Source organism: Streptomyces sp. NPDC001848, assembly GCF_042891915.1.
GTDB lineage: Bacteria > Actinomycetota > Actinomycetes > Streptomycetales > Streptomycetaceae > Streptomyces.
The window spans coordinates 80,677-138,347 of record NZ_JBIATP010000006.1 but is presented as its reverse complement, the minus strand read 5'-3'; the positions used below and the strand labels follow the sequence as shown (position 1 = coordinate 138,347).

Here is a 57,671-nt window from a genome sequence, read left to right as displayed (position 1 = left end):
GCGACCCTGACGGAGATGACGTACCGGCCGCGCAGATGCGGGGGCAGCGCCGGCAGATCCGGGTACGGCACGGCGGCGAAGGACGAGGTCAGCCCGTCCGGCACGGTCCGCGTCCAGGCCTCGTACGCCCTCAGGACGACCGCCGGGTCCACCACGCGCCCGTCGAAGGCGAGCGAGCCGCCGTACAGCGTCCGCACCGGGACGAGCCCGATGTCCAGCTCGGTGACGATCCCGAAGTTCTGCCCCGCGCCGAGCAGCGCCCAGTACAGGTCGGGGTCCGAGTCCGGGGTGACGTGCCGGGGTTCGCCGTCGGCGGTGACGACCTCCAGCCACCGCACATGGTCGGCCGCGTAGCCGAACTCCCTTGCAAGGATGCCGAGTCCGCCGCCCAGGGTGTACGACACCGCGCCCACGCCGGGCGCTGACCCGTTGAGCGGCGCCAGCCCGTACGGCTCGGCCGCCGCGACGACCTGCCCCCAGCGCACCCCGGCCTGGATGCGGACCGTTCGCGCCGCGGGGTCGATGGTGATCCCGTCGAGCCGCCGGGTGGTGATGAGCAGTCCGCCCTCGTGGCCCCCGGGCAGCCCGTGTCCGGTGGCCTGTACGCCCACCGGCAGGTCTTCGACGGCCGCGTACCGTACGGCGGCGACCACGTCCGCGGCCGAGCGGGCTGCCACGATCACGGCGGGCCGTCGGCGGAAGCCGGTCTGGAACCCGGCGAGTTCTTCGTCGTAGCCGGCGTCGTCGGGGCGGAGCAGGGTCAGGTCTGCGCGGTTGTCCGGGTAGGTCATGCCATGCAGGATGGCCGCATAACCTGACAGGTTCCGTCAGGTTATGCGGCCGTTTTCCGTGCGGGCCGGATCAGCCGATGGAGACCTTGTCGGCCGGTGCCTCGGTGGGGGCGGCCGTGCGGTTGCCGGCGATCCGCTCCTTCACCACGGCGATCACCAGCACCACCGCGGCGACGAGCAGGGACAGCAGCACGGTCTCGCGGCCGTCGTGCTCGGTGTCGGTCAGCATGTAGCCGAGGACCAGCACGATCAGCGCGGCCGTCGCCCAGGTCAGGTACGGGTACAGCCACATCTTGACGACGAGCTTCTCCGGCGCCTCCCGCTGGATGATCCTGCGCATCCGCAGCTGCGAGAAGCAGATGACCAGCCAGACGAACAGGGCGACCGCACCGCTGGAATTGACCAGGAAGAGGAAGACCGAGTCCGGGAACTTGTAGTTGAAGAAGACGGCCAGGAAGCCGAACACGACCGACGCCACGATGGCCGCCATCGGCACGCCCCGGGACGTGGTCCGCGCGAACGCCTTCGGCGCGTCGCCCCGCTCGCCCAGCGAGAAGGCCATCCGGGAGGCGGTGTAGAGCCCGGAGTTCAGACAGGACAGCACCGACGTCAGCACGATGAAGTTCATGATCTGGCCGGCGTGCGGGATGCCGAGCGAGTCCAGGGCGGCGACGTAGGAGCCCTTGTCCTTGATGGACGGGTCGTTCCACGGCAGCAGCGACACGACCACGAAGATGGAGCCCAGGTAGAAGACGGCGATACGCCAGATGATGCTGTTCGTCGACTTCGTGACCGCCCGCTGCGGGTCCTCCGACTCGCCGGCCGCCAGCGTGGCGATCTCGCTGCCCATGAAGGAGAACACGACCAGCAGCACACCGGTGAGGATGGCGCCCGGACCGTGCGGCAGGAAGCCGCCGTGGGTGGTCAGGTTGCCGAAGCTCGCCTTGTCGGTGTGCACGCCCGGCAGCACGCCGAAGACGGCGAGCAGACCGACGACGATGAACGCGCCGATCGCCACGACCTTGATCCCGGCGAACCAGAACTCGAACTCACCGTAGGAGCCGACGGAGACCAGGTTGGTCGCGGTCAGCACGATCATGACGATGAGCGCCCAGCCCCACTGCGGCACGGCGGGGACCCAACCGGCCAGGATCTTGGCACCCGCGGTGGCCTCCACGGCGAGCACGACCACCCAGAAGAACCAGTACAGCCAGCCGATGGAGAAACCGGCCCAGCGGCCGAGCGCCCGGTCGGCGTGCGCGGAGAACGAGCCCGAGGTGGGGTTCGCGGCGGACATCTCGCCCAGCATCCGCATCACCAGCACCACGAGCGTGCCGACGAGCGCGTACGAGAGCAGGATGCCGGGGCCGGCGGTGGCGATACCGGAGCTGGAGCCGACGAACAGGCCGGCGCCGATGACACCGCCGATGGCGATCATCGTCAGGTGACGGTTCTTGAGTCCGGCCTGAAGGCCGCCGCCGGGTTCTCCGGGGTGGCCGGATGCTTTTCCGGCCGGGGTGGGGGTCGGCTGCGAAGTCATAAGGGGTGATTCCTTTGCGCCGGGTGTGCGAGAAACGGGAGGGGACACACGTACGGACGGACACCTTCTGCCCCGTACTCGCGGGAGTACGGGGGCTCGTATGAGCGGTGTACGAGCCGGTCCAGTGAATCCGAGGCGAACAAATTCGGGAACCTTTGAATCCGGATTGTTACTTGAGGTTTTCTTGAGGTTCTATGGTGTAGCTCACATCTTTCCTGGGTGTAACCCCGCGAGGCCGACCCGCGACGGGCGTGACACACTCGGACCATGCGCGTGTACCTCGGCTCCGACCATGCCGGTTTCGAACTGAAGAACCACCTCGTCGAGTGGCTCAAGGCCGCCGGCCACGAGCCCGTCGACTGCGGGCCCCACATCTACGACGCCCAGGACGACTACCCGCCGTTCTGCCTCCGCGCCGCGGAGCGGACGGCCGCGGACCCCGACTCCCTCGGCATCGTGATCGGCGGCTCCGGCAACGGCGAGCAGATCGCCGCGAACAAGGTGAAGGGCGTGCGGGCGGCCCTTGCCTGGAGCGAGGAGACGGCGTCCCTCGGCCGCCGGCACAACAACGCGAACGTCGTCGCCGTGGGTGCCCGGATGCACACGGTGGAGGAGGCGACGAAGTTCGTCGAGACGTTCCTGAACACCCCGTTCTCCGGCGACGAGCGGCATGAGCGACGCATCGGCATGCTGTCCTCGTACGAGACCACCGGCCAGCTGCCGCCGATCCCCCCGCACCACCCGCAGGGCTGAGAACCGGCAGGTCAGGGGCGGGCCGGGGCCAGGGGGCGGGGGTGCCCCCTGGCGGTGCCCGGTGTTGCGGAAGGGTGAGGGAAGCCGTGCCAGAGGGGCACACCATCCACCGGCTGGCCCGGGACTACGCGGCACGGTTCGCCGGCGGCGCCGTCACCGTCACCAGCCCCCAGGGCAAGTTCGCCGACGCCGCCGCGCTGCTGGACGGTGCCGAGCTGCACACCGCCGACGCCCACGGCAAACACCTCTTCCTCGGCTTCCGCGGCGCCGACTGGGTGCACATCCACCTCGGTCTCTTCGGCAAGGTCACCTTCGGGGACGCCCCGGCGCCCCCGCCCACCGACACGGTCCGCCTACGGCTGGCGAACCCCACCGCGTACGTCGACCTGCGCGGGCCCACCACCTGCACGCTGGTCACCGAGGAGGAGAAGACCGCGATCCACGGCCGCCTCGGCCCCGACCCGCTGCGTGCCGACGCCGACCCGGAGGCCGCCCACCGGCGGGTCCGCCGCAGCCGGACCAGCATCGCCGCCCTGCTCATGGACCAGAAGGTCATCGCGGGAGTCGGCAACGTCTACCGCGCCGAGGTCCTCTTCCGGCACGGCATCGACCCCTACCGGCCCGGCAGGGACATCACGCCCGCCGAGTGGGACGCGATCTGGGCCGACCTCGTCGCCCTGATGCGCGAGGGCGTCCGCACCAACCGCATCGACACCGTGCGACCCGAACACACCCCCGAGGCCATGGGCCGCCCGCCGCGTGTCGACGACCACGGCGGTGAGGTGTACGTGTACCGCAGGGCCGGCCTGCCCTGCCACCTCTGCGGCGGCGAGATCCGTACCGCCTCTCTCGCCGCCCGCAACCTGTTCTGGTGCCCGGGCTGCCAGCGGTCGTAGGGCCGCAGCCGTCCTGAAGTCTCCTCGGCGACCCGACGTCAGAAACCGTGCGGCAGCCACGGGGCCACCAACGAGCCGAACGCCAGGGACGCCTCCGCCAGCGCTCCCTCCCGCAGCTCCCGTACACGCCCGGCCGCGGCCAGCGACGCGAGCGACACCCCGCCCAGATACGCCGCCCCCAACTCACGGACCGACAGCGCGAGATCGGCCGCGTCCGCCGTACGCGCGCAGGAAGCGCCCTTCGCGTCGCCCGTCAGCCGCCAACGCCCCTCGTTCCAGGGACAGAAGGCGTCCTCCACCTCGAACACCACGTCCACCGGCGCCTGGTACGTCCGGGCCTGGAGGGCCGCGCCGACATCGACGAGACGCAGGTACATCGCGTCCCTCACCCGCGGCCGGCACCGCCGGATGTCGGACACCAGGTACTGCCAGGCGTCGTCGACCGGCCGTGCGCGCACGACCAGCGTCGTCGTCAGGTCGATGCCGAACAGGAAACGCCACAGCGCCGCGGCCGTCGCGGGGTCGAGCGCGGCCAGGTCCACCAGGGTCACCGTCCCGTCGTGCCCGGCGACCCCCCAGCCGAGTTTGGTGCGGAAGCGGGCGTACCCCGTGACCTCGCCCTCGCGCTCGGCGACCACGCACTGCAGCGCGGACGCCCCGTCCCGCTCGCTCGCCGGGTCCAGCAGCGCCGCCCGCTCCCAGCCGAGCCGCCGCGCCAGCATGCCGGGGCGGCCCGGCACCAGCCGTGCGTACACCGCCTCACAGGCGTCCAGGACGTCGGCGGGGACCGCGTACCGCAGTCCTACGTCGTCCGTGCCGGCCGGAACGGACAACTCGACGCGGCTCGTGTCGATCTCGGCGCCGAGCTGGAGGGTCGCGGCGCCGTACCCGAACCGGCCGTAGATCGCGGGCTCGGAGGCGGTCAGCACCGCCAGCGGCTCCCCCCAGGAGCGGATGTCGTCCAGCTGGCGGCGCATCATCGAGGTCAGCACCCCGCGCCGGCGGTGCGTGGCCACCACGCTCACCATGGTGATGCCCGCGGCGGGGACCGAGGCGCCGCCGGGAACGGTGAGGCGGAAGCTGAAGGCCCCCGCAGTGCCGACACACGTCGTCCCGTCCCATACGCCCAGGGATCGATTGAATTCAGTGAGTTCGCGGTCCAATGCGCGCTCTTCGGGCGCTTGGTCCGCGCCACCAAAGGCTCGAACCAGGTTGTCGTACCAGGCGTCCCACTCGTCCTGCCGCAGCACCCGCACGTCCGTCGTCATGTGCCATGCCTATCAGGGCAATGCGGGGCGAGCGAGGGAATTTCTCCCGCGTTACGGGGCGCCGCTTCCTGTGAAGTTCAGCGCTCGGACGGGGGACAAGTGGGACCTCCCGTGCCAAGGGGCTGGTCCGATGGATAGGGTCCCGAACAATGGCAGCAGGACGAGGGCGGCGCGCGGAAGCCGAGACGTTCACGGCCCGGTTGAGGAAACAGTGGCACCGGGCCCGCACCGCCATGCGCCGATCCGCCGTGGACTACTTCCGCGGGGACGGCTCGGACTGGGTCGCGCTGGCCGGCCTGCTGCTGACGATCCCGCTGATCGCGGCGGTCACCCTGGCCGACCCGGTCTGGTGCTCACCGGCCGTCCTGGTCCTGCCCATCGTGGCCGGCGGCCTGTTGCTGCGCCCCTCCAGCCTGCTCGGCCTGTACGCCGCCGCCGCCACCGCGCTGATCGTCGAGTCCGTCAAACTCGGCCCCTACACCGAGGGGCCGTCCCGCGTCACCCCGGGCATCGTGCTCGTCGTCGCGGCCTGCGGGTTCTTCGGCCTGCTGATCGCGCAGTTCCGCAGCCGGGTCGGGGTGCCGTGGCGGCGTGGCGGGACCATGCTCTTCGACCTGCGTGAACGCATCCGGGTCCAGAGCAAGCTGCCGAAGCTGCCGCTGGGCTGGCACCGCGAGATGGCGCTCAGGCCGGCCGGTGGGCAGTCCTTCTCGGGCGACTTCGTGGTGGCGGCCCGCACCAACGGGGGCCGCACGCTGGAGGTCGTCCTCACCGACGTCTCCGGCAAGGGCATGGACGCCGGCTCGCGCGCCCTGCTGCTGTCCGGGGCGTTCGGCGGACTGCTGGGATCGCTCCCACCGCACGCGTTCCTGCCCGCGGCGAACGGCTATCTCCTGCGTCAGGACTGGGACGAGGGCTTCGCGACCTCCATCCACCTGGTCCTCGACCTGGAGTCGGGCGACTACGAACTCTATTCCGCCGGACACCCGCCGGGCCTGCAGCTGAGCGCGGGCAGCGGCCGCTGGGAGGAGAAGGCGGCCGAGGGGCCGCTCCTCGGCGTGTACGAAGGCGCCCAGTTCGACTCCGTGAAGGGCACGTTGCGCCCCGGCGACGTCCTGATGCTGTTCACGGACGGCCTGGTGGAGACGTCCGACCGCGACATCGTGGAGGGCATGGACCGCCTCATGGGCGAGGCCGACCGCTATGTGGCGGGCGGCTTCCGCGGCGCGGCCTGGCACCTCATCGAGGCGGTCGCGAAGGACGTCAACGACGACCGGGCGCTGCTGCTGATCTGCCGGGAGGGGCCCACGGCGCAGGCGGTGCGCTGAGGGCCCGCGACGTCAGGGAGGAGCCCGTCCATGCCGTTCATGACACTGACCGAGGTGGAGGCCGTCGCCCGCGCCGCGCACTCCGCGCAGCGGGACAAGGCGGGACGGCCCTACGCCGAGCACCTCGCGGCCGTCGCCGAGGGCGTGCGCGCCCGCGGCGGGGCAGACGAACTCGTCGCCGCCGCCTGGCTGCACGACTCCGTGGAGGACGGTGTGCTCAGCGAGGAGTGGCTCGACAACGCCCTGCTGCCCCCGACGACGAAGGCCGTCGTGCGGGCCGTCACCAAGCGGCCCGGTGAGGGCCCGGAGGCGTACGCGCGGCGTATTCTCGCCACCCCCGGCGCCCGCCTGGTGAAGGCCGCCGACCTCGCCCACAACGCGGATCCGCAGCGGCTGGCCGCCCTCGACGGCCCCACCGCGGAGCGGCTCAGCCGCAAGTACACCGCCATGCGGCGGTACCTCGGCCTCACCGCCGAAGACTGAGTGGCTGTTACTTCTACGCGTTGACCCGCTCGCGCGCCGACGCCCCCGCATCGCTCCTGAACGCCCAGTTCATCTCCGGCTCCATCACACACCGGAAAACCCTGCGCACCGGCGCCATACACAGCAAGGTCACCACAACTCCCGCCAGCGCCGTCACGAACACCTCGCCCGTCGGCCGGTGCAGCCACCCCGCGTCGTACCAGCCCCGGTAGTCCGCCGCCTTCACGAAGAACCCGTGCAGCAGGTACCCGTACAACGTGTCGGCACCCGGCGACGTGAACCACATGGTCCGGCGCGGCACCCAGGAGAAGAAGCAGGCGCTGAGCACCAGTGAGCAGCCCAGCAGCGCCGGCACCATCACCGGCCCGCACCACCACGGCGCGCCCAACTCCTGTGCACTGTCGCGGTGGTAGAACCAGGCCGGGTTCATCCGCGGCACCGCCCACCACGCGACGGCGAGCGCGCCGGCGAAAACGGGCACCGACAGCACGCGCACCGCGCGGCGCCGCACCATCCGGAAGTGCTCCGGCTTGAGCGACAGGCCGATCACGAAGAACGGCAGGAACTGCAGCACACGCTGGAGATCGAGGTCGTCGCCGATCTCGGGCGACACGGACGCGAGCATGGCGACGACGACGGCCAGCGGGACCGGATGACGTACCAGCTTCCAGATCGGCGTCGTCAGCCGCCAGACGAACAGCGCGCACAGGAACCAGGTCAGGTACCAGGGGTCGAGCAGGCTGATCGCCAGGTCGGGGCCGCCGCCGACGGCGCGTTTGAAGAGGACGTACGCCGCCTCGAACACGACGTACGGCACGACAACCCCGGTGACCAGTCGCTTCAGCCGGCGGGGACGCATGTCGAAGCCGCGTGAGAAGTAGCCGGAGATGAGGATGAACGCCGGCATGTGGAAGGCGTAGACGAACATGTACGCCGCTTGCAGGCTGCGGCTGTCGCCCTTCAGCGGCTCCCAGGAGTGGCCCATCGCCACCAGCACGATCGCCAGGTACTTGGCGTTGTCGAAGAAGGCGTCGCGCTGCTTGACGGCTGGCGGGAACGGCTGGGCGGCGGGCTCGGTTCTGGACTTCGCTGCTTCCGGGGAGGACGAGGCGGCGTGGAACATCTGAGGCACCCTAGCGTTGTATTCGGAGCTTCGTAAAACCCGCTGGGCGAACAGGTTTTTCGCTCGCGTACACCTCCGATTCGGGTGGACTTTCCCACCCTGCGCGGAAGTTATGTCCACATTCGTCCCGACTGAAGGGTGCATAACGCCCGCGGGCGACTCTGGCGAAATGTCGGTGCCGTATATCCGTCGAATCACCTGCGCACACGGTGTGTGTGTACGGAAACGATCACTGCGGATCTCCTGTACGGGCACTCCGCAATTTCCTTGCGATTTCCTTGCGCCGCTGCGGGGTTGACCCCGGCGCACCGCTCCTCGCTGTGACGAGTTGCCGCCAAGGTGGTCGACGTTGCATCAGCAGTCGCATAGGCCGGGCCGGTTGGTGGCACGATGGTTCTGGCGGGGTGCGCAGGGGACGGCGCCCCGGGCCGGGAGAGCGGACCGACCGAGGGTGTGATCAGTTGTGGCGATTTCGCTGTCAGTGGTGCTGCTGTTGGCGATCATCCTGGTGGTGATGATCCGAGGCGGCTCGATCAAGGCGGGGCCGGCGATCGTGGCGATCCTCTTCGGCTTCTTCCTCGCCTCGACCGGCATGGCTCCGTCCATCAACCGCTTCCTGAACTCGATAGCGGACACGATCAACTCGATCCGCTTCTGAGCGGCACGGCACCCCTCCCGGCCCCCGCGCCGCACCCCGGAGCAGTCGACGCGGGGGCTCCGCTGACCGAACGGCACGGCGAGAGGCGCGGCGTCGGCGGGTGGCTGCTCACGTCAGATTCAGCCCGCCGTCGAGCATGATCACCTCACCGGTGAGATACGTGCCGGCGATCAGCGACGCGACCAGGTCGGCCACGTCGGCGGGCTGGGCCGGACGGCGCATGGGCGCGCGGTCCCGCCACAGCTCGTGCGCCTGCGCCCAGTCCTTCGTCATCGGTGTGTCCACCAGCCCCGGGGCGACCGCGTTGACCCGTACCTCGGGCCCGAGCGCGGCCGCGAGCAGTCGGGTCACGTGGTTCAGCGCCGCCTTGCTCGCGGCGTAGGGCACCGAGGAGCCCTTGGGGCGCACCCCGGCGTGGCTGGTGACGTTCACGATGCTGCCGCCGACGGGGGATCTGCGCAGCGCCGGAAGCGCCGCCGTGCACAGTACCCATGGCGCGATCAGGTTGACCTCCAGCAGATGCCGCCACTCCGCCGGCGTCGCCGCGGCCAGGTCGTCGTGCGGGATCGGCCGGCTGATGCCCGCGTTGTTCACCAGCACGTCCAGCCGCCCGTACCGGCCGAGCGCCGCCTCGACCAGCCCCCGGGCCTCCTCCTCCACCGCCAGATCCGCCCGCACGTACGCCCCGCCGAGCTCCGCCGCCAGCGCCTCCCCGGCCTCCGCGCTGCGCCGCGAGTGCACGACGACCCGCATCCCGTCCGCCGCCAGCCTCCGCGCGACGGCCTCCCCGATCCCCGACGTGGACCCGGTGACCAGGGCGACGGGCCGATCCGCTTGTTCATTCCCCACGTTCGTGGATCCTGCCACGGCTCCCCTGTGACATGTCGGCCACGCCGAGAACGGCCGGAAGCCGTTCCGCGAGCCGGGCAAGAAACAAGATCGCAAGCCGAAGGGGCAGGCGGGGGACACGCCAGACCGAACAGCCCCCGACAGCGATCAGGGCCAGGCGGGGGAATCGTCCTCCGACCTGGCCCTGAGCCGTCAGAGCGGGCGACGGGAATCGAACCCGCGTAGCTAGTTTGGAAGACTAGGGCTCTACCATTGAGCTACGCCCGCAACGCGACGCGCCGCAGGTCACCGACCGCGGCACAGAAGGCATCGTAGCGGGTCGCCCGCCTCATAGGCCAACGTGTTGGCCCGCGCGCACGCACCCGCCCACGCCCGCGAACAAACCGGCCGACTCGGCCGGTCCGGGCATGTACCCTACGTGTCGCACCAGACGGGGTGTGGCGCAGCTTGGTAGCGCGTCCGCTTTGGGAGCGGAAGGCCGTGGGTTCAAATCCCGCCACCCCGACCACCGGCCCGGCACGGCCCGGGGCCGACTCGCGTGATCGCCTTTGGGGGCGCTCAGTGCCTGCGGTTACTATGCAAGCTGCGCGCCCGTGTGTCTGCACTGCCATGTCTCTCAGGCAGGGGCTCGCGAATCCGCCGAAGGCATGCCCGCCCGCTCCGGGTGGCGCAGGCTCGGCAGAACCCCAAGAAGTCAGCCACAAGGAGACCGAACCGTGAAGAGCGCCGTGGAGACCCTGAACCCGACCCGGGTTCGGCTCACTGTTGAGGTGCCCTTCGAGGAGCTCAAGGACAGCCTCGACGCGGCGTACAAGAAGATCAACCAGCAGGTCACGGTGAAGGGCTTCCGCAAGGGCAAGATCCCGGCCCGCGTCATCGACCAGCGGTTCGGCCGTGGCGCCGTGCTGGAGGAGGCCGTCAACGACGCGCTGCCCAAGCTCTACACCGAGGCGGTCAACGAGGCGGAGCTGAACCCGCTGGGCCAGCCCGAGGTCGACATCACCGAGCTGAAGGACAACGAGCTGCTGTCCTTCACCGCCGAGGTCGACGTCCGCCCGACCATCGAGATCCCGGACTACTCCGGCATCGAGGTCGAGGTCGACGCCGTCGAGGTCACCGACGAGGACATCGAGAAGTCGGTCCAGCAGCTGCGCGACCGCTTCGCGTCCACGACCCCGGTCGAGCGCGCCGCCGAGGACGGCGACGTGGTCACCATCGACCTGGAGGCCAAGGTCGACGGCGAGGTCCTCGAGGACGGCGTCGCCAAGGACGTCTCCTACACGATCGGCTCCGGTGAGCTGCTGGACGGTATCGACGACGCCGTGAAGGGCCTGTCGGCCGGCGAGGAGGCCACCTTCACCTCCGAGCTGAAGGGCGGCTCGGCGGCCGGCAAGGAGGCCGAGGTGACGGTCAAGGTCACCCAGGTCGCCGCCCGGGAACTGCCGGAGCTGGACGACGAGTTCGCGCAGCTCGCGTCCGAGTTCGACACGCTGGAGGAGCTGAAGGCCGACAGCCGCAAGCGCCTCGAGAACATGAAGCAGTACGACCAGGCCACGCAGGCCCAGGAGCGCGTCCTGGACAAGCTGCTCGAGCTGGTCGAGGTCCCGGTCCCCGAGAAGCTCCTCGAGGACGAGATCAACACCCGTAAGCACAACCTCGAGCACCACCAGCTCGCCCAGATGGGCCTGACCCTCGACCGGTACCTGGAGATCCAGGGCAAGACCGCCGAGGAGTTCGAGACCGAGACGCGCGAGGCCGCGATCAAGGGCATCAAGACCCAGTTCGTCCTGGACGAGCTGGTCAACAAGGAGAAGCTCAACGTCAACCAGGAGGAGCTCACCGAGCACCTCATGCGGCGCGCGGCCTCCTCCGGCATGTCCCCCGACCAGTTCGCCCAGGCGGTCGTCGAGGGCGGCCAGGTCCCGATGCTGGTCGGCGAGGTCGCCCGCGGCAAGGCCCTGGCGCTGGTCGTCGAGGCCGCCACGGTCAAGGACACCAACGGCGAGGTCGTCGACCTGGACGACGAGGAGGAGTCGGAGGAGGCGGACGCCTCCGCCGAGTCCGCGGAGACCACCTCCACGGAGGCCGGCGAGGCCGGCGAGGAGAAGCCGGAGGCGTAACCGCCACCGGCACGACAGCCGTCGGACGGGCCCAGAGGCGCATGCCTCTGGGCCCGTCGCCGTATGCCGCGGCGAACGGAGGACCGGGCCGGGACAGGCTCGCACCGGTATGACGCGTTCATGGCTGGGCGGGCGGGGAAGCGCCCCTGAAGGGGCGCGGGGAACTGCGCGAGCAGCCACCAACGACCCGCACCGACGCGACGACGGCACCCCCCACGGCGACAATGGACTCGGGGCCCGGGGCGGAGCCCCGCGACGGCACCCCCGGCGCCGGGCCCCGCACAACCAAGCCCCGGCACCACCCTCGGCCGGCCCAAGCGGAGCGCATGCGCTCACAGCGAACAGTCCCCTATGCGGGATTCCCCGAAGGGACCCGCGCGTTAGGGTCCATGAATACGAGGGCAGGGGAGTCCCCGAAGCCGCCCCGCAGGGGGTCGGACGGGGTCCCACGCCCCAGCAGAACACGTGAGACGGCCCCGTGCCGTCGTAAGACGAGCAGGTGGATACGTGACGAATCTGATGCCCTCCGCCGCCGGCGAGCCTTCCATCGGTGGCGGCCTCGGCGACCAGGTCTACAGCCGGCTGCTCAACGAGCGGATCATCTTCCTCGGCCAGCCGGTGGACGACGACATCGCCAACCGGATCACCGCACAGCTGCTGCTCCTTGCCGCCGACCCGGACAAGGACATTTACCTGTACATCAACAGCCCTGGTGGTTCCATCACGGCCGGCATGGCGATCTACGACACCATGCAGTACATCAAGAACGACGTGGTGACCATCGCCATGGGCATGGCGGCCTCCATGGGCCAGTTCCTGCTCAGCGCGGGCACGCCGGGCAAGCGTTTCGCCCTGCCCAACGCCGAGATCCTGATCCACCAGCCCTCGGCCGGTCTCGCCGGTTCCGCGTCGGACATCAAGATCCACGCCGAGCGGCTGCTGCACACCAAGAAGCGCATGGCCGAGCTGACCGCCTTCCACACCGGTCAGTCGGTCGAGCAGATCACCCGGGACTCGGACCGCGACCGCTGGTTCGACGCCCAGGAGGCCAAGGAGTACGGCCTGATCGACGACGTCATCACCACCGCTGCCGGCATGCCGGGCGGCGGAGGCACCGGGGCGGGCTCGTAAGGGCTCACCGGGCCCGCTCGAGGCCCGACGGCCGCCCGGGCGGACCGTGAGCCTCCGGCGAGGCCCCAGGGCCCGCGCAGCCGGGCAGCCGCCCGGCCGGCCCCCTGGATCGGCCGAGCCCGACCCGGCCGGCCCGACCGGGCCCGCGAGGGCTCACGGTCCCGGCACGGCCCCCAGGGCCCCCTGGTCGCCCGAACGGCGCCCACGGGCCCGGCAGCGACCGCAGCGGCCGCGCAGGACCCACCAGGACCCGAACAGCCCCCAGCGCACCTCCAGCCCCCAGCCACCGCCCCAGCCCCCTTCAGGAGACACCGTGAACGACTTCCCCGGCAGCGGCCTCTACGACCGTACGCGCGCCGAGTACACCGGCCCGACGGCCGAGTCCCGCTACGTCATCCCGCGCTTCGTCGAGCGCACCTCGCAGGGCATCCGCGAGTACGACCCGTACGCGAAGCTCTTCGAGGAGCGCGTGATCTTCCTCGGCGTCCAGATCGACGACGCCTCCGCCAACGACGTCATGGCGCAGCTGCTGTGCCTGGAGTCGATGGACCCCGACCGTGACATCTCGGTCTACATCAACAGCCCCGGCGGCTCCTTCACCGCGCTCACGGCCATCTACGACACGATGCAGTTCGTGAAGCCGGACATCCAGACGGTCTGCATGGGCCAGGCCGCCTCCGCCGCCGCGGTCCTGCTGGCCGCGGGCACCCCGGGCAAGCGCATGGCGCTGCCGAACGCCCGTGTGCTGATCCACCAGCCCTACAGCGAGACCGGCCGCGGCCAGGTCTCCGACCTGGAGATCGCCGCCAACGAGATCCTCCGGATGCGGACCCAGCTGGAGGAGATGCTGGCCAAGCACTCCACCCAGCCGATCGAGAAGATCCGCGAGGACATCGAGCGCGACAAGATCCTCACGGCCGAGGACGCGTTGCAGTACGGCCTGATCGACCAGATCATCTCTACCCGGAAGATGAACAACACCGCGGTTCGCTGACACGGATCCACGTGATTCGTCACCGGACCTGTATCGTCTGCCGCCCCTTGGCACGGTTTGCCCCGGCTCACGCCGAAGCGAACCGTGCCAAGGGGGGCCCGAACGGGGGGCCCGGCAAGGTACCGTCGACATAAGGCAGCACCAGGAGCCGCTGGACGTAAGGCGTCTCCCAGGCGAAGGGGAAGCACACCGTGGCACGCATCGGTGACGGCGGCGATCTGCTCAAGTGCTCGTTCTGCGGCAAGAGCCAGAAGCAGGTCAAGAAGCTCATCGCAGGCCCCGGTGTGTACATCTGCGACGAGTGCATCGATCTCTGCAACGAGATCATCGAGGAGGAGCTCGCCGAGACGAGCGAGGTGCGCTGGGAGGAGCTCCCGAAGCCCCGCGAGATCTACGAGTTCCTCGAGGGCTACGTGGTCGGCCAGGAGTCGGCCAAGAAGGCTCTGTCCGTCGCGGTGTACAACCACTACAAGCGGGTCCAGGCAGGTGAGAACGGCGGCGCCCAAGGCCGCGACGACGCCATCGAGTTGGCCAAGTCGAACATCCTGCTGCTGGGCCCCACGGGCTCCGGCAAGACGCTGCTCGCCCAGACCCTCGCCCGTATGCTGAACGTCCCGTTCGCCATCGCCGACGCGACGGCGCTGACGGAGGCGGGCTATGTCGGTGAGGACGTCGAGAACATCCTGCTGAAGCTCATCCAGGCGGCCGACTACGACGTCAAGAAGGCCGAGACGGGCATCATCTACATCGACGAGATCGACAAGGTGGCCCGCAAGAGCGAGAACCCGTCGATCACGCGCGACGTGAGCGGCGAGGGCGTCCAGCAGGCCCTGCTGAAGATCCTTGAGGGCACGACGGCCTCGGTGCCCCCGCAGGGCGGCCGCAAACACCCGCACCAGGAGTTCATCCAGATCGACACGACGAACGTGCTGTTCATCGTGGGCGGTGCGTTCGCGGGCCTGGAGAAGATCATCGAGTCGCGGGCCGGCGCGAAGGGCATCGGCTTCGGCGCGACGATCCGCTCCAAGCGGGAACTGGAGGCGAAGGACCAGTTCGAGGACGTGATGCCCGAGGACCTGGTGAAGTTCGGGATGATCCCGGAGTTCATCGGCCGCCTCCCGGTCATCACCTCGGTCCACAACCTCGACCGCAAGGCGCTGCTGCAGATCCTGGTCGAGCCGCGCAACGCCCTGGTGAAGCAGTACCAGCGTCTGTTCGAACTCGACGGTGTGGAACTGGACTTCGAACGCGAGGCCCTCGAAGCGATCGCCGACCAGGCGATCCTGCGCCAGACGGGCGCCCGCGGCCTGCGCGCCATCATGGAGGAGGTCCTCCAGGCGGTGATGTACGAGGTCCCGTCCCGCAAGGACGTGGCGCGCGTCGTCATCACGGCCGACGTCGTGCTCCGCAACGTCAACCCGACCCTGATCCCGCGGGACGCGCGCGGCCGGGGGCCGGGCGAGCAGAAGACGGCGTAACCGCCACCCTCTACCTACGGAGAAGGGCCCGGGTCAACCGACCCGGGCCCTTCTCCGTTGCGGCATACGGCGGTTCAGGCCTTGACGCGCACGTCGTTGCGGAGCTTGGCGGTGAGGTTGGCCTCGTCCTCCAGCGAGGGGCTCTTGCCGGCCAGGAGGGAAGCGTCGCTGGAGGTCATGTAGGCGACCGTGCTGTGGTCAGCCCAGATGCAGAAGGGCACCTGCACGGTCTTGCCACCGACCGCGCCCTGCGAGGCCTGGCACTTCATGACGCCGTTGAAGCCGTCGGGCGTGAAGGACTGCGGACTGCCGACGACCTTGCCGCCGGTGCCGGAGGAGGAGTTCTTGTCGGAGTTCTGCTTGACCTTGGCGAACATCGCGTCGACGACCTTCTCCGGGTCGTTGATGGTCCCGTACACGCCCGTGAAGACCAGGCGCTTGGTGGCGAGACCCGAGCCCGAGGTGTAGCCGGCGCTCACGTCCTTGGGGCTGTTGACCCCCCACGACTCGAAGTCCCTGAGGTCGGATTCCGTCATGTCCGCCGAGGACGAGGCGCCGTCGTCCTTCTTGTACGCGCCGCCGATGACCGTGTCCGGCGCCGTCAGCTTGTGGGGGCCGTCGTCCGCAAGGCCGGATGAGCTGCCGCCCCCGATCACGAAGTACGCCCCCACCGCGACCGCCGCCGCCACCACCGCGACCGCGCCGATGATGACCCCGGTCTTCTTCTTGCCGCCGTCCGGGAGCGGCGGCTGCGGGACGGCGCCGTAGGGGGCCTGGCCGTACGGCGGCTGCGGCTGCTGCTGGCTGTAATACGGGTTCTGCTGGGGCGGGACGCCCTGCGGGGTCTGCTGGGGGTAGCCGTAGCCGGGCGCCGGCGGGGTCTGCTGGGGGTAGCCGTAGCCGGGCTGGGGCGGGGGTGCCTGCGGCGGCTGACCGTAGGGGCCCGGCTGACCGTACGGCCCCGGCTGCCCCTGCCCCGGCTGACCGTACGGCCCCGGCTGCTGGGGCTGCCCGCCGTACGGGCCCGGCTGGTTGTAGCTCATCGTTCTGGGTTCCCCTCCAGACGCTTATGTGGCCCTGACATCCTGGCGCAAGCCGGGGGAACCCCGGGTCGCCGGGGGGCTTGCCGTTACAGAAGAATCCCGTTTCGGGACGGGGCCGTGACACCTCTAAACTGACCCCCGTGACCGAGAACGCTCAGCAGCAGCCATCAGCGCCCCACACCGAACTGCCGACCCAGTACGCGCCGGCCGATGTAGAGGGGCCGCTGTACGAGCGCTGGGTGGAGCGGGGTTACTTCGAGGCGGACGAGAAGAGCGACAAACCGCCGTACACCATCGTCATCCCGCCGCCGAACGTCACCGGCTCCCTGCACCTCGGGCACGCCTTCGAGCACACCCTCATCGATGCCCTGACCCGCCGCAAGCGCATGCAGGGCTACGAGACGCTGTGGCAGCCCGGCATGGACCACGCCGGCATCGCCACGCAGAACGTGGTCGAGCGGGAGCTCGCCAAGGAGGGCAAGTCCCGCCACGACCTGGGGCGGGAGGCCTTCGTCGAGCGGGTCTGGCAGTGGAAGGCCGAGTCCGGAGGGCAGATCTCCGGCCAGATGCGCCGCCTCGGTGACGGCGTCGCCTGGTCGCGCGAGCGCTTCACCATGGACGAGGGCCTCTCCCAGGCCGTCCAGACCATCTTCAAGCGGCTCTACGACGACGAGCTGATCTACCGCGCCGAGCGCATCATCAACTGGTGTCCGCGCTGCCTGACCGCCATCTCCGACATCGAGGTGGAGTATCAGGACGACGACGGCGAGCTCGTCTCGATGAAGTACGGCGACGGGGACGACACCATCGTCGTCGCCACCACCCGTGCCGAGACGATGCTCGGTGACACCGCCGTCGCCGTCCACCCCGACGACGAGCGCTACAAGCACCTGGTCGGCAAGCTCGTCAAGCTGCCGCTCACGGACCGCTCCATCCCGGTCGTCGCCGACGAGCACGTCGACCCCGAGTTCGGCACCGGCGCCGTCAAGGTCACCCCGGCCCACGACCCGAACGACTTCGAGATCGGCCAGCGCCACGACCTGCCCGCCATCACCGTGATGGACGAGCACGCCGTCATCACCGCGCACGGCCCCTTCCAGGGCCTGGACCGCTTCGAGGCCCGCTCCGCGATCGTCGCCGCGCTGCGTGCCGACGGCCGGATCGTCGCCGAGAAGCGGCCGTACGTCCACTCCGTCGGCCACTGCTCGCGCTGCAAGACGACCATCGAGCCGCGCCTGTCCATGCAGTGGTGGGTCAAGGTCGGCCCGCTGGCCAAGGCCGCCGGTGACGCCGTCCGCGACGGACGTGTCAAGATCCATCCGCAGGAGATGGAGAAGCGGTACTTCGACTGGGTGGACAACCTCCACGACTGGTGCATCTCGCGCCAGTTGTGGTGGGGGCACCGGATCCCCGTCTGGTACGGCCCGGACGGCGAGGTCGTCTGTGTCGGCCCGGACGAGGAGCCGCCGAGCGGTGAGGGCTGGCGTCAGGACACCGACGTCCTCGACACCTGGTTCTCCTCCGGCCTGTGGCCCTTCTCCACGCTGGGCTGGCCGGAGCAGACCGAGAGCCTCGCGAAGTTCTACCCGAACTCCGTCCTGGTCACCGGCTACGACATCCTCTTCTTCTGGGTCGCCCGGATGATGATGTTCGGCCTGTACGCGATGGACGGCACCCCGCCGTTCCACACCATCGCCCTGCACGGCATGGTCCGCGACCAGTTCGGCAAGAAGATGTCGAAGTCCTTCGGCAACGCGGTCAACCCGCTGGACTGGATGGACAAGTACGGCTCGGACGCGCTCCGGTTCACCCTGGCGCGCGGCGCGAACCCGGGTGTCGACGTCCCGATCGGCGAGGACTGGGTCCAGGGCTCCCGCAACTTCGCCAACAAGATCTGGAACGCGACCCGCTTCGCGCTGATGAACGGCGCCACGGTCGAGGGTCCGTTGCCCTCGCCCGAGCGGATGTCGGCCACCGACCGCTGGATCCTCTCCCGCCTCAACTCGGTCGTCGCGGAAGTCGACGCCTTCTACGACGACTACCAGTTCGCCAAGCTGTCCGACGCCCTGTTCCACTTCGCGTGGGACGAGGTCTTCGACTGGTACGTCGAGCTGTCCAAGACGACCTTCCAGGCGGGCGGCGAGCCGGCCGAGGTCAGCAAGCGGGTCCTCGGCGAGGTCCTCGACGTCACGCTGAAGCTGCTGCACCCGGTCGTCCCGTTCGTCACGGAGACGCTGTGGACCACCCTCACGGGCGGTGAGTCCGTCGTCATCGCGGACTGGCCGACGGACAGTGGCTTCCGGGACGAGGCGGCCGAGAAGGAGATCGAGACCCTCCAGTCGGTGATCACCGAGGTCCGCCGCTTCCGCGCCGACCAGGGCCTGCAGCCGGGCCAGCGGGTCCCGGCCCGCCTGACCCTGGACGGTACGCCGCTGGCCCCGCACGAGGCCGCCATCCGCCAGCTGCTGCGCCTGCAGCCGGAGGGCGAGGGCTTCACGGCGACGGCGACCCTGCCGGTCGCGGGCGCCACGGTGGCGCTGGACCTGTCCGGCACGATCGACGTGGCGGCCGAGCGGAAGCGGCTCGCGAAGGATCTGGCCGCCGCGGAGAAGGAGAAGGCGCAGGCTACGGCGAAGCTGGGGAACGAGGCGTTCCTGGCGAAGGCGCCGGAGCCGGTGGTGGAGAAGATCCGTACGCGGCTGGCCAAGGCCGAGGAGGACATCGCGCGGATCCAGGCCCAGCTGGAGCGGTTGCCGCAGGCGTAGCCGGTCGGCGGAGCTCCGCCCACCCGGGCCGCTGTGGCGGCACGGGTGGGCGTTGGGGTGCCCTCCTGCTCGAAGAACTTGGGGGAGGCACCCCGCAGGCGCGGGCAAGCGAAACCCGCCCCGGCCGCCCAGGGCCCCCGGAACCTCAAGGCTCCGGGGGCCTTGACGCACGGTTGTCACCGCTCCTCCGTAGACTGGCCCCGTGAGTGACCTGCCCCCGCGTGACCCCAACGAGAGCGATCCCTTCGAGCAGATCGTCGAGGCCGAGACCGACCTTCCCCAAGCTCTCGACTCCGCTCGAGCAGGGGAGACCCCAACCCCCGACCTCGCGCTGATCGAGGCCGGCAGCCGCACCCTGCGCACCCAGGGCGGCCCGCCGCAGGCCGACGTGCCCACGCGGCCCGAGGACCCCGAGGTCGACCGGGCGCTGCGCGAGGTGGAGGCCGAGCTGGCCACCCGCTGGGGCGAGACCAAGCTGGAGCCGTCCGTCAGCCGGATCTCCGCGCTGATGGACGTGCTGGGGGAGCCGCAGCGGTCGTACCCCTCGATCCACATCACGGGGACGAACGGCAAGACCTCCACCGCACGCATGATCGAGGCCCTCCTCGGCGCCTTCGAACTGCGCACCGGCCGGTACACCAGCCCCCACGTGCAGTCGATCACCGAGCGCATCAGCCTGGACGGCGCCCCGATCTCCGCCGAGCGGTTTGTCGAGACGTACCAGGACATCAAGTCGTACATCGAGATGGTCGACGCCTCCCAGGAGTACCGGCTGTCCTTCTTCGAGGTGCTCACGGGGATGGCGTACGCCGCCTTCGCCGACGCGCCCGTGGACGTCGCGGTCGTCGAGGTCGGCATGGGCGGCAGCTGGGACGCCACCAATGTGATCGACGGGGACGTCGCCGTCGTCACCCCCATCGACCTGGACCACACCGACCGGCTCGGCTCCACACCCGGCGAGATCGCGGGGGAGAAGGCCGGCATCATCAAGCAGGACTCCACCGTCATCCTGGCCCAGCAGCCGGTCGACGCGGCCCAGGTACTGCTCAAGAAGGCCGTGGAGGTGGACGCGACCGTGGCCCGCGAGGGGCTGGAGTTCGGGGTCGTGTCGCGGCACGTGGCGGTCGGTGGGCAGCTCCTGACGCTGCGCGGCCTCGGCGGCGAGTACGACGAGGTGTACCTGCCGCTGCACGGCGCCTACCAGGCCCACAACGCCGCCGTGGCGCTCGCCGCGGTGGAGGCGTTCTTCGGCGTCGGCTCCCAGCGTCCGGAGCCGCTGGACATCGACACGGTCCGCAAGGCCTTCGCGTCGGTGTCGTCGCCGGGCCGCCTGGAGGTCGTACGGCGCTCCCCGACGGTCGTCCTGGACGCCGCCCACAACCCGGCGGGCGCCCGGGCCACCGCGGAGGCGGTGAGCGAGGCGTTCGACTTCAGCCGGCTGATCGGCGTCGTGGGGGCGAGCGGCGACAAGAACGTGCGGGGGCTGCTCGAGGCCTTCGAACCGATCTTCGCCGAGGTCGTGGTCACCCAGAACTCCAGCCATCGCGCGATGGACGCGGACGAGCTGGCCGCGATCGCCGTCGAGGTCTTCGGCGAGGACCGCGTCCAGGTCGAGCCGCGGCTGCCGGACGCCCTGGAGGCGGCGATCACGCTGGCCGAGGAGGAGGGGGAGTACGCGGGTGCCGGTGTGCTCGTCACCGGTTCCGTCATCACCGTCGGCGAGGCCCGACTGCTGCTGGGGAAGGGCTGACCTCTCGTGCGTACGCTGTGTGCTTCGACCCTGATCGGCGAGTTCTTCGTCATCGGGTTCGCCGGCCTGGTCGCCATGAAGGACCCGGGCCTGTCCACGGGGACGGTGTGGACGGTCAGCGGGATCGCGATGGTGCTGAGCATCCTGCTGTGCGGCATGATCAACCGGCCCGGCGGGGTCCAGCTGGGCTGGGCGCTGCAGATCGCGCTGATCGCCTCCGGGTTCTTCGTGCCGACGATGTTCTTCATGGGTGCGGTCTTCGCCGCCCTGTGGTGGGCGTCGGTCCACTACGGGCGGAAGATCGACGAGGCCAAGGCCCGCTTCGCCGCGGAGAGCGGCGAAAACAGCCCTGCCTAGTTCACGACGGGCCGAAGCGGGGGTCCGGGGGCGACAGCTCCCGGACGGCCACCGCGCAAGAGGGCACCTGACGCTGCGTAACGTCCACCGCTGCCTCCCCTGTAACCTCTACGCACCGAAAACCTTGGTAAAGGAGCCCTCTCGTGACCTCGCGCACCCTCGTCCTCCTCAAGCCCGACGCCGTTCGTCGCGGGCTGATCGGCGAGATCATCGGCCGTATCGAGCGCAAGGCCGGCTGGACCATCAGCGCGCTGGACATGCGCACCCTGGACCAGGACACGCTGGAGCAGCACTACGGCGAGCACAAGGGCAAGCCGTTCTACGAGCCGCTGGTGGAGTTCATGGCCTCCGGTCCGGTCGTGGCGCTCGTCGTCGAGGGTGAGCGGGTCATCGAGGGCATGCGCGCGCTGGCCGGGTCCACCGACCCCCTCGCCGCCACCCCGGGCTCCATCCGCGGCGACTTCGGCGTGATCGTCCGCGAGAACCTGATCCACGCCTCCGACTCCGAGGAGTCCGCCGAGCGCGAGCTGAAGATCTTCTTTCCCGGGCGCTTCTGAGCCCAAGGAATGATGAACTTCCGAACCCGTCTTGTGGATGATTTCTGAGGGTTTGTCACGTCACCCGGTTGCCGTAACGGCTCCACCGGGATTCCCCGGGCCCGAAAACCCGCCGACCCTTGGCATATGCGGCGCGTTCGGGGGAACGGCTACCCCCGAACGCCCGTCTCCAGAAGCGAGGCGAGGCGTCATCTGATGACAATGGCGGAGACCCTCGCGCAGTGTTTCGTGCAGGCGAGACTACGATGTAAGCCTTCACGTCACAGCACCCACTTCGCCGCCCCAACGAAAGCTGTCCAACGCTCCACTTGGGAAGGCCAGACGAATCCTGATGGGGAACTCAATGTCGTTCATCGGCCGTGACATGGCTGTCGACCTCGGGACCGCCAACACGCTGGTGTACGTCAGGGGTCGCGGGATCGTACTCAACGAGCCGTCCGTCGTCGCGATCAACACCAACACCGGTGGCATCCTCGCGGTCGGCGCGGAAGCGAAGAAGATGATCGGCCGCACGCCGGGCAACATCGTGGCCGTGCGCCCGCTGAAGGACGGCGTGATCGCCGACTTCGAGATCACCGAGCGGATGCTCCGCTACTTCATCCTGAAGATCCACAAGCGGCGGTATCTGGCTCGTCCCCGGGTCGTCGTCTGTGTGCCGTCGGGCATCACGGGCGTCGAGCGCCGGGCCGTCATCGAGGCGTCCTCCCAGGCCGGCGCCCGCCAGGTGCACATCATCGAGGAGCCCATGGCCGCCGCCATCGGCTCCGGCCTGCCGGTCCACGAGGCCACGGGCAACATGGTGGTGGACATCGGCGGCGGCACCACGGAGGTCGCGGTCATCTCGCTGGGCGGTATCGTCACCGCCCAGTCCATCCGCGTCGCGGGTGACGAACTGGACAACGCGATCATCCAGTACGTCAAGAAGGAGTACTCGCTCCTCCTCGGTGAGCGGACGGCCGAACAGATCAAGATCACGATCGGTTCGGCGTACGACCTCGACACTGACGAGCACACCGAAATCCGCGGCCGGGACCTGGTGTCCGGGCTGCCCAAGACCGTGGTCATCTCGGCGGCCGAGGTCCGCAAGGCCATCGAGGAACCGGTCAACGCGATCGTGGACGCGGTCAAGACGACCCTCGACAAGTGCCCGCCGGAGCTGTCCGGCGACGTCATGGACCGCGGGATCGTCCTCACCGGCGGCGGCGCCCTGCTGCGCGGCCTCGACGAGCGGCTGCGCCGGGAGACCGGCATGCCGATCCACATCGCCGAGGACCCGCTGGACAGCGTGGCGCTCGGCTCCGGCAAGTGCGTCGAGGAGTTCGAGGCGCTCCAGCAGGTGCTGGACGCCCAGCCCCGCAGATGACGCGACGCGCCGATTCCGCCGTACGAGACGATCTGTGCTCGTGCGGCGGATCGTTGATATAGAGGCATAAGCCCCCAAGCGCCTCCAATCGAACCTCCCGACCGAACCTCTCGACCGAATCTCCACGCAAAAACCTCCACGCAAGACCCCCCACGCAAGACCCCCGACGCAAGACCCCCCACGCAAGACCCCCATCCCCAACCTCCCATCCGACGAGGAAGGCACGGCCGCCGCACGTGAGGGACACACGAGAGAGCCGGCTGCTCCTGGTGCTGCTGATCGCCATCGCGTTCGCTCTGATCACGGTGGACATCCGCGGTGGCCAGGACTCACCGGTCGAAGGTGCCCGCCAGGCCGCCGCCACGGTCTTCGGCCCGATCGAGAACGGGGTGTCGTCCGCCGTCGACCCCGTGGGCAACGCGATCGCGGCCGTACGCGACTCCGGCAGCCGGCACGACCGCATCGCCCAACTGGAGCGCGACAACGCGGCCTTGAAGGCGAAGCTGGGCAGCGACGACCGCAACCGCAGCCGCCTCAAGCAGCTCGACAAGATGATCCGGGTGGCGGGCGAGGGCCAGTACGGCATCAAGGGCGCGGAGGTCATCGGGATAGGAGCCGCCCAGGGCTTCTCCTGGACCGTCACCATCGACGTGGGCGCCAACGACGGGATCAGGCGCGACATGACCGTCCTCAACGGCGACGGGCTGGTCGGCCGTGTCACCACCGTCGGCCCCGACGCCTCTACGGTGCTGCTGGCCAACGACCCGGACTTCACCGTCGGCACCCGCATGGAGGGCAGCGACGAACTCGGTTTCGCCTCCGGGCAGGGCGACCGTCCGCTGCGCGTGCAGCTCCTCAACGCCAAGGCGGACGTGAAGAAGGGCGACCGTCTGGTCACCTTCGGTTCCGAGGCCGACAAGCCGTTCGTGCCGGGTGTCCCGGTCGGTGTGGTCTCCCGGGTCGACCCGTCCGGCGGCGGCCTGACCCGCACCATCTACGTGACCCCGTTCGTGTCCTTCACCAAGCTCGATGTCGTCGGCGTCGTCGTCCAGGCGCCGAAGAAGGACCCGCGCGACACCGTCCTGCCACCGAAGCCACAGCCGACGCCCACGCCGACCGTGACCGTCACCGTCACCCCCTCGGCCTCAGCGGGCACCCCGCAGCAGACGCCCTAGGAGCCGAACGATGCGCCTCAACCGGATGCTGCTCGCCACCCCCCTGGTCCTGGTCGCCCTGGTGATCCAGGTGAGCGTCCTCGCCCGCCTGCACCTGCCCGGCGCCGTCCCGGACCTGGTGCTGCTGACCGTCGTCGGCCTCGCCCTGGTCTACGGCCACGTCGGCGGCAGCCTCGTCGGCTTCGGCGCGGGCCTGCTCTCCGACCTCGCCCCGCCCGCCGACCACGCCGCCGGCCGCTACGCCCTCGTGCTGTGCGTCATCGGCTACCTCGCCGGACTCGCCAAACCCGAGAGCGGCCGCCTGAAGTCCGCCAGCGGCCCCATGGTCGTGGTCGTCGCCGCCGCGATCGGCTCCACCCTGCTGTACGCGGGCGTGGGCGCCCTCGTCGGCGACACCGCCGCCCGCCATGTCGGCCTGCCCAGCCTGCTGTTCACCGCCGCGCTGTACGACCTGCTGCTCGCGCCCTTCGTGGTCCCCGGGATCATGGCACTGGCCCGCCGCACCGAGAACGACCCGCTCGCCGAGGCCAACTCCGCCAAGGCGGCCGACGTCTCCTCCGGCTGGCTGTCCTCCGGCACCGGGCTGCGCATCGGCAGCCAGCGCAGCGGCCTGCGGGTCAGAGCCGCCAAGGCCCGGGTGGCCCGAGCGGGCCGCATCAAGGGGGTCAAGCGGCTGTGACGAGCAGTGAACCGGCCGTCAAGGCCCTGTCCTATGCCGTTCATGTGCGCTGAGAGGGGGCGGCAGCAGTGACCAACATCCCCGAGACCGGGCGGACTCCACGCGTCCAGATCCGGCTCGTCGTCATCCAGATCCTCGTCCTCTCCCTGCTCGGCACCCTCGGCGGCCGCCTGTGGTACCTGCAGATCCGCGAGGGCGCCCAGTACCAGAAGGAGGCGTCCGGCAACCACGTCCAGCAGGTCGTCCAGCCCGCGGTGCGCGGCGAGATCCTGGACGCACGCGGCGTCCCGCTCGCCGACAACGAGACCAAGCTCGTGGTCTCCGCCTCCCGCACCGACCTGCTGAAGATGAAGGACGGCGGCAAGGCCGTGCTGACCAAACTGTCCGGCGTGCTGGGCATGAAACCCCAGGACGTGATGGACAAGGTCCGGCTGTGCGACGCCAAGACGCCGCAGCCCTGCTGGAACGGCTCCCCGTACCAGCCCATCCCCATCACCGACGAGGCCACGCCCCGGCAGGCGATGCAGATCCGCGAAAGCTCCGAGGATTTCCCCGGCATCACCGCCGAGCCGGAGGCCGTGCGCCGCTACCCGAGCCCCGGCGACGCCAACACCGCGCAGGTGCTGGGTTATCTCTCGCCGGTCACGGACGCGGAGATCCAGCAGGCCAAGAACACCGACTCCCCGTATCTGCGCTCCGACATGGTCGGCCGCTCCGGCCTCGAGCGCCAGTACGACAAGGAGCTGCGGGGCAAGGCCGGCGTCACCCGCTACGAGGTGGACAACCTCGGCCGCGTCATCGGCAAGGCCAAGTCGGACGCCGCCGAACCCGGCTCCAACCTGATCACCAGCATCGACGCCCGGGTGCAGCGGGTCGCCGAGTACGAGCTGGACCGCGCCATGAAGGCCGCCCGCACCCAGTTCGACAAGAACACCGGGGAGAACTACAAGGCCGACTCCGGCGCCGTCGTCGTGATGGAGGCCAAGACCGGCCGCGTCGTCGCCATGGCGTCCGCCCCCACGTACGACCCGAACGTGTGGGTCGGCGGGATCTCCGCCAAGGACTACAAGAAGCTCACCGGCAAGGACTCCGACTACCCGCTGCTCAACCGGGCCATCCAGGGCCAGTCCGCGCCCGGCTCCACCTTCAAGGTGGTCTCCACGGCCGCCGCCCTCCAGGCCGGCTACGCCTTCGACGGCAACTACCCGTGCACCAGCTCCTACTCGGTGGGCGGCCAGGTCTTCAAGAACTTCGAGGGGGAGAACTTCGGCCCGATCTCGCTCGGCCGGGCCCTGGAGGTCTCCTGCGACACCGTCTTCTACGGCCTCGCCGACAACGAGTGGAAGAAGGACGGCGGCATCAACCCCAAGAAGGGCCAGCCCAAGGACTGGTTCTTCAAGACCGCCCACCAGTTCGGCCTCGGCAAGCCCACCGGCATCGACCTGCCCAACGAGGTCTCCGGCCGCGTCCCCGACCGCGAGTGGAAGCAGAAGTACTGGGAGGCCAACAAGGACGCCTGGTGCAGGACCGGCAAGAAGGACGGCAGTTACGTCGAGAAGATCGCGTACGAGAACTGCCTCGAGGGCAACAAGATGCGCGAGGGTGACGAGATCAACTACTCGATCGGCCAGGGCGACACCCTCCTGACCCCGATCCAGGAGGCCGTCATGTACTCGGCGATCTCCAACGGCGGCACCCTGTGGGACCCGACCATCGGCAAGGCGATCGTCAGCCCCGACGGCAAGAGGGTCACCGAGATCAAGCCCAAGTCGCACGGCCGGCTGCCGATCGACGCCAAGACGCGGGACGTCATGGAGGAGGCCCTCGCGGGCGTCGTCACCCGCGGTACCGCCGCCTGGAAGTTCGGCGGCTGGCCGCAGGACAAGATCCCGCTGCACGCCAAGACGGGTACCGCCGAGGTCTACGGCAAGCAGACCACCTCATGGCTGTCCACGTTCTCCAAGGACTACGCGGTCGTGATGACGATCTCCCAGGCCGGTACCGGTTCCGGCGCCTCCGGTGAGGCCGTCCACAACATCTACAACGCCCTGTACGGCGTCCAGTCCGACGGCTCGATCGACAAGAAGAAGGCGCTGCTGTACACCCCGCAGCAGGGCCTGCCCAAGATCCAGCCCGACGGCTCGATCGTCGCCCCGAAGATCGAGAAGTACGACCCCAACGCCAACCAGGCCAGCCCCTCGCCCGGGCAGACAGCGCCCACCGACAACCCGCCGGCCACCGCGCCGTCGCCGACCGCGAGCAACCGGAACACCCGACGGCGCACGGGCCGCCCCAAGAAGAGGCGGAGGATCCTCACGTGACCGGAGCGAACAACTTCTCCGTCTCCGGATACGGGCCCGAGCGGGCCGGCTGGACGCGGATCTTCGCCCGCGACGGCCTGGCCCGCCGCCTCGACTGGCCGATACTGCTGTCGGCCCTGACCCTGTCCCTGATCGGCACGGCCCTCGTCTACTCGGCCACCCGCAACCGCACCGAGATCAACCAGGGCGACCCGTACTACTTCCTGATCCGGCACCTGATGAACACCGGCATCGGGATCGCCCTGATGATCGGCACGATCTGGCTCGGCCACCGGACCCTGCGCACCGCCGTGCCGATCCTGTACGGCATCTCGCTGTTCATGGTGCTGCTGGTGCTCACCCCGCTCGGCGCCACCATCAACGGCAACCGCAACTGGATCGTCTTCGGCGGCGGCTTCTCCCTCCAGCCCTCCGAGTTCGTGAAGATCACGATCATCCTGGGCATGGCGATGCTGCTCGCGGCCCGGGTCGACGCGGGCGACAAGCCGTACCCCGACCACCGGACAGTCGCGCAGTCCCTGGGCCTGGCCGCGGTCCCGATGATGATCGTCATGCTGATGCCGGACCTCGGCTCGACGATGGTCATGGCGGTCATCGTGCTGGGCGTACTGCTCGCCTCCGGCGCCTCCAACCGCTGGATCTTCGGCCTGCTCACCGCCGGCGCCGTCGGCGCGATCGCCGTCTGGCAGCTGCACGTCCTGGACCAGTACCAGATCAACCGCTTCGCCGCCTTCGCCAACCCCGACCTCGACCCCTCGGGCGTCGGCTACAACACCAACCAGGCGCGCATCGCGATCGGCTCCGGCGGACTGACCGGCGCGGGACTGTTCCACGGCTCCCAGACCACCGGCCAGTTCGTGCCCGAACAGCAGACCGACTTCGTCTTCACGGTCGCGGGGGAGGAGCTGGGCTTCCTCGGCGCCGGCCTGATCCTCGTCCTGCTCGGCGTCGTCCTGTGGCGGGCCTGCCGGATCGCCCGCGAGACGACCGAGCTGTACGGCACGATCGTCGCCGCCGGCATCATCGCCTGGTTCGCCTTCCAGTCCTTCGAGAACGTCGGCATGACCCTCGGCATCATGCCGGTCGCGGGACTTCCGCTGCCGTTCGTGTCGTACGGCGGCTCGTCGATGTTCGCCGTCTGGATAGCGGTGGGACTGCTGCAGTCGATCCGGGTGCAGCGGCCGATGTCGGCGTAGGCCCCGCCGGTTGGGCCGGTCGCGCGGTGCCGGGGCCGGTCGGGGTGCCCGCGTCTGGGGGCTCCGCCCCCCCAGACCCCCGATCGGCCTGAACGGCTTCGCCCAGAAAGGCCGGACAGGCTCAGTCGCCCCCTGCCGTCCCGCACCGATTCCTACTAGATTCGGGCCATGGCGGACACGGACACCAAGCGCGAGATCGAGCGCAAGTACGAGGCCGCAGCCGGGGACGAACTGCCCGACCTGACCGGCGTCGCGGGCGTCTCGGCCGTCATCGACAAGGGCGTCGCCGAACTCGACGCCACCTACTACGACACGCCCGACGAACGCCTGGCCCGCGCCCGTCTGACCCTGCGCCGCCGCACCGGAGGCGACGACGCAGGCTGGCACCTCAAGCTGCCGGTCGCCGACGGCGTCCGCGACGAGATCCGCGCCCCGCTCTCCGACACCGTCCCCCGGACCCTCTCCGCCCTCGTCCGCTCCCGCGTCCGCGACACCCCCCTCGTCCCTCTCGTCCGCCTGCGCTCCGCCCGCCGGGTCCGCCACCTCGTCGACGCCGACGGTGCCCTGCTCGCCGAGGTCAGCCTCGACCACGTCCGCGCCGAGCGGATCGGCGGCGGCACCGGCACCGCCGCCTGGACCGAGATCGAGGTCGAACTGGCGGACGACGGCAACCCCCGCTTCCTCGACAAGGTCGAGAAGAGGCTCCGCAAGGCCGGAGTGCACCGCTCACCGTCCCCCTCCAAGCTCGCCAGGGCACTGCAGGAGACCGGCGGGCGCTCCGCGACCGACGAGCAGCCGCCACCGGTCACCGCGGGCGACCACGTCCTCGCCTACGTCCGTGCCCAACGGGACGCGATCGTCGCCCTCGACCCCGCGGTACGCCAGGACGTCTTCGACTCCGTGCACGCCCTGCGCGTGGCCACCCGCCGGCTGCGCAGCACACTCCGCTCCTACGCCAAGGTCCTCGACCCCGCCGTCACCGCCCCCATCGCCGACGAGCTGAAGTGGCTGGCCGGCGAGCTCGGCGTGGACCGCGACCAGGAGGTGCTGACCGAACGCCTGACGGCCGCCGTCGCCGCACTGCCCCGCCACCTGGTCGTCGGCCCGGTCCGCGGCCGGCTGCGTACCTGGTCCGGTGCGCGGCGCGGCGGCTCCCGGCGCCGGCTCATCGCGGTCCTGGACGGCAAGCGGTACCTGCGGCTGCTGGACGCGCTGGACGCCCTGATCACCGACCCGCCCCTGCTGAAGGCGGCCGCCGGGGACCCGTCCAAGGCGATCGCCAAGGCCGTGCGCAAGGACGTCCGACAGGTCGCCGTACTGGTCCGCCGCGCCCTGGACCTGCCCCCGGGCGACGACCGCGACCTCGCCATCCATGAGGCCCGCAAGAAGGCCAAGCGCACCCGGTACGCCGCCGAGGCCGCCGCACCGGCCCTGGGCGAACCCGCCCAAGCCCTGGCCACGGCGATGAAGTCCCTGCAGACCCTGCTCGGCGACCACCAGGACAGCGTGATGGCCCGGATCGCCCTGCGGGAGCTGTCGGCACAGGCCCACACGGCGGGGGAGAACGCGTTCACGTACGGCGTCCTGTACGGCAGGGAGGAACAACGGGCGGCAGCGGCGGAGGCGGCACTGCCGGAGCTGTGGCGGGCGGTGGAGGCGCAAGCGGACGTCTGAGCGGAGCGGGGAACGCCCCGGACTCCGGACGGGGACGGGACGGGTGGGCGGATCCCTGCGGCCCCCGTCGTCCGGGCGCCTGCGGCCCTCGTCGTCCGGGCGTCCGGAGAGGGGTCCCGACCGCGTTAGGCTGGATGGTCACCCCTGACAGTTCCGTCCAGCTCACGAAAGTCGCGAGATGTCTGCCGAAACCGCTGTATCGGTGTTCCCGCAGCTCGAAGCTCTGCTCCCGCACGTGCAGAAGCCGATCCAGTACGTGGGCGGCGAGCTGAACTCCACCGTCAAGCCGTGGGACGAGTGCGACGTCCGCTGGGCACTCATGTACCCCGACGCGTACGAGGTCGGCCTGCCCAACCAGGGCGTCATGATCCTTTACGAGGTCCTGAACGAGCAACAGGGCGTCCTCGCCGAGCGCACGTACAGCGTGTGGCCGGACCTGGAGGCGCTGATGCGGGAACACAACGTCCCGCAGTTCACCGTCGACAGCCACCGCCCGGTGAAGGCCTTCGACGTGCTCGGCATCAGCTTCTCCACGGAGCTGGGCTACACGAACATGCTGACCGCGCTCGACCTCGCCGGCATCCCGCTGGAGTCCAAGGACCGGACCGACGACGACCCGATCGTCATGGCGGGCGGTCACGCGGCCTTCAACCCCGAGCCGATCGCGGACTTCATCGACTGCGCGGTGATCGGCGACGGCGAGCAGGCGGTCCTGGAGATCAGCAAGATCATCCGCGCCTGGAAGGCCGAGGGCCGCCCCGGCGGCCGCGAGGAACTCCTCTTCCGCCTGGCCAAGACCGGCGGGGTGTACGTCCCGGCCTTCTACGACGTCGAGTACCTCCCCGACGGCCGCATCGCCCGCGTGGTCCCCAACCGCTCGGGCGTCCCGTGGCGCGTGTCGAAGCACACGGTCATGGACCTGGACGAATGGCCCTACCCCAAGCAGCCGCTCGTCCCGCTCGCGGAGACGGTCCACGAGCGCATGTCGGTCGAGATCTTCCGCGGCTGCACCCGAGGCTGCCGCTTCTGCCAGGCCGGTATGATCACGCGCCCCGTGCGCGAACGCTCCATCACGGGCATCGGCGAGATGGTCGACAAGGGCCTGAAGGCGACGGGCTTCGAAGAGGTGGGCCTCCTCTCCCTGTCCTCCGCGGACCACTCGGAGATCGGCGACATCGCCAAGGGCCTGGCGGACCGCTACGAGGACGACAAGATCGGCCTCTCGCTCCCCTCCACCCGCGTGGACGCCTTCAACATCGACCTGGCGAACGAGCTGACCCGCAACGGCCGCCGCTCGGGCCTGACCTTCGCCCCGGAGGGCGGCTCGGAACGCATCCGCAAGGTCATCAACAAGATGGTCTCGGAGGAAGACCTCATCCGCACGGTCGCCACCGCCTACGGCAACGGCTGGCGCCAGGTCAAGCTGTACTTCATGTGCGGTCTGCCCACGGAGACCGACGAGGACGTCCTCCAGATCGCCGACATGGCGACGCGCGTGATCCAGAAGGGCCGCGAGGTCTCGGGCTCCAACGACATCCGCTGCACGGTCTCGATCGGCGGCTTCGTCCCCAAGCCCCACACGCCCTTCCAGTGGGCGCCCCAGCTCTCCGCCGAGGAGACGGACGCGCGCCTGGAGAAGCTGAGGGACAAGATCCGCGGCGACAAGAAGTACGGTCGCTCGATCGGCTTCCGCTACCACGACGGCAAGCCGGGCATCGTGGAGGGCCTCCTGTCGCGCGGCGACCGCCGCATCGGCGCCGTCATCCGCGCGGTCTACGACGACGGCGGCCGCTTCGACGGCTGGCGCGAGCACTTCTCCTACGACCGCTGGATGGCGTGCGCGGAGAAGGCGCTGGCCCCCTTCGGCGTGGACGTCGACTGGTACACCACCCGCGAGCGCACCTACGAGGAGGTCCTCCCCTGGGACCACCTCGACTCGGGCCTCGACAAGGACTGGCTCTGGGAGGACTGGCAGGACGCCCTCGACGAGACGGAGGTCGAGGACTGCCGCTGGACGCCGTGCTTCGACTGCGGGGTGTGTCCGCAGATGGACACGGCCATACAAATCGGCCCGACCGGCAAGAAGTTGCTGCCGCTGACGGTCAAGAAGTCTGCGACCAGCGAACACGCCCACTGACGTGAGTGCCGCATTACGGCGCATCGGCCGAGGCCTTGGCGGATATCAGCGAGGAAGACAGAGCTGCCGTACTGAACGCGCCCGGTGGTCAGGCTAGGCGGCAGAGGCCTGTGCGGGATACGCCGAGAACGCCACTGCCGCCTCCTGGGGGCCCTTCGGACATCCACTCAAAGGTGGAGTGGCTCTGAGTTCCCTACGGCTCCTTGCGCAGTTGCCTGCCGTCCTGAGCCCTCTCCCTGATCAGGAGAGGGCTCGGTGGTTTTCGCAGCACCCGTGCCAAGCCGGCAGGTGCTCTATCTGTCGGGCGCCCCTCGACCATCGCCCTGTCGGGTGGATCAGCAGGATGAAGCGGGATCGTGCGCCCGCGTTGGGGACCTATGGACTCGCGGGCCAGGTCTGCGGTCCGCCACGAGGGATTCGGCAGGCCGGTGCTTCGTGAGGGGTGAGGATGGGACCTTCAATGAGCAAGGTTGCCGTGAGCAAGTTGCCGATGGTCGGCGCGATGTTCTGGGCGACCAAGATCGTCGCAACCACACTGGGCGAGTCGGCATCGAACTTCGTCACGATGGCGCCATTGAACCTCGGCTACGCCGTCGGCGCGATGATCTTCCTACTGGCCTTCGTGGTCACCCTCGCGATGCAGCTCAAGGCCGACCGCTTCCGCCCGGTGGTGTTCTGGTCGGTCATTCTGACCACCAGCATCGTGGGCACCTCGATGTCCGACTACATCAACCGCACGGCCGGGCTCGGCTACGCCGGTGGCTCGATTCTGCTGACCAGCCTGCTGGCAATCGTGCTGATCGGGTGGCGGATGACCGGACAAACCATGGATGTCGAGCGGATCGCCACCACGGAGGGCGAGGTCTTGTACTGGACCGCGACATTGGTGTCCAACACGCTGGGCACCTCCAGCGGTGACTTCCTTTCCGGCGGTCTGGGCCTCGGCTTCCGAGACAGCTCTCTGTTGCTGTGCGGGGCCATGCTCGTGATCCTTGCCACGCATTATCTGACCCCGATCTCGGGCACGGTGCTGTTTTGGGCGGCCTACGTGTTGACGCGCCCGCTCGGAGCGGTGGTGGAGAACGCGGTGGAAAAGCCCGTCACACAGGGCGGACTTGGAGTAGGAACCACGATCACCTCATCCGCGCTGCTCGCTGTCTTGGCCATTCTGGTGGGCCGGCAGATGCTCACCGACCGCCGACAGACCCGCACGGTGGATACCCTCTCCCCAACCGACAGCCACGATCGCCAGCCCGTCGACCCATCAACGGCACCCTTGTCGGCGGACTACGCGGGCAAACCTAGCCGCCACAGGCCGAAGGGGAGCGGTCGGGCCGATCGCTGAGCCGAGTGGGGCTGAAGCTGTCACATGAGGGCGGCGCCGAGCCTGTCCGAGATCTCTCCGGTGCCTTCGGCGTAGCCCGCTCGCCGTGAACACGGCGTGCCCAGCCGCCGTAAATCGTGGCACCGGAAGCGTTCCGGTGCCACGACGATCCTTGGCCTCCTCCGCCTCCGGCGCGGGTGAGGTTGGCAGGTAAAGCACGGTGGGCGCACTGACGCAAGATCCATGGTGCGCACGCCCGTTCAGATCGACCTTGTCAGGGTCGAACGGAGATCCACCCCCCACAAGTACAGGAGCACCCTTCTTGACGTCGACGAAGTCTGTGATGAAGAAGCTGCCTGAGGTCACGCTGGCGTTCTGGATCATGAAGATCGCTGCGACGACCCTGGGTGAGACGGCGGGCGACCTGTTCTCCCAGACGCTCAAGCTCGGCTATTTCCTCACCACGATCGCCCTGTTCCTGATTTTCGTGGTGACACTGGTCGTGCAGCTGCGGTCCGCGCGCTACAACCCGTTTTTCTACTGGACCGTGATCCTGTCGACCAGCATGGCCGGCACCACGATGTCCGACTTCATGAACCGCGACGCCAGCGACAAGTACCTCTCGGGCGGCGCCACTTCACTGGGCTGGGGCCCGCAGGGCCTCGGCCTCGGCTACCCGGAGGGAGCCGCAATCCTGATCTCGGTCCTCCTGGCGATCTTCCTCGTCTGGAGGATCAGCGGGATGACGTTCCAGATCCGGGACATCGTCACCTTCAAGGGCGAGGCCCTGTTCTGGGCGGCGATCCTCGTCTCCAACACCCTCGGTACCTCGATGGGCGACTTCCTGTCCGACAGCTCCGGACTCGGCTACCTGGGCGGTGCGGCGCTGGTGTCCAGCGTGCTGGTCGTGCTGGTCGTTTTGATGAAGGTGCCTGCCGTCCCGAACGTCCTCCTGTTCTGGATCGCCTTCGTCCTCACCCGCCCCCTCGGCGCCACCGCCGGCGACTTCCTCACCAAGCCGGTCGCCAAGGGCGGACTGAACCTCGGCACCGCGGGTTCCTCGGCCGTGCTGCTCGCGCTCCTGTTCGGCCTGATGGCCTACGCCCACATCCAGGAGCACAAGGCCGTCACGCCGAGCCTTGAGACTGTCGGCCCGGAGGTCGCAGCGGCCCGCCAGGAAGCAAGTCCTCGGTAAGCACTGGTCGGGGCGCGAATCCTCGCCCAGGGGGCCGGAAGTTCACGGATACGAATTCCGCGATCTGGCAGAGAAACGGTCAGGGAGCGCCTCCTCACTACGGGTAGGTGACCCTGGCTCGTTGCGTGATGCCCCTTGGACGTCACGCTGCGGGATGACCATTATCTGAGTCTGAGACCAGAGGTCCTGCGCCGATCGGTGGCTTCTTCGTGTGCGGTAAACCGCGCAGAACTGTCCACGGCGCTGAATCGGCCCAGTCTTCGGTGTGGTTCAGCCCGCAGATGGACACGCACCTCCAGGTGGGTCCGACCGGCAGGAAGTTGCTGCCCCTGACGGTCAAGAACGCAGGTCAGGCGCCGGCTTCGAGTGGTCACGCGCACTGAGGTGGGCGAGGCACCCGATCGGGTGTCGGAGGCGCTGGCGGGGGTGAGCGAGGAGGAGGCTTTCGGAAGTCGCCCGGCATCGCCCGCCACGTGATGCCGCCCGCGACCAGGTAGCGCACAGCATCCAACATCTGCCGGTGGCAGTAGCCCTCCGGCTGACCGCCCTTGCGTTCATCCACGCCGGAACCGGCATCGCCTCCCGCACGACCGCTCACTCGGCGTCGCTCATGTCCAAGGGACACCGCGGTTCGCGGTGTCCCTTGGACACCGCGGTTCGCGGTGCGGATGGTCGCCCGCGTTCCCGAACCGGTGAGACCGGTGAGCGAGGTGATCACACGACCGGGCCATCAGGTTGGAACTCCACGGGCACGAAACCGCGAGACTGCGACACAGCGCCTCCTGACCAGGTCGTTGGGACTTCGACAACCACGAGCTGGACAGGAGGTCCTCCCTTCATGCACGCGGCAGCCGAAGATCACGCGACCGAGTCACCGCACTCGAACGGGCGCCCAACCCGGTACGACAACGGCTTCACATCACTGTGCCGCTTCGGATTCGACTCTCGCCTGCGCGCGGCAGCCGGTCACGGGCCGCGGTCCGGGCTGCGGCCCTTTCACTGCTGATGGTGGCCGCGGCGGCCCGATCGGGTGATGGCCCGCCCGCGGAGAGTGTCGGCGTTGGCGCGGCCGGGAACGTGGGCCAGTCTTGTCGCGGAAGGGAGGCCCGCCGAACATGGCCGTGCACAGCTTCGGATCTCCGCGCCCCGCCCGCTACGGAGCGGAGTTCTGCCAGGCGAGGCTCACCGTCCCCCTCCAGGCCGGTAGCTACGAACTGTGGTGTTCCCTCGCTGAACACCGGGAACTCAGCATGGACACCCACCTCCAGGTCGGCGGGAACGGCCCGGCGTCACCGGCCCCCGGCGGCGCCGCCGCGACCGCGACCGGGCAGTAGCGATGGCTCCCGGTCCCGGCGGCCGCCCGCACCGCACCGCCATCAGCAGGCACACGGTCGTACGCGTGCTGCTCCAAGTGCTGACCGCGGCCGCACTGGCCGTGGACGCTTACGTGCACGCCAGCCTCGCCTCTCCGTATGACCGGGTCGGGCGGCAGATCAGCCAGGGAACGTTGTTCCGCCTCGAAGCCGCCGTGGCGTCCCTGGCCGCGCTGTTGGTCCTGCTGCTCGGTCGCCGGCGGCCGGTGTGGGTGTTCGCGTTCCTGGTGTCCGTCTCCGCGCTGGGCGCAGTGCTGCTCTATGGGTACGTGAACGTGGGCGCTCTCGGCCCGCTGCCGAACATGTACGAGCCGTTCTGGGGGCCGAAGCGGATCGCCAGCGCGATCGCCGAGGCCGTCGGCGCCGTGGCCGCGCTCGTCGGCTTTCTGGTCACCGGTCCGCCGCGCTCCGCGTCCACTCGGGCCGACGCTCCTCGGGGCGACGAGGCCGACGGTGGGGGCGGCTGATCAATGTACGGCCGGCTGCCCGGCCCGCAAGCGCGCGCCTTCTATCCATGTGCTATGTGCGAGAATTGGAACTACGGCACATTGGTGCTCAAGGCAAGCGAGAGGAGTGCCTCATGATCGCCAAGCTGCTCGCCAAGTTGTCCTTCACCCGCAACTACGGTGCGTACGGGGCCCACGACTGGGGCACGCACACCGGCGACGACAGGGTGTGACCACACGTTCGGCGGGCGCCCCCGGGCTCCCGCCGGCTCCTGGCCGCACTGCCGACGATATCGGCCTGACTGGTACGAGAAGTCAGGGGCGATCCCATGGGCCGAGTGCATGAGCCGCCGCGGTTGCCCGGAGGCAGTTTCGCGGCCTGGAGCCGCGACCGGCTGGCACTGGCGCGCCGTGGCGCTGACGAGTGCGGGGACGTGTGGCAGCTGGAGTCCGGTGTCTACGTAGCCGCTACGGCCGGGGTGTGTGAAGCGGTCCTGCGCCGCGCGCAGGACTTCCCCAAGCCGTCCTCGCCCCTCTTTCCGCCGTTGAAGCGGACCGGCGGAGCGCCCACGCCCGAGGAACGGGTGCACGCTCGCGCCGCCCGCATGCGCGGACTGCGCCCGCAGGCGGTTGCAGCCCGGATCGGTGAGATCGCGTCCGGGACCGCTCGACTTGCCGACCAGTGGCCCACGGGCCGGGACGTCGAGATTCTGCCCCTGGTCCGGCCCGTCCTGGCGGAGATCGGCGTGCGCTACCTCTTCTCCGAAGACGCGCCCACGCTGCTGCCCTTCGCCTGGCAGCTCTTCGTGGCCCGGGAGGTGCTCGTACGCCCCTCGCACTGGGTGTGGCCGCGCTGGGTCCCCACGCCGGCACGGCGGTTCCGCACCCGGCGACAGGTCGCCTTCACCAACGCTTTGCGGTCCATCGTCCGCCGACGCCGTTCATCGGGCCGGCTCGGTGACGACGTGCTGGGACAGATGCTCCGGCCCTCCTCCCGCCACGGCCCGCTGTCGGAAGAAGTCATCCTCGACACCCTCCCCGGAATCACCGTCGCCACCTTCGAGACACCCTCCCGGGCAGCCGGATGGATCCTGCTCCACCTGGCCCGATACGCCCAGGCCGCGGACCGCGTCGCGGCCGAGGCAGCTCTGCTGCCCGCCGACCCGGCCTCGACGACCAGCACTCACCTCGACAACCTGCAGTACACCCAGGCGCTGGTACGCGAAGTGCTCCGACTGCACCCCCCGAGCTGGCTGCTCACCCGGCGCGCCCCGCAGCAGACTCAGCTCGCCGACTACACCATCGACGCCGGATCCACCGTTCTCGTCTGTCCCTACACCGCCCACCGCGACGCACGGGAACACCCCGAACCGGACCGGTTCCGGCCCGAACGCTGGCTCGACGATTCGGGCTCGTCGGGGAAACCCGGGGTCTTCCTCGGCTTCGGTACCGGGCCGCACGGCTGCGAGGGAGCCGCCCTGGCCATGGCGATGCTGACGCTCATGACCGCGCAGACAGCCCGCCGCTACCACTTGAGCGAGCCGCCCGGCCCGGAACCCGGCTACCGGGTCACCACCTTCGAAGGTCTCGCAACCGCCGGCCTGCACCTGCGTGCCACCTTGCGCGGCTGACGGCAGCCCTGCTTTCGGTGGCAGGCCGCCTCCACCCGCGAACAACGAACGTCGATAAAGCCCGCCTGCCGTTCCACACGCGCTCGGATCACCGGCTCATGGTTCGCTCATCGTGTGTCGCCGGTCGAACTCGTTGGCGAGAATGCCCATCATGACGAGGTCGTGGTGCCGGCCGGCGAAGAAGACGTGTTCCCGCAAGCGCCCCTCCTCGGTGAAGCCGAGCCCACGAAAAAGTGCCAGTGATGCCTCGTTGTGGGCCAAAACCGCTGCCAGGCACTTGTGATAGCGCCGCTCGGCGAACATGAAGCGCAGCAGCAGCGCCACGGCTTCCGTCGCGTAGCCCTTGCGACGGTGGCCGGCGCTGATGGTGATATCGAATTCGAACCAGCCTGAGCGAGGACCGGTGCGATGTGAGCCGACCGTGCCGACCAGCTCTCCCGTGGCCGTCGCTTCGACCGCCAACCGGAAGCGGTCGTCATCGCACTCGGCAACGGCCTGCTCCTTCGCCCAGGCACGGTAGCTCTCGGCAGACCTCGGCAGATCCAGCCGGCCCCCTCGCGGCCCGTCATCGTCGGCGAAACGCGCGAACGCCGCCCAGTCGTCGGGCTCGACAGCGCGCAGGCGTACCCGATTACCGGTCCAGGACGATGCCATGCCCCATTTGATCACGCTGCTGTGCGCGCGAGGCCGACAGGCACGCCGAGGCAGGCGTTGCCCGCCGTGCTCCGTTTGGGCTGCCGCCGGTCACCGCTCCAGGAGTTCGATCCGACCTCTACAGACTCGGCGTCTCGCTGCCGTGCCGCGTACGCCGGTTCTCCACCGAGGTACGCTGCTGTCCAGCCTCGTTGATGTCAATGTCGGCTGTCAGGCGTTCGTCTCCCGGGCCATCGGACTCGCCGGTATGGGTGCTGCTGTTACGGTGGTTTTGTGACGGTTTTCCGGCGTGCCATGCCACATGGTTTCCGTCGAAACGGCAATCCGAAAGAGCGCCGCTTGCGTAACCAAGACGCAGCCACACCAGGGATACGTGCCCGGTCAGGTGCCGATCACCTGAGCCGCGGTGATCAATTCCTTCCATGGGGGCCCGACGAGCGCGGCCCCCTCCTCGCGCTTCGCAGTGACGGGCAGCGGCCGGATCCTCCGTCGTTGCGCGCCGCAGTGGCGCCGGCTTGAGGGTCTGCAACTCCCACTCCCTGTGGAGGTCGGGGTGAAAGTTGTCGTTGATCTTTCCCGATGCAAGGGGTACGCGCAGTGCGCGTTCCTGGCTCCGGAGGCGTTCCGGATGCACGGTGAGGAAGCGCTCATGTACGACGCCAACCCCGATGACGTCTGGCGCGACCAGGTGCTACGCGCCGCGGCGGCCTGCCCGGTCCAGGCGATCCTGGTCGACCGGCTGGAGGCACGGCACGCACCGGCGGAGGCGTCGCCGTCATGACCAGTGCCGACAACCTGCGTGCGTTCAAACGCGATGGCCGCGTCGTGGTCGTCGGGGCTTCCCTGGCGGGGCTGCGGGCCGCGGAGGCTCTACGGGACGAGGGTTTCACCGGATCGTTGACCATGATCGGTGACGAGTTGGGCGAGCCCTACGACCGGCCTCCCCTGTCCAAACAAGTACTGACCGGGTGGGTGCCGGCCAGGGGCACCGCTTTGCCCCGCCGTCGTGGCATCGATGCGGAGTGGCTGCTGGGCGTGCCCGCCAGCGGGCTGGACCTCGCGACGAAACACGTGCGTCTCGCCGACGGACGCGAAGTTCCCTTCGACCGGGTGCTGATCTCTACCGGGGTACGGGCCCGGCCGTGGTTCGTCGAGTCCGAGGCGGCCCTGGACGGAGTGTTCGTCGTACGTACTCGCGAGCATGCCGAGAGCCTGCAGCGGGCCCTCGCCGCCGGGCCTTCCCGCGTTCTGGTGATCGGTGCGGGATTCACCGGCTCCGAGATCGCCTCCGTCTGCCGCGAGCGGGACATCCCGGTGACCGTGGCCGAACTCGGGGCGGCCCCGCTGGTCGGGGCGCTCGGCGCCATGATCGGTGAGGTTGCGGCGGGCATGCAGCGCGCTCATGGTGTCGACCTGCGGTGCGGTGTCAAGGTCGCCCGGCTGGAGGGCGACGCGCAGGGACGGTTTCGCCGTGCTCACTTCGACGACGGCAGTACGGTCGATGCCGATGTGGCGGTGGTGGCACTCGGGAGCATCCGCAACACCGAGTGGCTACGGGAGTCGGGACTGGCGGCGGGCGTGTGGGGAATCACCTGCGACACGGGCTGCCGCGCCCTCGACATCAACGGCCGCGTCACCGAAGACGTCTTCGCCGCGGGAGACGTGGCACGTTGCCCGAACCCCATCTACGAGTCCCGGCTCATCGCACAGGAGCATTGGGCCAACGCCGTGGAACAGGCCGAGGTCGCGGCACACAACATGGTCAGCGCCCAGGCGGACCGCCGGCACCACCTGTCCATCCCGCTGTTCTGGTCGATCCAGTTCGGCGTCAACATCAAGTCCGTCGGCGTGCCGACCTTCGCCGACGAGGTGGTCGTCACCCAGGGATCGCTGGACGACCACCGTTTCGTCACCGCATACGGCTATCGGGGCCGCGTCACGGCTGCCGTGAGCTTCAACAACGGCAAGTGGCTGGACCACTACCGACGGTTGATCGAGACGGCCGCACCTTTCCCGCCCCCCTGCCCCACGCCGGACCAGCCGGCCGACACGAAACCGGTGCCCGTCGACTTCCCCGGCCCCGCCCTGCTCGCGCAGGGCGCCACGGTGGTCGTCACAGGCCATGACCCGGGTGAGCGTCGGGCCACGGCCGTGCACCGGCATCGACAGGAGGAAGGTCAGACGACCACGACCACGACCGGGACGCCCGGCACGCTGCAACGGATCTTCGACTACTCCACCCGGGCCGACCCCTACCCGCTGTATGCCGAGTTGCGCAGGACGCCGGTGGCCCGGCAGGAGGACGACAGCTACGTCATCAGCACCTATCGCGAGATCACGGACATGCTGAATGACCCGCATCTGAGTTCCGACCTGCGCAATCTGTCGCGTCCGATGCCCCCAGCCGAGGAAGGGGCCACGTCGTCGTTCATCCACATGGACTCGCCCGAGCACGATCGCCTGCGGCGTATGGTGATGCGTCACTTCGGCCCTCCGCACACCCCTGGACTGGTGACCGGACTTGAAGGCTTCCTGGCCGCCACCGTCGGCAGCCTGATCGACGATTTGGCGGGCAAGGAGCAGATCGACGTCGTCGACGATTTCGCCTTCCCGTTCCCCGTGACCGTGACCTGCCACTTGCTCGGCGTGCCCCGCGAGGACGAGCCGCTGTTCCACCTCTGGGTGAACGACATCATGAACTCGATCGACTACAACCCCGAGACCGACCCGAAGGAGAAACTGGACAAGGGCGTACAGGCCCGCAAGGACTTGCGCCAGCGCCTCGGCGAGCTGGTGGATCAGCGCCACGGCCGGCCAGGAGACGACCTGCTGTCACGGCTGGCAAACGACGACGGGCCCGACGGCCGGATGACCGACGCCGAAATCGTCGCCACCGCCAGACTGCTCCTCATCGCCGGTCATGAGACCGTCGTCAACCTCATCACCAACGGGATGCTGACGCTGCTGCGCCACCCGCAGGTGCTGCAGCGACTGCGCCACGAACCGGGCCTCGTCGTGCCGCTGGTCGAGGAACTGCTGCGCTACGAGCCCCCCGTGCACATCATTCCCTGGCGGGCGGCGTACAGCGACATCACCGTTGCCGACACCGTCATCCCCAAGGGTTCACGGATCATGCTCATGCTGGCCTCGGGCAGCCGCGATCCGAAGCGCTTCCACGATCCCGACCGCTTCGACCCGGATCGGCGTGACAACCAGCACCTGGGGTTCGGCAGCGGCATCCACCTGTGCTTCGGCGGCCCGCTGGCCCGGCGGGAGACCCAGATCGCGCTGACCGAGCTGGTACGCCGGCTCGACCGCCCCAGGCTGGTCGCCGACCCGCCGCCGTACCGGCGCAGCCCCGTTCTTCGGGGTCCGATCCATCTGCACATCGAGCAGGGTGACGGTTGACACGGCGCCGAGGGCAGCTGCAAGGCCGCGCCGCGGCGGCCCGACCGGCCGGCTCCGCATTCGACAGTGACTCGCTACCCTCCTCAGCTCCCATCCCGTCCACCGTCTGATCCGTCATATCCGGTCATATCCAATGGCCGGCCCGGCCGCCTGTCCGGATGGTTGCCTGCGTTCCCGAACCGGTGCGCGAGGCAGTCGCACGACCGGGTAGCCGAACCGGACCCGCCGGGCCATGTCCCCTTCGGGTGAATCCGCCGGCTCACCGCCCGGCAGGGCCGGCGCGTCGCGCGAGCGTCGGGCGCGTAGCCCCGGTGGTGGTGGCCTGGAGGATCAGGTCGGTGACGGCGTCGGAGCGCGCGATCAGGGACACGTGACAGGAGCCGATCTCCACGGTGCGGGAACCGGCGCGCTTGGCCTCGAAGCGTTCCCGATCCGGACTGGTGGTCATGCCCTGACGGCCGACCAGGGCCCAGGAGGGGATGTCCTTCCACACCGCGACCTGGGCCTTCTCCGAGAACGCGGTGCTGGCCGCGGGCCGCTGGGCCACCGCCGGCAGATTCGCCTCGCTCGCCGGCAGGCAGGTGGCGAAGACCGGGTGGACCTTGTCCCGCTCGAGGTACAGGTCGGTTCCGCCGGCGTCGCCCGTTCGGTGGGGCACGGATGTGGTGGCGGTGCCCAGGGTGCTGGGGAAGCGGGCGGACAGCGACATGCCGCTTTCGCCCACGTCGGGCATCAGCGCTTCCGCGGGACCACAGCACCGCTGCGTGAACGCTATGTGCGTACACCCCGGAGGAAAGCGAGAACGCTCATCCGCTGCAATCGGGTGAAACCGGCGTCACGGGCCGTCCGTCGAGCGACATGTCCTCCGTGCGGTGGCAGGGCGCCCGGAGGGCGCCTGCGGGGGCAAACCCCCGCAGGGACAGGCACGTTGGCCGGATGGGAAGGGCGGTCGTGATCCACGAGGCTCATCGGCATGAAGCAGACCCGCAGCACAAGAGCGGTCCGGACCGCCCTGTCCGCCGCCGTCCACTGTCTCGCCGCCCCGCTGACCGTCTCCCCGACCGCATCCGCATCCGCGTCCGCGTCCGCCGTGGCCCCTCCCTGAACTGGACCAGGTGCGAGGGCAGCGGGCTCGATCCCCGACAGCGGTGTGCGTCCGTCGAGGTGCCGATGGACTACGCCGACCCGGGCGGCCGGAAGATCGACGTCATGGTCTCCCGCATCCCCGGCGAGAAGCCGCCCGCCGCGGCGCGCTGCTGCTGATCCCCGGCGGCCCCGGAGGGTCCAGCCTCGACGACCCGTCGGGCAAGGGGCAGAAGCTGCCGCAGGAGGTGCGGGACTCCTACGACCTGATCGGTTTCGCGCCGCGCGGGCTCGCGCCCTCCACCGCCGTCAGCTGCGGTCTCGAACACGGCGACCTCGCCCTGTCGAAGCTGCGGCCCTGGCCTGCGGCCGACGGGTCGGTCACCGGGAACATGGCCACCGCGCGGCGTATGGCGGAGGCCTGCGCACGCAACGGAGGTGAGCTGATCCGGCACATCAGCACGGTCGACGAGGCGCGCCCCGACCGGGACGTCCGCGGCCCGAAGGAGCCGTCACGCCGTGGCTCGTACGTGTGATCTTCGAGGTCTCCCGCGGAGGGGTTTCGCGAGCCGGCACCGCCGGGCACCCGGAGATGCGGGTGCCCGGCGGGAACGTTTGGGCCGCCCGGAACGTAATCTAGGTAGGAGTACCACCGCTCTCACGAAGGACTGAACGACACTGGGCAAGCGACAGCCCGAAGGCCCGCCGCCCGCACCTGCGGTGCAGCGCATCCGACTGCGCTACACCAAGCGCGGCCGCCTCCGGTTCACCAGCCACCGTGACTTCCAGCGCGCCTTCGAGCGTGCGCTGCGCCGTGCCGAGGTGCCGATGGCGTACTCGGCGGGGTTCACGCCGCATCCGAAGGTGTCGTACGCCAATGCCGCACCCACCGGCACGGGCAGTGAGGCGGAGTACCTGGAGATCGCGCTCACCGAGGCGCGCGACCCGGAGCGACTGCGCGTCCTCCTCGACGAGTCGTTGCCCGCGGGGCTCGACGTCCTGGAGGCGGTCGAGGCCCGCACGCCGGGGCTCGCCGACCGGCTGACGGCCTCCGTGTGGGAGCTGCGGCTGGACGGTGTGGATCCGGCCGAGGCGGACCGCGCGGTGGCGGCCTTCAACGCGGCCGGGAGTGTCGAGGTCCAGCGCCTGACCAAGAACGGCATGCGCACCTTCGACGCCCGCCCGGCCGTCGCGAGCCTGGAGAGCGTGGAAAACCACAGTTCGCGGGCTGATAGGCCGAGCGGCCAGCCCTGTGCGATACTGCGGCTGGTTGTTCGGCACGTGACGCCTGCCGTACGACCCGACGACGTCCTGTCCGGTCTCCGCGCCGTGGCCGACCTGGCGCCGCCGGTCCCCGCAGCGGTGACCAGGCTGGCGCAGGGGCTGTTCGATGAAGAGACCGGCACGGTGACCGACCCGCTCGCGCCCGACCGCGAGGCAGCAGCGACCGAGCCGCATCCGGCCGCCGCCACTGCCGCCGCGACGGCGTCGGCGTAAGGGAGGTCCCGCGTAGGGACGGACGTCGTAGCGCCGCCCTCGTACTCGGGAGCCACCTGGGTCGGGCAGCGCACCGACCAGAAGACTTTCGCCAGGCCGTGCACGACAAGGAGTACGGAACCGGCGAGACAGGACACAGAGAGCTCCCGTGCGGCGCCCGCGCCCCGGACGGCGGCACCGCGCACAGCGCGAGCCGCGGACGTCACCGGTGATCGATGCCGGACCAGGCGCGGCGCCCGGGAGCCTGACGGGAGAAACGCCCGCATGCTCGAACCGACCGAACCCACCAAGGGTTCCGAGAACAACACTCCCAGCGACACCCTGCCGCCGCGCCGCCAACGCCGCGTCGCCTCGCGCCCGGCGGGCCCGCCGAGCCCGGACGCCGTGACCGGCGAGGTCACGGTGACCGACCCCGCGAACGGGGCCGAGTCGGCCATACCGGCGGAGGCGCGGCCGCAGACCGCTGGGGCCGAAGAGATCGAGGAGACCGGGGCGGTGGCCGAGGCCGCCGTGTCCGCTGCCGCGGAACCGGAGCCAGCCTCCGCGGAGGCGCCCGCTCCGGCTCGGCCGCGTCGTCGTGCCACGCGCCGTGTGTCGGCGCCCGCCGGGTCGCCCGCGTCCGCGGAGCCCGTGGAGGTCGTCGTCCCCGCTGGTGGGGACGGCGGCGAGGCCGCCACCGAGGCCCCGGAGGCCGAGGCCGAGCCGGTCGCCGCGGCGGTGTCCGCTCCGGCTCGGCCGCGTCGTCGTGCCACGCGTCGTGCGTCGGCGCCCGCCGGGTCGCCCGCGTCGGCCGAGCCCGTGGAGGTCGTCGTGCCGGCCGGCGCGGACGGCGGCGAGGCCGCCACCGAGGCCACCGAGGCGGCGCCGACGCCCGCGGAGCCGGTCGCAGCGGAGGCGCCTGCTCCGGCCCGCTCGCGTCGCCGTGCCACGCGCCGCGTCTCGGCGCCCTCCGGACCGCCCGCTCCCACCGAGGCCGAGGAGGCCGCCGCGATCGCCGAGACCGCCGAATCCGAGACGGAGGCGGCCGAGCAGGTCCCCGCCGCCGAAGAGGCCCAGGCCCCCGCCGCCGAGGAGCCCCAGGCCCCCGCCGCCGAGGAGGCCGCCCCTCGCCGTACCCGTCGCCGCACCACCCGCCGGGTGTCCGCGGCGTCCGAGGAGACCCCGCAGGCCGAGGCGGCCGAGACGGCCGGCGTGAGCGAGAAGGCCGAGGCCGTCGAGGAAGGCGCCCACGCCCCCGCCTCGGCCCCCGCCCCCGCCGAAGCCGAGCCGGTCGCCGAGGAGGCCGCCCCGCGTCGTCGCCGTCGCGTCGTCCGCAGGGCCGCCGGCGGTTTCTCCGAGCCCGCGCAGCCCGCACCGACGGCGCAGCCCGCCGCCCCCGCCGCCGAGGAGACCCCCGAGGCCGTGCAGCGGCCTCGGCGGCCCGCTGTCCCCGTCTTCCAGGCGCCGGTGTTCACCGAGCCGATGTTCCAGACCCCGGAGCGGGCCGCCGCTGCCGCTGCCGCCGAGGCTGCGGAGCAGGAGGAGACCGCCGAGGACGAGGCCGCCGGTCCGCGCCGCCGTCGCCGCCGGCGGGGCGGTGACGAGGAGACCGTCGCCGTGACGGCCGAGAGCGCCACCGAGGAGGTGGAGGAGGCCGAGGAGCCCGAGGAGTCCGCCGAGGGCGAGGAGGCGGAGGAGACCGGTTCGCGCCGGCGCCGCCGCCGTGGTGGCCGCCGCCGTCGCCGGGGCGAGTCCGTCGACGGCGAGGGCGAGACCGCGGAAGGCGAGGAGACCGAGGAACTCGCCGCCGAGCAGGCCGCGCAGGACGCCGAGGACACCGCCGAGCAGGTGGAGGAGGACGCCGAGGAGGCGGCCCAGGAGTACGCCGACGAGGCGGCGCCGTCCAGCAGCACCAGCCGGCGCCGCCGTCGGCGCCGCCGCCGGGCCGGTGAGGCGCTCGTGGACGCCGAGCCCACCGGCGACGACCCGGAGCGCACGGTCGTCAAGGTGCGCGAGCCGCGCAAGGCCACCGAGCCGTCCGACGAGGTGCAGTCCATCAAGGGCTCGACCCGTCTGGAGGCCAAGAAGCAGCGTCGCCGGGAGGGCCGCGAGCAGGGCCGCCGCCGCGTGCCGATCATCACCGAGGCCGAGTTCCTGGCCCGCCGCGAGGCCGTCGAGCGGGTGATGGTCGTCCGGCAGAACGGCGAGCGCACGCAGATCGGCGTCCTCGAGGACGGCGTGCTCGTCGAGCACTACGTCAACAAGGAGCAGTCGACCTCGTACGTCGGCAACGTCTACCTGGGCAAGGTCCAGAACGTGCTGCCGTCGATGGAGGCCGCCTTCATCGACATCGGCAAGGGCCGCAACGCGGTGCTCTACGCCGGTGAGGTCAACTTCGAGGCGCTGGGCATGGCCAACGGCCCGCGCCGCATCGAGTCCGCCCTCAAGTCCGGGCAGTCGGTCCTCGTCCAGGTGACGAAGGACCCGATCGGCCACAAGGGCGCCCGCCTGACCAGCCAGGTCTCCCTGCCGGGCCGTTACCTCGTGTACGTGCCCGAGGGCTCGATGACCGGCATCAGCCGCAAGCTGCCCGACACCGAGAGGGCCCGGCTGAAGACCATCCTCAAGAAGATCGTCCCCGAGGACGCGGGCGTCATCGTGCGCACCGCCGCCGAGGGCGCGAGCGAGGACGAACTGCGCCGGGACGTCGAGCGGCTGCAGCAGCAGTGGGAGGACATCCAGAAGAAGTCGAAGAACGGCAACGCGCCGACGCTGCTGTACGGCGAGCCGGACATGACCGTCCGGGTCGTGCGTGACATCTTCAACGAGGACTTCTCCAAGGTCATCGTCAGCGGTGACGAGGCGTGGGAGACGATCCACGGATACGTCTCGCACGTCGCGCCGGACCTCGCGCCGCGCCTGCAGAGGTGGACCAGCGAGGTCGACGTCTTCGCCACGTACCGGATCGACGAGCAGCTCGCCAAGGCGCTCGACCGCAAGGTGTGGCTGCCCAGCGGCGGTTCGCTGGTGATCGACCGGACCGAGGCGATGGTCGTCATCGACGTCAACACCGGCAAGTTCACCGGTCAGGGCGGCAACCTCGAGGAGACCGTCACCAGGAACAACCTGGAGGCGGCCGAGGAGATCGTCCGGCAGCTCCGGCTGCGCGACCTCGGTGGCATCATCGTGATCGACTTCATCGACATGGTGCTGGAGTCCAACCGGGACCTGGTGCTGCGGCGCCTGCTGGAGTGCCTGGGCCGGGACCGTACGAAGCACCAGGTCGCCGAGGTGACCTCGCTGGGCCTCGTCCAGATGACCCGCAAGCGGGTCGGACAGGGTCTGCTGGAGTCGTTCTCCGAGACCTGCGTGCACTGCAACGGCCGTGGCGTGATCGTCCACATGGACCAGCCGGCCGCGGCCGGCGGCGGCAAGCGCAGGAAGCGCGGCCGGGGAGGTGCCGAGGCCGAGCCCGAGACGCACGAGGCGGTGGCGGCCGAGGCCGAGGTCGAGGAGGCCGCCGAGGTCACCGTCGCCGAGGAGCCCGAGGTCGCGGTTCCGGCGCTGTCGGAGTCGGCCGTGACGGAGTCGCTGATGGACTCGGTCGCGCCGGACGAGGAGCTGTACAGCAGCGTGGCCGAGGCGGAGGCCGCCGCGTCCCGGGGCCGTACCCGGCGCCGGGTGAGCCGGCGGGCGTCGGCTCCGGCGGGTGCCCCGCGGACCGAGGAGCGGGCGCCGAGGTCCCGTAAGGACGAGCGCGCGCCGAAGTCCCGTACCGAGGCGGAGACGGAGCCGGTGGCGGCCGAGGACCCGGTCGTCGAGTCGCCCGCGCCGGTCGAGGAGGAGGTCGCGCCCAAGGGCCGTACGCGCCGCCGGGCGACCCGCAAGGTGTCGGCGCCGACCGGTTCGCCCGCCGAGTCCGTGGTGACGGTCGCGGAAACCGCGCCGCAGCCCGCCGCCGAGGAGCCCGAGGCGCAGGCCCCGGCCGAGCCCGTGACCGAACCGGCCGAGGCACCCGAGGCACCCGAGGCGCCCGCGGAGAGCGCGGCCCCGGCCCGTCCGCGCCGCCGCGCCGTCCGTAAGGCCACGGCGCCGACGTCGTCGGAGGAGACCGCGGTCGTGGTCGTCCCGGCGGCGGAGGCACCGACCGCGGAACCGGCGGCCCAGGCGGCTGTGGCGGCTGAGGCTCCTGCGGAGGCCGAGGCCGAGGCCGAGACGGCGGCGCCCGCCAAGAAGGCGGCCCGCAAGACCGCCAAGAAGGCCACGGCGAAGAAGGCGGCCACCAAGAAGACCGCGGCCAAGAAGACGGCCGCGAAGAAGACGGCCGCGAAGAAGACCGCCGCGAAGAAGACGACCGCCAAGAAGGCGGCGGCCAAGAAGACGGCGGCGGCCGGACAGTCGGCGCAGCCGACCGTCTCGGTCACCACGGAGGACTGACCCTCCGACGCGACGGCACCGTCACGACGGCGGCCCGCCCGGAACTCTCCGGGCGGGCCGCCGTCGTTTGTGCTGCGCTGCGGGCTGTTTTGGCAGGTGCATTGCTGGTCTGGGGGGTCGGCCCCGGGGGAACGCCCGCTGCTGCGGCGGTCGCCTGCCCCTCCGGCACCGAGTCCGACTTCAACGGTGACGGCATTCGGGACACGGCGATCGCCGACCCGGAGGCGACCGTCGACGGTGTCGCCAGGGCGGGTGCCGTGCATGTCGTCTACGGCGGCGGCAAGGGCACCGGGACGCTCACTCAGGCGCTCGACGCCATTCCGGGGGTGCCCTGGACGGGCGACCAGTACGGCTTCGCGCTCGCCGTGTACGACGCCGATCTCGACGGCTGCAGCGACCCGGTGGTCGGCGAGCCGTACGAGGACATCGGCACGGCAGTCGACTCCGGGGCCGTGCACCTGATCTACGGTTCCCCGGGCGGGATCAACGCCGGCGGCAAGCCCGTGAAGGAGTTCTTCCAGGGCACCGACCGGCGGCTCGGCGGCGGTGCCGAGGCCGACGACTGGGTCGGTTACGCCGTCGCGGCCGGAAAGACCTCGACCGGCCAGCCGTACCTGCTGATCGGCAGCCCCGGCGAATCCATCGGCACCATCGAGGGCGCCGGCGCCTTCTCCTACGTCAGCGGCACCGCGCAGACGGTCACCATGACCCGCGGCCGGCACCGGCACCCGCGGCTCCACCGCGCCGCTGGACGGCACCGGACCGAGCGCCTGTGGCGCGGCCGCGGGTGTCGGCCCGTTGGGCGGCCAGGCGCCGTACTGGAAGTCGTACGAGACCGACGTCATCGGCAACCGTGTCTCGGACACGACCCACGACACCGGCCTCAACGCCACGAAGGACATCACCCGCAGCTACGAGTACGGCACCGCGGGTGCCCTGGGCGACGGCCCGCACCAGGTGACGAAGGTCGTCGAGAAGACACCCACCGGGGAGAAGCAGTCGACGTACGAGTACGACGACGCGGGCAACGGTCTGGCGGGCAAGATCCTCGCCACGTACGGGGCGCCGTGGAAGTGGGCCAAGGGCGTCAAGCTCGCCAAGCGGGTGACCTGCCTGGTCGGTGACCTGATCGGCGGCGTGAAGTCCCTGTGGAAGGCCAACAAGGCGGTCGGCAAGGCGAGAGCCGGCCTCGCCAAGGCCGCCGACAAGCTGGCGGACGCCAGGAGGAAGGCGGCGGAGGCCCCATCCCTTCTGGGTGGAGTCCGAGCGGGCCTGGATCAAGGCCGGTGACCTCCGGCCCGGCATGACGCTGCGCACACCGTCGGGAGGCACGGTCGAACTCACGGCCAATCGCCACTTCGACGAGCGGCAGCGCACCCACGACCTGACGATCACCGGAATCCACGACCACCTCCGATACGAGTCGGCGACGGACTACCCGGTGATCACCTATATTCAGCCGACGGGCAAGTACCCGAAGCACACGGTCAGGGGCCTGGAGAAGGCCGGCAAGCTGGTGACCACCGATCTGGACGAGTTGCTCGAGGTGATCGAGCCATGAGCCGGAGAGGAGGCGATCATGTCCTGGCCATCCGTCGTCCTCGTCGTGCCCGCGACCGAGCGTGACACGTTCGGCGCACGTCTGCGGTCCCTGGGCACCGTCGAGGACCCGGCCACGCGGGCGGAGGTCCTGCACCGGCACGGTTACTCCCACAGCCTCGACCTGTCGGGTCGCGTCCTGGAGGACTTCGAGCCGGAGGAGCCGGCGGAGGTGACCAAGGCGGTGGGAGAGCCGTACGGGGTCTACCTCGCCTGCCAGTCGATGGAGGCGGCCCGGGCTCTTCTGCCGGAGGTCCTCGCGGGTCGGTCCGGACTGATCGACCTCAACCAGGGTGACGTCCTGGAGTTCCAGGCCTTCCTGCGGCTGCTGGAGCGGTTGCCGGCCTGGGACCGGTGCCGCACACCGGTCGCCGACGTCGAAGGGTGAGGGCCGAAGGATGAGGGAGCGGGGCCCGGTTTGACCCCTCAAGCCGGGCCCCGTAACCTTGACCGTCGGCGTGTCCACTGATGCGCCACATCCCCGTAAACCTCTTCCTTCCGGACACGGGTCGTGACCGGAAGAGGTCGCTCGCGTGCGTCGCAGGGCGGCTGGCCTGCGGGGGTGCCGTTCCCGAGCGAAGAGAGTGAGATCCGCGTGTACGCCATCGTGCGCAGCGGTGGTCGCCAGCACAAGGTTGCTGTCGGCGACATCGTTGAGGTTGACAAGATTTCCACTGCCAAGGTTGGCGACACGGTCGAGCTCTCGACCCTGCTCGTGGTCGACGGCGACTCCGTGACCAGCGACCCGTGGGTGCTGGCCGGCATCAAGGTCCAGGCCGAGGTCGTGGACCACCACAAGGGCCAGAAGATCGACATTCTGCGCTACAAGAACAAGACCGGTTACCGCCGTCGCCAGGGCCACCGCCAGCAGTACACGGCGATCAAGGTCACCGAGATCCCCACGGCTGCGAAGTAAGGGACTGAGAACAGATGGCACACAAGAAGGGCGCATCGTCCACCCGGAACGGTCGCGACTCCAACGCCCAGCGGCTCGGCGTGAAGCGCTTCGGCGGTCAGGTCGTCTCCGCGGGTGAGATCCTGGTCCGTCAGCGCGGCACCCACTTCCACCCGGGCGCGGGCGTCGGCCGCGGCGGCGACGACACGCTGTTCGCGCTGCAGGCCGGTGCGGTGGAGTTCGGCACCAGCCGTGGCCGCAAGGTCGTGAACATCGTCCCGGTCGCCTGAGTCGCCTGATTCACGGCTTCGACCGAACGTTTCGCGAGGCGGACCTCACTTCCCGGTCGGGAAGGCGGGTCCGCCTTTCGCTTGTTGGACAGCTGTCGGACAGCACACACCCCGTAAGTTTCTGGAGGCACCAACCATGACCACCTTCGTGGACCGCGTCGAACTCCACGTCGCCGCGGGTAACGGAGGCCACGGCTGTGCCTCCGTGCACCGGGAGAAGTTCAAGCCGCTCGGTGGCCCCGACGGCGGCAACGGCGGCCGCGGCGGCGACGTGATCCTCACCGTCGACCAGTCGGTGACCACGTTGCTCGACTACCACCACTCCCCGCACCGCAAGGCCACCAACGGCAAGCCCGGCGAGGGCGGTTTCCGCTCCGGCAAGGACGGCCAGGACCTGGTCCTGCCGGTCCCGAACGGCACCGTCGTCCTCGACAAGGCGGGCAACGTGCTGGCCGACCTGGTCGGCCACGGCACGTCGTACATCGCCGCCCAGGGGGGCCGCGGCGGCCTCGGCAACGCGGCGCTGGCCTCCGCCCGCCGCAAGGCGCCTGGCTTCGCGCTGCTCGGCGAGCCCGGTGACGTGCACGACATCGTGCTGGAGCTGAAGACCGTCGCGGACGTGGCCCTGGTCGGCTACCCGAGCGCGGGCAAGTCCTCGCTGATCTCCGTGTTGTCCGCCGCCAAGCCGAAGATCGCCGACTACCCGTTCACCACGCTCGTGCCGAACCTGGGCGTGGTCACCGCGGGCTCGACCGTCTACACCATCGCCGACGTCCCCGGGCTCATCCCGGGCGCCAGCCAGGGCAAGGGGCTGGGCCTGGAGTTCCTGCGGCACGTCGAGCGGTGCAGCGTCCTCGTGCACGTGCTGGACACGGCCACGCTGGAGTCCGACCGCGACCCCGTCTCCGACCTCGATGTCATCGAGGCGGAGTTGAAGCAGTACGGCGGCCTCGACAACCGCCCGCGCATCGTCGTCCTCAACAAGATCGACGTCCCCGACGGCAAGGACCTCGCCGAGATGGTGCGGCCCGACCTTCAGGCTCGCGGCTACCGCGTCTTCGAGGTGTCCGCGGTGGCGCACACCGGGCTCAAGGAGCTGTCGTACGCCCTCGCCGACCTGGTCGCGACGGCGCGCGCCGCCAAGCCGAAGGAGGAGGCGACCCGGATCGTCATCCGGCCGCAGGCCGTCGACGACGCGGGCTTCACCGTCACGCGCGAGGCCGACGGTCTCTTCCGCGTGCGCGGCGAGAAGCCCGAACGGTGGGTGCGCCAGACCGACTTCAACAACGACGAGGCCGTGGGCTACCTCGCCGACCGGCTGAACCGTCTCGGCGTCGAGCAGGAGCTGGTGAAGGCGGGCGCGAAGGCCGGCGACGGCGTCGCCATCGGACCCGAGGACAACGCGGTGGTCTTCGACTGGGAGCCGTCGCTGACGGCGGGCGCCGAGATGCTCGGACGGCGCGGCGAGGACCACCGGTTCGAGGGCGTACGGCCTGCCGCGCAGCGGCGCAGGGAACGGCAGGCCGAGCGCGACGAGGCGCAGCGGGAGTTCGACGACTTCGAGCCGTTCTGACAGCCGGGGGCTCCGGCCCCCGGGCCACCAGGGCGCCCTGCGGCGCCCCGCCCTTCACGTGCGGCGCGGAGCCACTCGCCGGGAGCCTGGGACTCATCCTCGTCCCAGGCTTTTTTCATGCCGTTCTCAGGGAGGTCCCTTACCTTCCGGTGGCCCTGGAAACCATGGGGCCGGTCACTCTGTGTCCAAGCGGCTGCGCTGTGGGTCGGCGCGCTTCGGCGCCCGGCACTTCGTGATCGGAATGCAACACGGGGAAACCCCAAGGGAAAAGGCATGAGAACCCTGTGGAGTCACTCACAGCAAATCCGGACAATTCGACCGGGTGTGGGCCGACAATCACGGAGCGTGCAAGGTGAATGGCGAGTTGCGCGTACATATGCAGTAGCGGACTCTCACCTTGCACTTACGTAACAGGAGGTGCGACCATCCGAAGGTTCCCTGAAGTCCCGAGGTAGGTCACCTGTGTCTGAGCGCATAGCCAAGCCCCGTACCACCGCAGTGATCCTCGCAGGTGGCACCGGTCAGCGCGTGGGTCTGTCGATTCCGAAGCAGCTGCTGAAGATCGCCGGCAAGGCGGTGATCGAGCACACGCTGACCACCTTCGAGAACGCGGACTCCATCGACGACGTCATCGTGCTGATGGCGCCGGGCTATGTGCCGGACGTGGAGAAGATCGTCACCAGGGCCGGCTTCACCAAGGTGACCCACGTCATCGAGGGCGGCGCCACGCGCAACGAGACCACCGAGCGCGCCATCGCCCTGCTCGGCGAGGGACTGGCCGAGGGCGAGGACCGCAACGTCCTGTTCCACGACGCCGTACGCCCCCTGCTCTCGCAGCGCGTCATCGACGACTGCGTCGCGGCCCTGGAGCGTTACCAGGCGGTGGACGTCGCCATCCCGTCGGCGGACACCATCATCGTGACCCGCACGCACGGCCAGGACGGCGAGTTCATCACCGAGATCCCGGACCGCTCCCGCCTGCGTCGCGGTCAGACCCCGCAGGCCTTCAAGCTGTCCACGATCCGACGCGCCTACCAGGTCGCCGCCGGCGACCCCAACTTCCAGGCCACCGACGACTGCAGTGTCGTACTCAAGTACCTGCCGGACGTGCCGATCCACGTCGTCGGGGGCGACGAGTACAACATGAAGGTCACTCAGCCGGTCGACGTCTTCATCGCCGACAAGCTGTTCCAGCTGGCATCCACGGCCGCGCCGGAGCAGAACGGCGAGGAGGCATACCGGGAACTCCTCGCCGGGAAGACCGTCGTCGTCTTCGGCGGGTCCTACGGCATCGGGAAGGACATCGCCGAACTCGCCCGGTCCTACGGCGCGAACGTCTACGCGCTCGGCCGCTCCACCACCGGTACGCACGTGGAGAACCCGCAGGACGTCGACGACGCGCTGTCGAAGGCGTACGCCGAGACCGGGCGCATCGACTACGTCGTCAACACGGCCGGTGTGCTGCGCATCGGCAGGCTCGCCGAGACCGACAACGCGACCATCGAGGAGGCGCTGAAGGTCAACTACCTGGCCCCGGTGCAGATCGCCCGCTCCTCCTACAAGTACCTCGCCGAGACCGAGGGCCAGTTGCTGCTCTACACCTCCAGCAGCTACACCCGGGGCCGCGCCGAGTACAGCCTCTACTCCTCCACCAAGGCCGCCATGGTGAACCTCACCCAGGCCCTCGCCGACGAGTGGGCCGCCGACGGCATCCGCGTCAACTGCATCAACCCGGAGCGCACCGCGACCCCGATGCGCACCAAGGCCTTCGGCCAGGAGCCCGCGGGCACGCTGCTGTCCTCCGAGGCCGTCGCGCACACCTCGCTCGACGTCCTCGTCTCCGAGCTCACCGGCCACGTCATCGACGTACGCCGGCAGGACCCGACGGCGGGCGCCGGCCGGGCGTCCGGGTTCGAAGCGGCCCTGGCCGCCGTCCTGGACCGACAGGACGACGTGGCGTAATCGCCGGCCGATCGGCATTCCTGAATTCAGGCCTCTGTGATTGCGCGACTCAATATGCGCGGACGCAGGGGCCTGAATCAGTAAGACTCCAGATCGTCGCAAGACCTCTTCGGTTACTTTTCAAGTCCTTACCGGTTTCTTGTGCAGATGTATTCCCGAGTGTCTTGCGCAGTGCTTTTCCGTACGACCACCGGCACTCCCCCCAAGAGCAGGTTCCTCCGTGATATCCACCGCAATACGCGTTGCCCGGGTGGGCAGTGCGGCCGAGCTGGCCGCGGCGGCCCTCATGATGCTGGGCTTCCCCGCGCTGATGCTGGCCGCCGTCCTCCCGAGCGTCGGTGCCTTCGCTGCCGCGGCCGCAGTGACCTACCTGGCGGACCACTGTCTGCACCGCCGCGGCAGCTATCTCATCAGCCGCCTCAGCAAGGTCCGGGCCGGTCTGTCCATCCGCTTCCTGATCCGGCAGCTGTTGCTGGTCCTGCTCCTGGCCCGTGCCCCCCTTGCGGACCTGGTGTTTTATGTGGCGATCGCGTGCTTCCTGGCCTTCTACGCCTTCCAGGCCCCGCACGGCGCCCTGGTCACCCTGATCCGCAACCGCCGCAAGATGCCGGTCGCCACCCGCAACATCGACCTCGGGTCGCGCATTCGCATTCCGCACGCCCCGCCGCGCGGCCTGCTGCACCGCGCTGCGGAGAAGATGCTCCACCTCGACCTGGTGGCGGTCGCCGGCCTGCTCGTCACGGCGGTCACCGACGACACCGTCTACGGCTTCGTGGGCGCCGCGATCACCCTGGTGCTGGCCTTCGTCTACGTGGCCGCGCTGACCCCCTACGTGCGCGGCAAGAAGGTCCCGCCGAAGGCGGACAAGGTGCTCGCGGCCGTCGACGACTGGCTGGGCGAGTACCGCCCCGTGACGGTGCTGTACTTCTCCGGCTCCAAGGACTCGGCGTACCAGGTCAACATGTGGCTGGAGACGATGGAGCAGTTGGAGAGCCGGCCGCTGATCATCCTCCGCGAGCGGGTCATCCTGCAGAACCTGGCGCCCACCACGGTCCCCGTCATCTGCGTGCCCGGTGGGGTGCACCTGATGAACATGGACCTGCCCAGCGTGCGCGTCGCGCTGTACGCGGCGAACGTCGGCAAGAACATCCACATGCTGCGCGTGCCGACCATGAAGCACGTCTTCATCGGTCACGGCGACAGCGACAAGCTCGCCAGCGTCAACCCGTTCAGCAAGGTCTACGACGAGGTGTGGACCGCCGGACGTGCCGGCCGCGACCGTTATGCCATCGCCGACGTCGGCGTCCGCGACGAGGACATCGTCGAGGTCGGCCGCCCGCAGCTCGCGCCCATCCGCCCCTGGCGCGGTGTGCCGGACGGACGGATCCCCACGGTCCTGTACGCCCCGACCTGGGAGGGCTGGGACGACAACCCGGGCAACACCTCGATCCTGCTGGCCGGCGAGAACATCGTGAAGAAGCTGCTCGCCGCCGAGCAGCCGGTCCGCGTCCTGTACAAGCCGCACCCCTTCACCGGCACCCGCAGCGCCAAGGCGGCCGCGGCCCACCGGCGGATCACCGCGCTGGTCGAGCAGGCCGCCGCCGAGCGCGCCGCCGACCCGCGCTTCACGGCCGACGCCGCCGCCCAGGCGCGGGCCAAGGCCGAGCTGGCCCGTATCGAGGCCCGGCTCGCCGAGCTGACCGGCCGCGGCCCCGGCAAGGGCGACGAGGCCGAGGCGACCCGCGACGGCCTGGTCAACACGGCCGGCGCTGCCGCCCAGGCGCGGGCCAAGGCCGAGCCGGCCCGTATCGAGGCCCGGCTCGCCGAGCTGACCGGCCGCGGCCCCGGCAAGGGCGACGAGGCCGAGGCGACCCGCGACGGCCTGGTCAACACGGC

At 70.0% G+C, this 57,671-nt stretch carries 45 protein-coding genes, 2 tRNA genes and 2 pseudogenes (1 of these 49 running past the window's edge); 40 read left to right on the top strand and 9 right to left on the bottom strand.

Features of this window, described 5'->3' with window-relative positions; genetic code table 11:
- Positions 1-791: the 5' portion of an FAD-binding oxidoreductase gene (locus tag ACFYZJ_RS14100; protein ID WP_388566955.1), read on the bottom strand. The gene continues 538 nt to the left of window position 1, outside the view; only the first 791 of its 1,329 coding nucleotides appear in the window; its start codon is at positions 789-791; its stop codon lies off the left edge, out of view.
- Positions 792-861: 70 nt separating this feature from the next.
- On the bottom strand, positions 862-2,331 hold the full coding sequence (locus ACFYZJ_RS14095) for an amino acid permease (protein ID WP_388566952.1): 1,470 nt from the start codon (positions 2,329-2,331) through the stop codon (positions 862-864).
- A gap of 267 nt (positions 2,332-2,598) precedes the next feature.
- Between ACFYZJ_RS14095 and ACFYZJ_RS14090 the strand changes: the two genes are divergently transcribed.
- Together ACFYZJ_RS14090 and ACFYZJ_RS14085 are read left to right on the top strand one after the other, a co-directional pair.
- Positions 2,599-3,084: a ribose-5-phosphate isomerase gene (locus ACFYZJ_RS14090; RefSeq protein WP_388566949.1), complete on the top strand. Its 486-nt coding sequence runs from the start codon at positions 2,599-2,601 to the stop codon at positions 3,082-3,084.
- An 86-nt stretch (positions 3,085-3,170) separates the two neighbouring features.
- Positions 3,171-3,980 (top strand): Fpg/Nei family DNA glycosylase, encoded by an 810-nt coding sequence (locus ACFYZJ_RS14085; protein ID WP_388566946.1) that lies wholly within the window; start codon positions 3,171-3,173, stop codon positions 3,978-3,980.
- A gap of 38 nt (positions 3,981-4,018) precedes the next feature.
- On the opposite strand, the gene ACFYZJ_RS14080 is transcribed toward ACFYZJ_RS14085, so the two are convergent.
- Positions 4,019-5,248, bottom strand: a complete 1,230-nt coding sequence (locus tag ACFYZJ_RS14080; protein WP_388566944.1) for a GNAT family N-acetyltransferase — start codon at positions 5,246-5,248, stop codon at positions 4,019-4,021.
- Positions 5,249-5,397: 149 nt separating this feature from the next.
- On the opposite strand from ACFYZJ_RS14080, the gene ACFYZJ_RS14075 reads away from it, so the two are divergent.
- Both ACFYZJ_RS14075 and ACFYZJ_RS14070 read left to right on the top strand, forming a co-directional pair.
- The gene (locus ACFYZJ_RS14075; protein ID WP_388566941.1) at positions 5,398-6,576 is read left to right on the top strand and encodes a PP2C family protein-serine/threonine phosphatase; all 1,179 of its coding nucleotides are present in this window, start codon (positions 5,398-5,400) and stop codon (positions 6,574-6,576) included.
- A gap of 30 nt (positions 6,577-6,606) precedes the next feature.
- Positions 6,607-7,059, top strand: a complete 453-nt coding sequence (locus tag ACFYZJ_RS14070; RefSeq protein ID WP_388566938.1) for an HD domain-containing protein — start codon at positions 6,607-6,609, stop codon at positions 7,057-7,059.
- A 13-nt stretch (positions 7,060-7,072) separates the two neighbouring features.
- On the opposite strand, the gene ACFYZJ_RS14065 is transcribed toward ACFYZJ_RS14070, so the two are convergent.
- Positions 7,073-8,182, bottom strand: coding sequence for an acyltransferase family protein (locus ACFYZJ_RS14065; RefSeq protein ID WP_388566936.1), 1,110 nt, complete (start codon positions 8,180-8,182; stop codon positions 7,073-7,075).
- A 463-nt stretch (positions 8,183-8,645) separates the two neighbouring features.
- Between ACFYZJ_RS14065 and ACFYZJ_RS14060 the strand changes: the two genes are divergently transcribed.
- Entirely contained in the window at positions 8,646-8,840 is a 195-nt protein-coding gene (locus ACFYZJ_RS14060) for a hypothetical protein (RefSeq protein WP_388566933.1), read from the top strand.
- A gap of 108 nt (positions 8,841-8,948) precedes the next feature.
- Here the strand turns inward: ACFYZJ_RS14060 and ACFYZJ_RS14055 are convergent, their stop codons facing one another.
- A complete protein-coding gene (locus ACFYZJ_RS14055) occupies positions 8,949-9,689 on the bottom strand; it encodes an SDR family NAD(P)-dependent oxidoreductase (RefSeq protein WP_388566930.1) in 741 nt (246 codons plus the stop codon).
- Between the two features lie 196 nt (positions 9,690-9,885).
- A tRNA-Gly gene (locus ACFYZJ_RS14050) sits at positions 9,886-9,956 on the bottom strand.
- Positions 9,957-10,120: 164 nt separating this feature from the next.
- Here ACFYZJ_RS14050 and ACFYZJ_RS14045 point away from each other — a divergent pair.
- The 5 genes from ACFYZJ_RS14045 (at position 10,121) to clpX (ending at position 15,412) form a co-directional block, all read left to right on the top strand.
- Positions 10,121-10,197 (top strand) — tRNA-Pro (locus tag ACFYZJ_RS14045).
- Positions 10,198-10,405: 208 nt separating this feature from the next.
- The gene (gene tig, locus ACFYZJ_RS14040; RefSeq protein ID WP_388566927.1) at positions 10,406-11,809 is read left to right on the top strand and encodes a trigger factor; all 1,404 of its coding nucleotides are present in this window, start codon (positions 10,406-10,408) and stop codon (positions 11,807-11,809) included.
- Between the two features lie 519 nt (positions 11,810-12,328).
- A complete protein-coding gene (locus tag ACFYZJ_RS14035; protein WP_388567609.1) occupies positions 12,329-12,940 on the top strand; it encodes an ATP-dependent Clp protease proteolytic subunit in 612 nt (203 codons plus the stop codon).
- 313 nt (positions 12,941-13,253) lie between these two features.
- The gene (locus ACFYZJ_RS14030; RefSeq protein WP_388566925.1) at positions 13,254-13,934 is read left to right on the top strand and encodes an ATP-dependent Clp protease proteolytic subunit; all 681 of its coding nucleotides are present in this window, start codon (positions 13,254-13,256) and stop codon (positions 13,932-13,934) included.
- 191 nt (positions 13,935-14,125) lie between these two features.
- Entirely contained in the window at positions 14,126-15,412 is a 1,287-nt protein-coding gene (gene clpX / locus ACFYZJ_RS14025; protein ID WP_388566922.1) for an ATP-dependent Clp protease ATP-binding subunit ClpX, read from the top strand.
- A gap of 74 nt (positions 15,413-15,486) precedes the next feature.
- Here clpX and ACFYZJ_RS14020 read toward each other — a convergent pair whose 3' ends face one another.
- Positions 15,487-16,455 (bottom strand): hypothetical protein, encoded by a 969-nt coding sequence (locus tag ACFYZJ_RS14020; RefSeq protein ID WP_388566919.1) that lies wholly within the window; start codon positions 16,453-16,455, stop codon positions 15,487-15,489.
- A 140-nt stretch (positions 16,456-16,595) separates the two neighbouring features.
- On the opposite strand from ACFYZJ_RS14020, the gene ACFYZJ_RS14015 reads away from it, so the two are divergent.
- The 16 genes from ACFYZJ_RS14015 (at position 16,596) to ACFYZJ_RS13940 (ending at position 38,398) form a co-directional block, all read left to right on the top strand.
- On the top strand, positions 16,596-19,220 hold the full coding sequence (locus ACFYZJ_RS14015) for a valine--tRNA ligase (protein ID WP_388566916.1): 2,625 nt from the start codon (positions 16,596-16,598) through the stop codon (positions 19,218-19,220).
- 202 nt (positions 19,221-19,422) lie between these two features.
- Entirely contained in the window at positions 19,423-20,970 is a 1,548-nt protein-coding gene (locus ACFYZJ_RS14010) for a bifunctional folylpolyglutamate synthase/dihydrofolate synthase (protein ID WP_388566913.1), read from the top strand.
- 6 nt (positions 20,971-20,976) lie between these two features.
- Positions 20,977-21,327 carry a DUF4233 domain-containing protein gene (locus tag ACFYZJ_RS14005; RefSeq protein WP_388566910.1) on the top strand — a complete coding sequence of 117 codons (351 nt, stop codon included), beginning with the start codon at positions 20,977-20,979 and terminating at the stop codon, positions 21,325-21,327.
- A 143-nt stretch (positions 21,328-21,470) separates the two neighbouring features.
- Positions 21,471-21,884, top strand: a complete 414-nt coding sequence (gene ndk / locus ACFYZJ_RS14000) for a nucleoside-diphosphate kinase (protein WP_388566908.1) — start codon at positions 21,471-21,473, stop codon at positions 21,882-21,884.
- A gap of 343 nt (positions 21,885-22,227) precedes the next feature.
- Positions 22,228-23,247 (top strand): rod shape-determining protein, encoded by a 1,020-nt coding sequence (locus ACFYZJ_RS13995; protein WP_103845224.1) that lies wholly within the window; start codon positions 22,228-22,230, stop codon positions 23,245-23,247.
- Positions 23,248-23,483: 236 nt separating this feature from the next.
- Positions 23,484-24,422, top strand: coding sequence for a rod shape-determining protein MreC (mreC, locus tag ACFYZJ_RS13990; protein WP_388566905.1), 939 nt, complete (start codon positions 23,484-23,486; stop codon positions 24,420-24,422).
- A 10-nt stretch (positions 24,423-24,432) separates the two neighbouring features.
- Positions 24,433-25,101 carry a rod shape-determining protein MreD gene (gene mreD / locus ACFYZJ_RS13985; protein WP_388566902.1) on the top strand — a complete coding sequence of 223 codons (669 nt, stop codon included), beginning with the start codon at positions 24,433-24,435 and terminating at the stop codon, positions 25,099-25,101.
- A 68-nt stretch (positions 25,102-25,169) separates the two neighbouring features.
- Positions 25,170-27,422, top strand: a complete 2,253-nt coding sequence (mrdA, locus tag ACFYZJ_RS13980; protein ID WP_388566899.1) for a penicillin-binding protein 2 — start codon at positions 25,170-25,172, stop codon at positions 27,420-27,422.
- On the top strand, positions 27,419-28,618 hold the full coding sequence (gene rodA / locus ACFYZJ_RS13975; protein ID WP_388566896.1) for a rod shape-determining protein RodA: 1,200 nt from the start codon (positions 27,419-27,421) through the stop codon (positions 28,616-28,618). The genes mrdA and rodA overlap by 4 nt, the downstream gene beginning before the upstream one ends.
- Before the next feature lie 168 nt (positions 28,619-28,786).
- Positions 28,787-30,292 (top strand): CHAD domain-containing protein, encoded by a 1,506-nt coding sequence (locus tag ACFYZJ_RS13970; protein WP_388566893.1) that lies wholly within the window; start codon positions 28,787-28,789, stop codon positions 30,290-30,292.
- A 178-nt stretch (positions 30,293-30,470) separates the two neighbouring features.
- Positions 30,471-32,429, top strand: a complete 1,959-nt coding sequence (locus tag ACFYZJ_RS13965; RefSeq protein WP_388566890.1) for a TIGR03960 family B12-binding radical SAM protein — start codon at positions 30,471-30,473, stop codon at positions 32,427-32,429.
- Positions 32,430-32,889: 460 nt separating this feature from the next.
- On the top strand, positions 32,890-33,774 hold the full coding sequence (locus ACFYZJ_RS13960) for a hypothetical protein (RefSeq protein ID WP_388566887.1): 885 nt from the start codon (positions 32,890-32,892) through the stop codon (positions 33,772-33,774).
- Between the two features lie 322 nt (positions 33,775-34,096).
- Positions 34,097-34,948, top strand: a complete 852-nt coding sequence (locus ACFYZJ_RS13955; protein ID WP_388566883.1) for a hypothetical protein — start codon at positions 34,097-34,099, stop codon at positions 34,946-34,948.
- Positions 34,949-36,063: 1,115 nt separating this feature from the next.
- The gene (locus tag ACFYZJ_RS13950; RefSeq protein WP_388566880.1) at positions 36,064-36,282 is read left to right on the top strand and encodes a hypothetical protein; all 219 of its coding nucleotides are present in this window, start codon (positions 36,064-36,066) and stop codon (positions 36,280-36,282) included.
- Positions 36,283-36,284: 2 nt separating this feature from the next.
- Positions 36,285-36,788 (top strand): hypothetical protein, encoded by a 504-nt coding sequence (locus ACFYZJ_RS13945; RefSeq protein WP_388566877.1) that lies wholly within the window; start codon positions 36,285-36,287, stop codon positions 36,786-36,788.
- A 308-nt stretch (positions 36,789-37,096) separates the two neighbouring features.
- Positions 37,097-38,398: a cytochrome P450 gene (locus ACFYZJ_RS13940; RefSeq protein ID WP_388566875.1), complete on the top strand. Its 1,302-nt coding sequence runs from the start codon at positions 37,097-37,099 to the stop codon at positions 38,396-38,398.
- A 96-nt stretch (positions 38,399-38,494) separates the two neighbouring features.
- Here ACFYZJ_RS13940 and ACFYZJ_RS13935 read toward each other — a convergent pair whose 3' ends face one another.
- On the bottom strand, positions 38,495-39,052 hold the full coding sequence (locus tag ACFYZJ_RS13935; RefSeq protein ID WP_388566873.1) for a GNAT family N-acetyltransferase: 558 nt from the start codon (positions 39,050-39,052) through the stop codon (positions 38,495-38,497).
- Between the two features lie 553 nt (positions 39,053-39,605).
- Between ACFYZJ_RS13935 and ACFYZJ_RS13930 the strand changes: the two genes are divergently transcribed.
- From ACFYZJ_RS13930 to ACFYZJ_RS13920, 3 genes and pseudogenes are all read left to right on the top strand, one after another.
- Positions 39,606-39,833 carry a ferredoxin gene (locus tag ACFYZJ_RS13930; RefSeq protein ID WP_388566870.1) on the top strand — a complete coding sequence of 76 codons (228 nt, stop codon included), beginning with the start codon at positions 39,606-39,608 and terminating at the stop codon, positions 39,831-39,833.
- Positions 39,830-41,206: pseudogene (locus ACFYZJ_RS13925) on the top strand (NAD(P)/FAD-dependent oxidoreductase); the annotation flags it as partial. The gene ACFYZJ_RS13930 and the pseudogene ACFYZJ_RS13925, both read left to right, overlap by 4 nt.
- Positions 41,207-41,395: 189 nt before the next feature.
- Positions 41,396-42,460 (top strand): cytochrome P450, encoded by a 1,065-nt coding sequence (locus tag ACFYZJ_RS13920; RefSeq protein WP_388567607.1) that lies wholly within the window; start codon positions 41,396-41,398, stop codon positions 42,458-42,460.
- 259 nt (positions 42,461-42,719) lie between these two features.
- On the opposite strand, the gene ACFYZJ_RS13915 is transcribed toward ACFYZJ_RS13920, so the two are convergent.
- Positions 42,720-43,193, bottom strand: coding sequence for a hypothetical protein (locus tag ACFYZJ_RS13915; protein ID WP_388566868.1), 474 nt, complete (start codon positions 43,191-43,193; stop codon positions 42,720-42,722).
- 240 nt (positions 43,194-43,433) lie between these two features.
- On the opposite strand from ACFYZJ_RS13915, the pseudogene ACFYZJ_RS13910 reads away from it, so the two are divergent.
- The 11 genes and pseudogenes from ACFYZJ_RS13910 to ACFYZJ_RS13860 form a co-directional block, all read left to right on the top strand.
- A pseudogene (locus ACFYZJ_RS13910) lies at positions 43,434-44,022 on the top strand (alpha/beta hydrolase); the annotation flags it as partial.
- Between the two features lie 241 nt (positions 44,023-44,263).
- Positions 44,264-45,040 (top strand): TIGR03936 family radical SAM-associated protein, encoded by a 777-nt coding sequence (locus ACFYZJ_RS13905; RefSeq protein ID WP_388566865.1) that lies wholly within the window; start codon positions 44,264-44,266, stop codon positions 45,038-45,040.
- A gap of 264 nt (positions 45,041-45,304) precedes the next feature.
- Positions 45,305-49,456 (top strand): ribonuclease E/G, encoded by a 4,152-nt coding sequence (locus ACFYZJ_RS13900; protein WP_388566862.1) that lies wholly within the window; start codon positions 45,305-45,307, stop codon positions 49,454-49,456.
- 798 nt (positions 49,457-50,254) lie between these two features.
- On the top strand, positions 50,255-50,746 hold the full coding sequence (locus tag ACFYZJ_RS13895; protein WP_388566859.1) for a hypothetical protein: 492 nt from the start codon (positions 50,255-50,257) through the stop codon (positions 50,744-50,746).
- Positions 50,712-51,017, top strand: coding sequence for a hypothetical protein (locus tag ACFYZJ_RS13890; RefSeq protein WP_388566857.1), 306 nt, complete (start codon positions 50,712-50,714; stop codon positions 51,015-51,017). The genes ACFYZJ_RS13895 and ACFYZJ_RS13890 overlap by 35 nt, the downstream gene beginning before the upstream one ends.
- Before the next feature lie 18 nt (positions 51,018-51,035).
- A complete protein-coding gene (locus ACFYZJ_RS13885; RefSeq protein ID WP_388566855.1) occupies positions 51,036-51,443 on the top strand; it encodes a hypothetical protein in 408 nt (135 codons plus the stop codon).
- A gap of 207 nt (positions 51,444-51,650) precedes the next feature.
- On the top strand, positions 51,651-51,971 hold the full coding sequence (gene rplU, locus ACFYZJ_RS13880; protein ID WP_004001309.1) for a 50S ribosomal protein L21: 321 nt from the start codon (positions 51,651-51,653) through the stop codon (positions 51,969-51,971).
- A 14-nt stretch (positions 51,972-51,985) separates the two neighbouring features.
- A complete protein-coding gene (gene rpmA, locus ACFYZJ_RS13875; protein ID WP_004988181.1) occupies positions 51,986-52,240 on the top strand; it encodes a 50S ribosomal protein L27 in 255 nt (84 codons plus the stop codon).
- Positions 52,241-52,376: 136 nt separating this feature from the next.
- A complete protein-coding gene (obgE, locus tag ACFYZJ_RS13870) occupies positions 52,377-53,813 on the top strand; it encodes a GTPase ObgE (protein ID WP_388566850.1) in 1,437 nt (478 codons plus the stop codon).
- Between the two features lie 462 nt (positions 53,814-54,275).
- Positions 54,276-55,775, top strand: coding sequence for an SDR family NAD(P)-dependent oxidoreductase (locus ACFYZJ_RS13865; protein WP_388566848.1), 1,500 nt, complete (start codon positions 54,276-54,278; stop codon positions 55,773-55,775).
- A gap of 220 nt (positions 55,776-55,995) precedes the next feature.
- A partial coding sequence (locus ACFYZJ_RS13860) for a hypothetical protein (RefSeq protein WP_388566845.1) occupies positions 55,996-57,671 on the top strand: 1,676 nt, incomplete at its 3' end.

What these genes read in the sequence shown, in the direction of transcription:
- ACFYZJ_RS14065 (WP_388566936.1), bottom strand. Translation starts at nt 8,182, where the DNA reads ATGTTCCACGCCGCCTCGTCCTCCCCGGAAGCAGCGAAGTCCAGAACC.
- ACFYZJ_RS13920 (WP_388567607.1), top strand. Translation starts at nt 41,396, where the DNA reads ATGCTGAATGACCCGCATCTGAGTTCCGACCTGCGCAATCTGTCGCGT.
- ACFYZJ_RS14080 (WP_388566944.1), bottom strand. Translation starts at nt 5,248, where the DNA reads ATGACGACGGACGTGCGGGTGCTGCGGCAGGACGAGTGGGACGCCTGG.
- ACFYZJ_RS13935 (WP_388566873.1), bottom strand. Translation starts at nt 39,052, where the DNA reads ATGGCATCGTCCTGGACCGGTAATCGGGTACGCCTGCGCGCTGTCGAG.
- ACFYZJ_RS13970 (WP_388566893.1), top strand. Translation starts at nt 28,787, where the DNA reads ATGGCGGACACGGACACCAAGCGCGAGATCGAGCGCAAGTACGAGGCC.
- ACFYZJ_RS13950 (WP_388566880.1), top strand. Translation starts at nt 36,064, where the DNA reads ATGGCCGTGCACAGCTTCGGATCTCCGCGCCCCGCCCGCTACGGAGCG.
- ACFYZJ_RS14075 (WP_388566941.1), top strand. Translation starts at nt 5,398, where the DNA reads ATGGCAGCAGGACGAGGGCGGCGCGCGGAAGCCGAGACGTTCACGGCC.
- ACFYZJ_RS13940 (WP_388566875.1), top strand. Translation starts at nt 37,097, where the DNA reads ATGGGCCGAGTGCATGAGCCGCCGCGGTTGCCCGGAGGCAGTTTCGCG.
- ACFYZJ_RS13955 (WP_388566883.1), top strand. Translation starts at nt 34,097, where the DNA reads ATGAAGAAGCTGCCTGAGGTCACGCTGGCGTTCTGGATCATGAAGATC.
- ACFYZJ_RS14020 (WP_388566919.1), bottom strand. Translation starts at nt 16,455, where the DNA reads ATGAGCTACAACCAGCCGGGCCCGTACGGCGGGCAGCCCCAGCAGCCG.
- ACFYZJ_RS13900 (WP_388566862.1), top strand. Translation starts at nt 45,305, where the DNA reads ATGCTCGAACCGACCGAACCCACCAAGGGTTCCGAGAACAACACTCCC.
- ACFYZJ_RS13945 (WP_388566877.1), top strand. Translation starts at nt 36,285, where the DNA reads ATGGCTCCCGGTCCCGGCGGCCGCCCGCACCGCACCGCCATCAGCAGG.
- ACFYZJ_RS14095 (WP_388566952.1), bottom strand. Translation starts at nt 2,331, where the DNA reads ATGACTTCGCAGCCGACCCCCACCCCGGCCGGAAAAGCATCCGGCCAC.
- ACFYZJ_RS13995 (WP_103845224.1), top strand. Translation starts at nt 22,228, where the DNA reads ATGTCGTTCATCGGCCGTGACATGGCTGTCGACCTCGGGACCGCCAAC.
- ACFYZJ_RS13915 (WP_388566868.1), bottom strand. Translation starts at nt 43,193, where the DNA reads ATGCCCGACGTGGGCGAAAGCGGCATGTCGCTGTCCGCCCGCTTCCCC.
- rpmA (WP_004988181.1), top strand. Translation starts at nt 51,986, where the DNA reads ATGGCACACAAGAAGGGCGCATCGTCCACCCGGAACGGTCGCGACTCC.
- ACFYZJ_RS14070 (WP_388566938.1), top strand. Translation starts at nt 6,607, where the DNA reads ATGCCGTTCATGACACTGACCGAGGTGGAGGCCGTCGCCCGCGCCGCG.
- ACFYZJ_RS13965 (WP_388566890.1), top strand. Translation starts at nt 30,471, where the DNA reads ATGTCTGCCGAAACCGCTGTATCGGTGTTCCCGCAGCTCGAAGCTCTG.
- ACFYZJ_RS13885 (WP_388566855.1), top strand. Translation starts at nt 51,036, where the DNA reads ATGTCCTGGCCATCCGTCGTCCTCGTCGTGCCCGCGACCGAGCGTGAC.
- mreD (WP_388566902.1), top strand. Translation starts at nt 24,433, where the DNA reads ATGCGCCTCAACCGGATGCTGCTCGCCACCCCCCTGGTCCTGGTCGCC.
- ACFYZJ_RS14090 (WP_388566949.1), top strand. Translation starts at nt 2,599, where the DNA reads ATGCGCGTGTACCTCGGCTCCGACCATGCCGGTTTCGAACTGAAGAAC.
- obgE (WP_388566850.1), top strand. Translation starts at nt 52,377, where the DNA reads ATGACCACCTTCGTGGACCGCGTCGAACTCCACGTCGCCGCGGGTAAC.
- ACFYZJ_RS14035 (WP_388567609.1), top strand. Translation starts at nt 12,329, where the DNA reads ATGCCCTCCGCCGCCGGCGAGCCTTCCATCGGTGGCGGCCTCGGCGAC.
- ACFYZJ_RS13960 (WP_388566887.1), top strand. Translation starts at nt 32,890, where the DNA reads ATGAGCAAGGTTGCCGTGAGCAAGTTGCCGATGGTCGGCGCGATGTTC.